General features: G+C 40.7%; 56 protein-coding genes and 1 tRNA gene (1 of these 57 cut by a window edge). 13 read left to right on the top strand and 44 right to left on the bottom strand.

Features of this window, described 5'->3' with window-relative positions; translation table 11 throughout:
- Nucleotides 1-59: the 3' end of a catalase gene (locus tag NST15_RS04740; protein ID WP_144684746.1), read on the top strand. It extends 1,417 nt beyond the left edge of the window; 59 of the gene's 1,476 nt are visible here — the last part of the coding sequence; the start codon falls outside the window, past its left edge; the stop codon is at nucleotides 57-59.
- A gap of 45 nt (nucleotides 60-104) precedes the next feature.
- Here the strand turns inward: NST15_RS04740 and NST15_RS04735 are convergent, their stop codons facing one another.
- Nucleotides 105-488, bottom strand: a complete 384-nt coding sequence (locus tag NST15_RS04735) for a YqzG/YhdC family protein (RefSeq protein WP_041091806.1) — start codon at nucleotides 486-488, stop codon at nucleotides 105-107.
- A 128-nt stretch (nucleotides 489-616) separates the two neighbouring features.
- Here NST15_RS04735 and NST15_RS04730 point away from each other — a divergent pair, with 128 nt between their 5' ends.
- On the top strand, nucleotides 617-865 hold the full coding sequence (locus tag NST15_RS04730) for a YhdB family protein (protein WP_008349000.1): 249 nt from the start codon (nucleotides 617-619) through the stop codon (nucleotides 863-865).
- A 187-nt stretch (nucleotides 866-1,052) separates the two neighbouring features.
- Here NST15_RS04730 and NST15_RS04725 read toward each other — a convergent pair whose 3' ends face one another.
- From NST15_RS04725 to NST15_RS04675, 11 genes are all read right to left on the bottom strand, one after another.
- The gene (locus tag NST15_RS04725; RefSeq protein ID WP_008349002.1) at nucleotides 1,053-1,703 is read right to left on the bottom strand and encodes a response regulator transcription factor; all 651 of its coding nucleotides are present in this window, start codon (nucleotides 1,701-1,703) and stop codon (nucleotides 1,053-1,055) included.
- Nucleotides 1,700-2,845 carry a GAF domain-containing sensor histidine kinase gene (locus tag NST15_RS04720; RefSeq protein WP_008349005.1) on the bottom strand — a complete coding sequence of 382 codons (1,146 nt, stop codon included), beginning with the start codon at nucleotides 2,843-2,845 and terminating at the stop codon, nucleotides 1,700-1,702. The genes NST15_RS04725 and NST15_RS04720 overlap by 4 nt, the downstream gene beginning before the upstream one ends.
- A gap of 151 nt (nucleotides 2,846-2,996) precedes the next feature.
- Nucleotides 2,997-4,742: a phospho-sugar mutase gene (locus NST15_RS04715; protein ID WP_065460057.1), complete on the bottom strand. Its 1,746-nt coding sequence runs from the start codon at nucleotides 4,740-4,742 to the stop codon at nucleotides 2,997-2,999.
- Nucleotides 4,743-4,886: 144 nt separating this feature from the next.
- On the bottom strand, nucleotides 4,887-6,548 hold the full coding sequence (gene glpD, locus NST15_RS04710; protein WP_017360355.1) for a glycerol-3-phosphate dehydrogenase: 1,662 nt from the start codon (nucleotides 6,546-6,548) through the stop codon (nucleotides 4,887-4,889).
- Between the two features lie 139 nt (nucleotides 6,549-6,687).
- On the bottom strand, nucleotides 6,688-8,184 hold the full coding sequence (gene glpK, locus NST15_RS04705) for a glycerol kinase GlpK (protein ID WP_007497075.1): 1,497 nt from the start codon (nucleotides 8,182-8,184) through the stop codon (nucleotides 6,688-6,690).
- Between the two features lie 15 nt (nucleotides 8,185-8,199).
- Complete coding sequence (locus NST15_RS04700) at nucleotides 8,200-9,015, bottom strand: MIP/aquaporin family protein (protein WP_008349011.1); 816 nt, start codon at nucleotides 9,013-9,015, stop codon at nucleotides 8,200-8,202.
- A 216-nt stretch (nucleotides 9,016-9,231) separates the two neighbouring features.
- Nucleotides 9,232-9,789 carry a glycerol-3-phosphate responsive antiterminator gene (locus NST15_RS04695; protein ID WP_008349014.1) on the bottom strand — a complete coding sequence of 186 codons (558 nt, stop codon included), beginning with the start codon at nucleotides 9,787-9,789 and terminating at the stop codon, nucleotides 9,232-9,234.
- A gap of 163 nt (nucleotides 9,790-9,952) precedes the next feature.
- Nucleotides 9,953-11,290: an aspartate aminotransferase family protein gene (locus tag NST15_RS04690; protein WP_057079762.1), complete on the bottom strand. Its 1,338-nt coding sequence runs from the start codon at nucleotides 11,288-11,290 to the stop codon at nucleotides 9,953-9,955.
- Nucleotides 11,291-11,531: 241 nt separating this feature from the next.
- The gene (locus NST15_RS04685) at nucleotides 11,532-13,124 is read right to left on the bottom strand and encodes a PucR family transcriptional regulator ligand-binding domain-containing protein (RefSeq protein ID WP_342498907.1); all 1,593 of its coding nucleotides are present in this window, start codon (nucleotides 13,122-13,124) and stop codon (nucleotides 11,532-11,534) included.
- Nucleotides 13,125-13,152: 28 nt separating this feature from the next.
- Nucleotides 13,153-14,070: an AEC family transporter gene (locus tag NST15_RS04680; protein WP_342498906.1), complete on the bottom strand. Its 918-nt coding sequence runs from the start codon at nucleotides 14,068-14,070 to the stop codon at nucleotides 13,153-13,155.
- Between the two features lie 85 nt (nucleotides 14,071-14,155).
- Entirely contained in the window at nucleotides 14,156-14,572 is a 417-nt protein-coding gene (locus NST15_RS04675; protein ID WP_008349030.1) for a VOC family protein, read from the bottom strand.
- A 166-nt stretch (nucleotides 14,573-14,738) separates the two neighbouring features.
- On the opposite strand from NST15_RS04675, the gene NST15_RS04670 reads away from it, so the two are divergent.
- Nucleotides 14,739-15,155, top strand: coding sequence for a hypothetical protein (locus NST15_RS04670; protein ID WP_007497062.1), 417 nt, complete (start codon nucleotides 14,739-14,741; stop codon nucleotides 15,153-15,155).
- A 45-nt stretch (nucleotides 15,156-15,200) separates the two neighbouring features.
- Here NST15_RS04670 and NST15_RS04665 read toward each other — a convergent pair whose 3' ends face one another.
- From NST15_RS04665 to NST15_RS04655, 3 genes are all read right to left on the bottom strand, one after another.
- Nucleotides 15,201-16,739, bottom strand: coding sequence for a bifunctional GNAT family N-acetyltransferase/carbon-nitrogen hydrolase family protein (locus NST15_RS04665; RefSeq protein WP_007497061.1), 1,539 nt, complete (start codon nucleotides 16,737-16,739; stop codon nucleotides 15,201-15,203).
- A gap of 14 nt (nucleotides 16,740-16,753) precedes the next feature.
- On the bottom strand, nucleotides 16,754-17,419 hold the full coding sequence (locus tag NST15_RS04660; protein WP_268357606.1) for an HAD family hydrolase: 666 nt from the start codon (nucleotides 17,417-17,419) through the stop codon (nucleotides 16,754-16,756).
- Nucleotides 17,420-17,725: 306 nt separating this feature from the next.
- A complete protein-coding gene (locus tag NST15_RS04655) occupies nucleotides 17,726-18,067 on the bottom strand; it encodes a DUF5365 family protein (protein WP_326848786.1) in 342 nt (113 codons plus the stop codon).
- A gap of 108 nt (nucleotides 18,068-18,175) precedes the next feature.
- Between NST15_RS04655 and NST15_RS04650 the strand changes: the two genes are divergently transcribed.
- On the top strand, nucleotides 18,176-19,078 hold the full coding sequence (locus tag NST15_RS04650) for an RluA family pseudouridine synthase (RefSeq protein WP_079919661.1): 903 nt from the start codon (nucleotides 18,176-18,178) through the stop codon (nucleotides 19,076-19,078).
- 34 nt (nucleotides 19,079-19,112) lie between these two features.
- Here NST15_RS04650 and NST15_RS04645 read toward each other — a convergent pair whose 3' ends face one another.
- The 3 genes from NST15_RS04645 to NST15_RS04635 form a co-directional block, all read right to left on the bottom strand.
- Nucleotides 19,113-19,679 carry a class D sortase gene (locus NST15_RS04645; protein ID WP_019743735.1) on the bottom strand — a complete coding sequence of 189 codons (567 nt, stop codon included), beginning with the start codon at nucleotides 19,677-19,679 and terminating at the stop codon, nucleotides 19,113-19,115.
- A 32-nt stretch (nucleotides 19,680-19,711) separates the two neighbouring features.
- Nucleotides 19,712-22,618: a 5'-nucleotidase C-terminal domain-containing protein gene (locus tag NST15_RS04640; protein WP_019743736.1), complete on the bottom strand. Its 2,907-nt coding sequence runs from the start codon at nucleotides 22,616-22,618 to the stop codon at nucleotides 19,712-19,714.
- 82 nt (nucleotides 22,619-22,700) lie between these two features.
- On the bottom strand, nucleotides 22,701-26,063 hold the full coding sequence (locus tag NST15_RS04635; RefSeq protein ID WP_342498905.1) for a CheR family methyltransferase: 3,363 nt from the start codon (nucleotides 26,061-26,063) through the stop codon (nucleotides 22,701-22,703).
- Nucleotides 26,064-26,206: 143 nt separating this feature from the next.
- Between NST15_RS04635 and NST15_RS04630 the strand changes: the two genes are divergently transcribed.
- Nucleotides 26,207-26,851: a spore coat protein gene (locus NST15_RS04630; protein WP_342498904.1), complete on the top strand. Its 645-nt coding sequence runs from the start codon at nucleotides 26,207-26,209 to the stop codon at nucleotides 26,849-26,851.
- Nucleotides 26,852-26,880: 29 nt separating this feature from the next.
- Here NST15_RS04630 and NST15_RS04625 read toward each other — a convergent pair whose 3' ends face one another.
- Both NST15_RS04625 and NST15_RS04620 read right to left on the bottom strand, forming a co-directional pair.
- Nucleotides 26,881-27,756 carry a hypothetical protein gene (locus tag NST15_RS04625; RefSeq protein ID WP_017366908.1) on the bottom strand — a complete coding sequence of 292 codons (876 nt, stop codon included), beginning with the start codon at nucleotides 27,754-27,756 and terminating at the stop codon, nucleotides 26,881-26,883.
- A 156-nt stretch (nucleotides 27,757-27,912) separates the two neighbouring features.
- Entirely contained in the window at nucleotides 27,913-28,419 is a 507-nt protein-coding gene (locus NST15_RS04620; protein WP_008349054.1) for a YhcN/YlaJ family sporulation lipoprotein, read from the bottom strand.
- Between the two features lie 153 nt (nucleotides 28,420-28,572).
- Here NST15_RS04620 and NST15_RS04615 point away from each other — a divergent pair, with 153 nt between their 5' ends.
- The gene (locus NST15_RS04615; RefSeq protein WP_024719940.1) at nucleotides 28,573-28,989 is read left to right on the top strand and encodes a hypothetical protein; all 417 of its coding nucleotides are present in this window, start codon (nucleotides 28,573-28,575) and stop codon (nucleotides 28,987-28,989) included.
- Nucleotides 28,990-29,023: 34 nt separating this feature from the next.
- Here NST15_RS04615 and NST15_RS04610 read toward each other — a convergent pair whose 3' ends face one another.
- Nucleotides 29,024-29,404 (bottom strand): hypothetical protein, encoded by a 381-nt coding sequence (locus NST15_RS04610; protein WP_268416760.1) that lies wholly within the window; start codon nucleotides 29,402-29,404, stop codon nucleotides 29,024-29,026.
- A 94-nt stretch (nucleotides 29,405-29,498) separates the two neighbouring features.
- On the opposite strand from NST15_RS04610, the gene NST15_RS04605 reads away from it, so the two are divergent.
- Both NST15_RS04605 and cspB read left to right on the top strand, forming a co-directional pair.
- Entirely contained in the window at nucleotides 29,499-30,590 is a 1,092-nt protein-coding gene (locus tag NST15_RS04605) for a diguanylate cyclase (RefSeq protein WP_008349059.1), read from the top strand.
- Between the two features lie 211 nt (nucleotides 30,591-30,801).
- Nucleotides 30,802-31,002 carry a cold shock-like protein CspB gene (gene cspB / locus NST15_RS04600; protein ID WP_008349061.1) on the top strand — a complete coding sequence of 67 codons (201 nt, stop codon included), beginning with the start codon at nucleotides 30,802-30,804 and terminating at the stop codon, nucleotides 31,000-31,002.
- A 112-nt stretch (nucleotides 31,003-31,114) separates the two neighbouring features.
- Here the strand turns inward: cspB and NST15_RS04595 are convergent, their stop codons facing one another.
- From NST15_RS04595 to queG, 9 genes are all read right to left on the bottom strand, one after another.
- Complete coding sequence (locus tag NST15_RS04595; RefSeq protein WP_008349064.1) at nucleotides 31,115-31,474, bottom strand: hypothetical protein; 360 nt, start codon at nucleotides 31,472-31,474, stop codon at nucleotides 31,115-31,117.
- A 13-nt stretch (nucleotides 31,475-31,487) separates the two neighbouring features.
- A complete protein-coding gene (locus tag NST15_RS04590) occupies nucleotides 31,488-32,012 on the bottom strand; it encodes a flavodoxin family protein (RefSeq protein WP_007497041.1) in 525 nt (174 codons plus the stop codon).
- 17 nt (nucleotides 32,013-32,029) lie between these two features.
- Entirely contained in the window at nucleotides 32,030-33,649 is a 1,620-nt protein-coding gene (locus NST15_RS04585; RefSeq protein ID WP_017366903.1) for a DHA2 family efflux MFS transporter permease subunit, read from the bottom strand.
- 39 nt (nucleotides 33,650-33,688) lie between these two features.
- Entirely contained in the window at nucleotides 33,689-34,321 is a 633-nt protein-coding gene (locus NST15_RS04580; protein WP_007497037.1) for an HlyD family efflux transporter periplasmic adaptor subunit, read from the bottom strand.
- A gap of 363 nt (nucleotides 34,322-34,684) precedes the next feature.
- Nucleotides 34,685-35,848, bottom strand: coding sequence for a sporulation protein YhbH (gene yhbH, locus NST15_RS04575; RefSeq protein ID WP_007497035.1), 1,164 nt, complete (start codon nucleotides 35,846-35,848; stop codon nucleotides 34,685-34,687).
- Nucleotides 35,849-35,988: 140 nt separating this feature from the next.
- Entirely contained in the window at nucleotides 35,989-37,884 is a 1,896-nt protein-coding gene (locus NST15_RS04570) for a PrkA family serine protein kinase (protein WP_017360374.1), read from the bottom strand.
- 442 nt (nucleotides 37,885-38,326) lie between these two features.
- Nucleotides 38,327-38,800 (bottom strand): tRNA (uridine(34)/cytosine(34)/5-carboxymethylaminomethyluridine(34)-2'-O)-methyltransferase TrmL, encoded by a 474-nt coding sequence (gene trmL, locus NST15_RS04565; protein WP_003211950.1) that lies wholly within the window; start codon nucleotides 38,798-38,800, stop codon nucleotides 38,327-38,329.
- A gap of 43 nt (nucleotides 38,801-38,843) precedes the next feature.
- Nucleotides 38,844-39,746, bottom strand: a complete 903-nt coding sequence (locus NST15_RS04560; protein WP_008349082.1) for an amidase domain-containing protein — start codon at nucleotides 39,744-39,746, stop codon at nucleotides 38,844-38,846.
- 61 nt (nucleotides 39,747-39,807) lie between these two features.
- Nucleotides 39,808-40,956 carry a tRNA epoxyqueuosine(34) reductase QueG gene (queG, locus tag NST15_RS04555; protein WP_026050065.1) on the bottom strand — a complete coding sequence of 383 codons (1,149 nt, stop codon included), beginning with the start codon at nucleotides 40,954-40,956 and terminating at the stop codon, nucleotides 39,808-39,810.
- Between the two features lie 83 nt (nucleotides 40,957-41,039).
- Between queG and NST15_RS04550 the strand changes: the two genes are divergently transcribed.
- A complete protein-coding gene (locus tag NST15_RS04550; protein WP_342498903.1) occupies nucleotides 41,040-41,636 on the top strand; it encodes a hypothetical protein in 597 nt (198 codons plus the stop codon).
- A gap of 96 nt (nucleotides 41,637-41,732) precedes the next feature.
- Here NST15_RS04550 and NST15_RS04545 read toward each other — a convergent pair.
- The 12 genes from NST15_RS04545 to NST15_RS04490 form a co-directional block, all read right to left on the bottom strand.
- Nucleotides 41,733-41,806: transfer RNA gene (locus NST15_RS04545), tRNA-Gly, on the bottom strand.
- A 127-nt stretch (nucleotides 41,807-41,933) separates the two neighbouring features.
- Nucleotides 41,934-42,590 carry a hypothetical protein gene (locus NST15_RS04540; RefSeq protein ID WP_035703379.1) on the bottom strand — a complete coding sequence of 219 codons (657 nt, stop codon included), beginning with the start codon at nucleotides 42,588-42,590 and terminating at the stop codon, nucleotides 41,934-41,936.
- Nucleotides 42,591-42,669: 79 nt separating this feature from the next.
- Entirely contained in the window at nucleotides 42,670-42,951 is a 282-nt protein-coding gene (locus NST15_RS04535; RefSeq protein WP_008349089.1) for a hypothetical protein, read from the bottom strand.
- A complete protein-coding gene (locus NST15_RS04530; protein WP_008349091.1) occupies nucleotides 42,948-43,853 on the bottom strand; it encodes a PqqD family protein in 906 nt (301 codons plus the stop codon). Before NST15_RS04530 ends, NST15_RS04535 begins: the two co-directional genes overlap by 4 nt.
- Nucleotides 43,837-45,303: a hypothetical protein gene (locus tag NST15_RS04525; protein WP_035703377.1), complete on the bottom strand. Its 1,467-nt coding sequence runs from the start codon at nucleotides 45,301-45,303 to the stop codon at nucleotides 43,837-43,839. Before NST15_RS04525 ends, NST15_RS04530 begins: the two co-directional genes overlap by 17 nt.
- Nucleotides 45,281-46,027, bottom strand: coding sequence for an ABC transporter ATP-binding protein (locus tag NST15_RS04520; protein WP_008349096.1), 747 nt, complete (start codon nucleotides 46,025-46,027; stop codon nucleotides 45,281-45,283). The genes NST15_RS04525 and NST15_RS04520 overlap by 23 nt, the downstream gene beginning before the upstream one ends.
- Nucleotides 46,028-46,142: 115 nt before the next feature.
- On the bottom strand, nucleotides 46,143-46,355 hold the full coding sequence (locus NST15_RS04515) for a hypothetical protein (RefSeq protein ID WP_003211695.1): 213 nt from the start codon (nucleotides 46,353-46,355) through the stop codon (nucleotides 46,143-46,145).
- 541 nt (nucleotides 46,356-46,896) lie between these two features.
- Entirely contained in the window at nucleotides 46,897-48,039 is a 1,143-nt protein-coding gene (gene ssuD / locus NST15_RS04510) for an FMNH2-dependent alkanesulfonate monooxygenase (protein ID WP_035703375.1), read from the bottom strand.
- A gap of 14 nt (nucleotides 48,040-48,053) precedes the next feature.
- Nucleotides 48,054-48,842: an ABC transporter permease gene (locus tag NST15_RS04505; RefSeq protein WP_224559741.1), complete on the bottom strand. Its 789-nt coding sequence runs from the start codon at nucleotides 48,840-48,842 to the stop codon at nucleotides 48,054-48,056.
- 44 nt (nucleotides 48,843-48,886) lie between these two features.
- On the bottom strand, nucleotides 48,887-49,876 hold the full coding sequence (locus NST15_RS04500) for an aliphatic sulfonate ABC transporter substrate-binding protein (RefSeq protein WP_035703372.1): 990 nt from the start codon (nucleotides 49,874-49,876) through the stop codon (nucleotides 48,887-48,889).
- Between the two features lie 14 nt (nucleotides 49,877-49,890).
- Nucleotides 49,891-50,658, bottom strand: a complete 768-nt coding sequence (locus tag NST15_RS04495) for an ABC transporter ATP-binding protein (RefSeq protein ID WP_065460046.1) — start codon at nucleotides 50,656-50,658, stop codon at nucleotides 49,891-49,893.
- Nucleotides 50,659-50,820: 162 nt separating this feature from the next.
- Entirely contained in the window at nucleotides 50,821-50,976 is a 156-nt protein-coding gene (locus NST15_RS04490) for an FbpB family small basic protein (protein WP_008349111.1), read from the bottom strand.
- A gap of 265 nt (nucleotides 50,977-51,241) precedes the next feature.
- Here NST15_RS04490 and NST15_RS04485 point away from each other — a divergent pair, with 265 nt between their 5' ends.
- Nucleotides 51,242-52,534, top strand: coding sequence for a homocysteine synthase (locus tag NST15_RS04485; protein ID WP_008349114.1), 1,293 nt, complete (start codon nucleotides 51,242-51,244; stop codon nucleotides 52,532-52,534).
- 42 nt (nucleotides 52,535-52,576) lie between these two features.
- On the opposite strand, the gene lepB is transcribed toward NST15_RS04485, so the two are convergent.
- Together lepB and NST15_RS04475 are read right to left on the bottom strand one after the other, a co-directional pair.
- Nucleotides 52,577-53,143, bottom strand: a complete 567-nt coding sequence (gene lepB, locus NST15_RS04480) for a signal peptidase I (protein WP_017360387.1) — start codon at nucleotides 53,141-53,143, stop codon at nucleotides 52,577-52,579.
- Between the two features lie 156 nt (nucleotides 53,144-53,299).
- The gene (locus NST15_RS04475; protein WP_017360388.1) at nucleotides 53,300-55,243 is read right to left on the bottom strand and encodes an LTA synthase family protein; all 1,944 of its coding nucleotides are present in this window, start codon (nucleotides 55,241-55,243) and stop codon (nucleotides 53,300-53,302) included.
- A 534-nt stretch (nucleotides 55,244-55,777) separates the two neighbouring features.
- Here NST15_RS04475 and NST15_RS04470 point away from each other — a divergent pair.
- The 3 genes from NST15_RS04470 (at nucleotide 55,778) to NST15_RS04460 (ending at nucleotide 57,647) form a co-directional block, all read left to right on the top strand.
- Nucleotides 55,778-56,581: a DUF2262 domain-containing protein gene (locus tag NST15_RS04470; RefSeq protein ID WP_060780908.1), complete on the top strand. Its 804-nt coding sequence runs from the start codon at nucleotides 55,778-55,780 to the stop codon at nucleotides 56,579-56,581.
- 18 nt (nucleotides 56,582-56,599) lie between these two features.
- Nucleotides 56,600-57,289, top strand: coding sequence for a DUF1963 domain-containing protein (locus NST15_RS04465; RefSeq protein WP_342498902.1), 690 nt, complete (start codon nucleotides 56,600-56,602; stop codon nucleotides 57,287-57,289).
- 64 nt (nucleotides 57,290-57,353) lie between these two features.
- Nucleotides 57,354-57,647, top strand: coding sequence for a hypothetical protein (locus NST15_RS04460; protein ID WP_024719925.1), 294 nt, complete (start codon nucleotides 57,354-57,356; stop codon nucleotides 57,645-57,647).
- Nucleotides 57,648-57,671: the final 24 nt, after the last annotated feature.

The following is a 57,671-nucleotide window of genomic DNA, read 5'->3' as shown; positions in this document are numbered from 1 at the left end:
GTTTAGCGGATTCACTCGGTGTGGATATTCGCTCATATCTTCAAGGAAGCATGAAATAAATCTTCTTTTCAGCTGGAGCACCTCTTTTTAAAAGAGGTGCTTTTTTATAGCCGAAATACGTTAATACTAATCAAATGCCCCGTCACCGGATGAAAATAAATTTCTGCATGTGCTGCAAATCTTGTGGAGCCTTCCTTCACGGTCACGCGAAACACATCTTTTGTTTGATCTTCATTCACTTGTGTACGTCCAATGTAATGATAATCGTTTAAAGCGGCGCCTTCATATTCATCTTGCAAGGCAGTATACGCAAGTCTTTCCCAATTCTCTGCCGGCTGCACGGCTGCTTGTGAAGATGGATGAACCATGAGACTGCCGAATAAAATAATTCCTGCTGCAAAAAGCATCCATAATTTCGGGTGCATGATATCAATATTCTCACTTTCATGTCTATTTTGTTTAGGTTTTGCTGGTTGGTTCTTTTTCATACATCAAGCATTTATTCAGCCTATAATTCCCGGTACCCTGTTTATGCAGACACCAACTTTTCCCCTGAAAAAGTCGACCTGATCCGAGCAAACTAATGAGGACTTCTCAAGGGAAAGGAGAAGGTTTAATGAATGTGGCAGATTATGATAAGGCACTTTATTATACGCATCGCTCGCAATGGGATAATTTACTTATTCTTATGGTCCGTACGCAAGATGATTTGCTCTCGAAACGTATTGAGCATTTCTTACATGCGTATCAATTTAACCGGAACGATGCAGATGTTGAAAAATGTTTATATGGACTCCTGCAGTATATCGACCATGCTTCAGAGGCTGCCGTTGCTGAAGCATATGCTGAACCGATGTACACATAAAGGAAAAGGGTGATTTTCTGCCTTTCAGATTGTTGACATAGGGCTAGAATGAACTTTATTTTAGCTCTTTGTTTTCTTTTCAGCCTTTTACTAACCGTCTTTCATAAAAAAGAAAAGACTTCATGAGAAATACTCATGAAGTCTTTTGGAATGTCCACCATTCATATAGACTGTATATGCTCTTCTTTTACAACAGCTCTTTCGGCTGATTTTTTTGATAATCTACCGCATATAGAGCGGCCTGAGTTCGATCTGCCAGCTCTAACTTTGATAACACATGAGACACGTGAGTTTTCACAGTCTTTTCAGAAATAAAAAGCGATGAGGCAATTTCTTTGTTACTTTTCCCTTTTGCGATTTCAAATAAGACATCACGTTCTCTATTGGTCAGTTCGTTCATCAATGCCCATTTCTGCTCTTTAGGTTCAGTTAGATGCTGGACGAGAAACGTCGTAATATGACCGTCTAATTGATACGTACCATTTTGCACCTCAATCATTGTCGTGAGAAGCTTTTCAGGTGCTACATCCTTGAGCTGATAAGCCTTCGCTCCCGCTTGGATAGCAGGGATCACATAGTCCTTATCTGCATAGCTTGTCAGAATGACAATGCGGACATCCGGCATATCCAGCGTCATTTGCTTTGTCGCCTCAATTCCATTCATTACAGGCATAGAGAGATCCATCAAGACAATGTCAGGCTTTGTTTGCCTAACTACCTGCAGTGCCTCTTCCCCATTGGATGCCTCACCGACGATGTCTACATCTGGCTGAGTTTGCAAGAAAAAGACCAGCCCTTTTCTGACAATATGATGATCATCTGCAATAACTACCCTCATGACAATCCCTTCCTTTCTTGAGAAAATGGTACTTTCACATCAATCGTCGTTCCCTTACCTAGCTCAGAATTGATGCAAAATGTACCGCCTGCTCTTCGGATACGATCAGCCATCCCTTTCAGCCCAAATGAAGGAAGACTCATTTGTTCATCATACTGAAATCCCTTTCCCTGATCGATGATTTTCATACCAAACGTATCTCCTGATTGCTCCAGTTTGACCTCTACTTTCTCAACGCCCGCATGCTTTTGGCAGTTATTTAGAGCTTCTTGACATACGCGAAATAAAGTCTCGTGCTTTGAATGATCTATTTCCATACAGCCTGATAAAGACAATGAACAATTTAGACCTAAAAGCTGTGCATACTCTTCAATCGCTGTCGTAAATCCTTTTTCAAGTCCTTTTGGTCTTAACTGCCATATGAGTGAACGCATTTCAATGAGGGCATCTTGTGATAAATGCTGAATAAAATCAATCATTTCCCCTAAATGTTGATCACTTGTCATTTGACGCGCTGCCTTTGCAGTCAAACTCACGGAAAACAGCATTTGATTCACAGAATCGTGTAAATCCTGCGCAAGCCGGTTTCGTTCTTCTAGCAGTGCATGCTGCTGCTCATTTTGCACAAGCTTCATGCGCTGAATAGCCGTACCTATTTGCAGTGCAATACTTTCAAGCAGATTCAGCTCCTCCTGTGTAAATGTGACCTTCCCTTTTGCCGCCACATTTAATAAGCCAAACGTACGCTTACATGCTTGGAGCGGAACGGTTGCATGATGGGTAATTCCTTCTGTATCTCCAAGCTTTTGCTCAATCGCCGTTTCAATCCGTTTACAATTGATGATATTGGTCGCTGATTGCAGTGAGCCTTTCGTGTAGCGGTTGATGCAATAGCAATCGTTTTGACACATGAGCTCTTTTTGATGCTTTGCCAACGCTTCAGGTAAGCATACTTCTGCCATTAGTTCATACGATCCGTCTTCTTCTATAAAATAAATCCATGCTGTTTGAAAGCCTGTCACTTCCATAAGCATATGAAGCACTTCATGAAGCGTTTCCTTCATTTCCATCCCTTCATTTAGCTTTTCAGCAATTTCTTTTAACGTTTTTAATGTTTTGACTTTTTCTTGGTAATCTCCCATCGTGTGTACCCCCGGCTTTTACTACCTCTCTTATCAATATGTTGATTATACCATGAGCATCTGTGCGGCTCTTTCTCAAAAAGGATGATTTTTTCTCATCCTTTTGACTGAGAAAAAGCCATCATGCATGACATGATGGCTTTGTGATGTTTTATTTAGCTGTTTCTTCCACAATGTCATAGACGACTTTCATGACTTCTTCTGATAAGTGTTTCAGCTTTTCTTCGCTGTCTGTTAACGATGTGCCTTTGACTGCAATATAAAATTTGACTTTAGGCTCCGTACCAGAAGGTCGTAAACAAAACCATGAGCCATCTTCAAGGAAATATTTCAGGACGTTTGATGCCGGCAGATGAATCGTTTCTTCTTTCTTTTCAGCCACAAGGTGCCTTTGACTTGATTGATAATCCTCAATGATCGTAATGCGCTGACCAGCGATAGAAGCTGGCGGGTTTGATCTAAAGGTATGAAGAATAGCAGAAATCTGCTCTGCTCCTACTTTCCCCTTTAAGGTTAATGACTTTAACCCTTCTCTGTAAAATCCAAATTCCTTAAAAATATCAACAAGCGCATCGTATAATGACTTCCCTTGTTTCTTATAAAAGGCTGCGACCTCAACTGCTAATAACGCCGCTTGAACTGCATCTTTATCTCGTGCAAAATCACCGATCAAATAGCCGTAGCTTTCTTCATAGCCGAATTGAAACGTGTATTCTCCGCTTTCTTCAAACTGCTTGATTTTTTCTCCGATAAATTTAAAGCCAGTGAGCGTATCAATCGTGTCAGCTCCAAATGCTGAGGCAACAGCACGCCCAAGCTCACTTGTCACAATCGTTTTCATTACAACGGGGCGAGGCGGCAGCTGACCTAGTTTTTGTTTTTCAGATAATAAATAATGCAGCAGTAATGCGCCTGTTTGGTTGCCCGTCAAAACGGTAAATTCACCATCATGATTTTTCACAGCGATACCTAATCGATCTGCATCTGGATCTGTCGCAATCAACATATCAGCATTTTGCTTTTCGCCAAGCTTGATGGCGTATTCAAAAGCGGCATGCTCCTCTGGATTTGGAGACGTAACCGTCGAGAATTGCGGATCTGGTTTCTCCTGTTCAGGTACAACCGTCACATGCTTATAACCAAAGGCCTGAAGTCCGTTTCGGACAGGTTTATTCGCCGTCCCATGAAGCGGGGTAAACACCACTTTAACATCGACTTCTTTTGCAAGCTCAGGGTGCACACGAATGGTTTTTAATTTTTCCATATACGCTTGATCGATTTCTTCACCAATCATGCGGATCAAACCATTTTGCTTCAATACTTCTTCTGATTCCACTGAAATGGCTAATTCATTTTCGATGGCATCTACTTCTTTAATGACTTGATCTGCTTCAAATGGGGGCATTTGGCCTCCATCTTCTCCATAAACTTTATAGCCATTATATTCTGGCGGATTGTGACTTGCTGTCACAACAATCCCTGCAAAGGCATTCAGTTCTCGAACTGCAAAAGAGAGTTCTGGTGTCGGACGCAGTTCGTCAAATACGTATGTTTGAATGCCACTCGAAGCAAGTGTTTTGGCCGCTTCCATCGCAAATTCAGGAGATTTATGGCGTGAATCATAGGCAATGGCGACGCCTCTTTTTTTTGCATCCTCTCCATGTGCTGCAATATACGCAGCAAGACCAGCAGATGCTTTTCGAACAGTGTAAACATTCATTCGGTTCGTTCCAGCACCAATTTCTCCGCGCATTCCTCCAGTACCAAACTCAAGGTTTTTGTAGAAGCAGTCTTCAAGCGCTTGATGATCATCTTGATGTGCCTCCAGCCATTCCCTTAGTTCAGTATCCAGGTGCTTCTCATTGATCCAACGCTCATAATTCGTATTCCAACTCATGGTCGTCCTCCCAGCTCTTATCATCAATAAAATAACATCTACTGTTATTTTATATGGAATTATCCTTCATGTCATGTTATATCATGAACATATGAAAAAACGATGAACAAAATAAAAAAAGCCGATACACGATCGGCTTTTTACTTATTCAGCATCAAGCGGTACGACTGCTTCATGGAATAGTCGGTCTAATTCAGTTTGATGTTTCTGTTTTGTCGCTTCATCCCAGCCAAAACGATCTGCCATATAGTCAACAACAGGCTGTGCATACGTTTTTGCCCAATTGATATTAAATAATAGGCTGCCTGTTCTTCTCAAGAAGAAATCGACAGGTGTTACAGCCAATTCTTCTTCGATCGCATAGACAAGTTCAGCCAACACATATGCGGGAATGTTTCGTTTGTCTGCTTCCCCTTGAAGCTGCTCTACACGCTTGAAGACATTGCTGACGTTTGAGCCATATTTCTCAGCTAATTTTTGTGCAATCGGTTCTGTCAAACCAACGGATGCTCCTTCTGCCGTTTTCGCTTGAACAAAGGATGCCATATTTTTCGAACCGCCTACATGCCCACCTGAAATTGGCATATGTTTCGTTTTACATGGTCCGAAATCTTTTCCAGTTTCCTCTTTCAGTCCATCACGTACAAGATTCACAATGTGTTCAGCCATTTTACGGTAACCTGTTAATTTACCGCCGGCAATCGTAATTAAGCCTGAAGATGATGTCCATACCTCATCTTTACGAGAAATTTCTGAAGGATCTTTTCCTTCTTCATGAATGAGTGGACGAAGACCAGCCCAGTTAGATTCAACGTCTTTCTCTGTAATGTTAAGATCTGGGAACATATATTGAATGGCTTTGATCACGTAATCACGATCTGCTTTTGTCATACGCGGATGTTCCAGCTGTTTTTTGTAAACGGTATCTGTTGTTCCCACGTACGTTTTTCCTTCTCTTGGAATCGCAAAGACCATTCGTTTATCAGGTGTGTCAAAGTAGATTGCTTGTTTTAATGGGAAAACAGATTGATCAAATACTAAGTGAATTCCTTTTGTATGCTGTAAATGTTTCCCCTCTTTTGAGTGGTCCTTGTCTCTTAGCTGATCGACCCATGGACCTGTCGCATTGACGATTTTTTTCGCATATACATCGTATGTTTTCTGTGTTGTGACATCTTCAATGACAACACCGACAACTTTGCCTTTATCATAAATAAATTCTTTTACTTTCGCATAGTTGACCGCTTCTGCCCCGAATTTCACAGCCTCTTTCATGACTTCAATTGTCAGGCGTGCATCATCTGTACGGTATTCAACATAGTAGCCCCCGCCTTTTAAGCCATCCTTTTTCACAAGCGGTTCTTTTGCAAGTGTTTCTTTCGCACTTAGCATACTTCTGCGTTCACTATGCTTAACGCCAGCTAAAAAGTCATATACTCTAAGTCCAATTGAAGTTGAAAACTTACCGAATGTCCCGCCTTTATGCATCGGAAGAAGCATCCATTCTGGCGTTGTCACATGAGGACCGTTTTCGTATACGATGGCACGCTCTTTACCGACCTCTGCGACCATTTTCACCTCAAATTGTTTTAAATAACGAAGTCCACCGTGCACTAGTTTCGTTGAGCGGCTAGACGTACCCGCTGCGAAATCCTGCATTTCCGCAAGACCGACACGCATTCCGCGTGAAGCCGCATCAAGTGCTGTACCAGCGCCTGTAATACCCCCACCAATGATAAACACATCATATGGTTTTTTTGTCATGTCCTGAAGCATTTGTTCTCTTTCTAAGCTAGAAAAAGTCATCTCTTGTTCCTCCCATGTTGTACGGTAAAGAAAAAGAGACCGCAAACACCCAAAGCGTATTTCTACACTTCGGTGCTTGCGGTCTCTCCAGTTCTCCAACCGTTCTATTAACTTACTTGAAGTATACCATACTTTTTGTTTATTTGAAAGCTTGAGCTGCTTTTACAGCCTTTTTCCACCCGCTGTATAACGAGTCACGGCTGTCTTCTTCCATTTTAGGTTCAAAGCGCTTGTCAAGGTTCCATTGTTTTGCAATGTCTGAACGGTCGTTCCAGAAGCCAACTGCTATTCCCGCAAGATAGGCCGCACCGAGTGCCGTCGTTTCATTAATTTCTGGACGTTCTACTGGTACATCGAGCAAATCACTTTGGAAGCCCATTAAGAAATCATTCTTTACAGCCCCGCCATCGACGCGCAATGTTTTAAGTGAGATGTTTGAATCTTTTTCCATCGCATCTAAAACATCTTTCGTTTGATAAGCAAGTGATTCTAACGTTGCACGAACAAAGTGCTCTTTAGAAGTGCCGCGTGTTAAACCGAATACAGCGCCTCGGACATCACTATCCCAATATGGTGTGCCTAAACCAACGAATGCTGGTACGACATATACGCCGTCTGTTGACTCAACGCGCTCAGCATAAGCTTCACTGTCTTTTGAGTCTTTAAACATTCTAAGTCCATCACGCAGCCACTGGATCGCTGAGCCAGCAACGAAAATACTTCCTTCTAAAGCATATTCAACTTTGCCGTCAATGCCCCATGCAATCGTCGTTAACAATCCATGATCCGACTTAATTGCTTTTTCCCCTGTATTCATCAACATGAAACATCCTGTACCATATGTGTTCTTCGCCATTCCTTCTTCAAAGCAAGCCTGGCCGAATAACGCAGACTGCTGATCTCCTGCCGCTCCTGCAATCGGAATATTTTTACCGAAGAAGTGATAGTCTGTTGTTTCACCATAAATGTGTGATGATGGTTTGACGTCTGGCAGCATGGAAGCTGGAACACCTAAGATATCAAGTAGTTCTTCATCCCATTTCAGATCGTAAATATTGAACATTAACGTTCTTGATGCATTTGAATAATCTGTCACGTGTGATTGCCCGCCAGTCATTTTCCAAATGAGCCATGTATCAATTGTGCCAAACAGCAAGTCACCATTTTCTGCTTTCTCACGAGCACCTTCGACATTGTCTAAAATCCATTTCACTTTAGTACCTGAGAAATAAGCATCAATGAGTAGACCCGTTTTATTTCTAAACGTTTCATCGTGTCCTTGCGCTTTTAGCTCATCACATATACCCGATGTTTGTCGTGACTGCCAAACAATTGCATTGTAAACAGGTGCGCCTGTATGTTTATCCCAAACAACAGCTGTCTCACGCTGGTTCGTAATTCCGATACCGGCGATTTGATCTGCTTCAATTCCTGATTCGATTAAAGCAGTTGAAATAACTGATAGAACAGAGCTCCAAATTTCATTTGCATTGTGTTCTACCCAGCCTGGGTTCGGAAAATATTGATTGAATTCCTTCTGAGCTGTATGTGCAATTTTACCTTCTTGATCAAATAAGATCGCTCTTGAGCTTGTTGTCCCTTGATCTAATGCGAGAATATATTTTTCTTTTGCCATGGTGTTTTCCTCCCCTTACATACTTTCATTGACAGCATTTGTCTGGTTTTTCGTAGAAACATAGAGTCCTAACAATACCACAACTAAAATAACGCTTACAATCCAAAAGGCTGGTGTGACGTTCGCTTTAAAGGCTGCATTATAGAAAACACCGCCAAATGCACCGCCCAAAATTGGACCAACAACAGGAACCCAAGCATATTTCCAATTTGATGGACCTTTACCTGGAATCGGCAGAATGGCATGTGCGATTCTTGGACCTAAATCACGTGCAGGGTTAATTGCGTAACCAGTTGTACCACCTAATGAAAGACCAATTGCGACAATTAAGAAACCAACAATCAGCGGATTGACTCCGTCTGCAAATTTATTTGCACCAATCGCTAAAATTCCTACCACCAATACAAATGTACCAATGACTTCACTGAGCACGTTTGCAAAAGTATGCGGAATCGCAGGACCAGTTGAGAATACGCCTAGTTTTGCACCTGGATCGTCTGTCGCTTTCCAGTGTGGTAAGTAATGTAAGAAGACAATAATAGCTCCGAGTAATGCGCCAAGCATTTGACCGACAATATACATTGGAACATCAGCCCAAGGAAAACTTCCTTCTAATGCAAGACCTATTGTCAGCGCCGGGTTTAAATGTGCACCGCTGATTCCTCCAGTGGCATAAGCTGCAATCGCTACTGCAAATCCCCATCCGAAAGCGATTACAATCCAACCGGACTGATAAGCGAGCGATTTCTTTAAACTGACTGCCGCACACACACCGCCTCCGAAAATAATCAGAAGCATTGTACCAACGACTTCACCCCAAAATGGTGTCATGAAAAATTCCTCCTCTGGTTCAGTTGCCATCCCCTATAAATGTGTAGAAAAGATACAGAAAAAAAGACCCACAACAAACATACTTTACATCAGGGTCATTTGTCACCTAGTAAAGCGTCGTTGTGGATCTCCGTTTCTCCATCACATGATATTAACTTAGTGCTATAGTATCAGAGGATGAAAACGTTGTCAATCAATTTTCACATTTTATCTTTTTCATTTTTGGAACGCTTTCCAAAGCTTTGTATTCGATGTGGTGACTGCTGTCGCCCCTGCTGCAAGCGCCCGTTCTACATCTTCTTTTGTTCGGATAAATCCTCCTGCAAATATTGGTATTCCAGCTCTTTCGCGCACTTCTGTAATTAAATCTGGCACGACACCCGGCAATACTTCAATAAAATCTGGACGATGTTTTCCGACAAACTCCATGCTTTTTTCCATCGCACTTGTATCAAGTAAAAACATTCGCTGGATGGCATATACCTTTTTCTGCTTGGCTTTTACTATGACAGAAGACCTAGTAGAAATAATACCAGCTGGTTTCATTTCCTGACAAATAAATTCCGTTCCGTACTCATCATGTTTGATTCCGTGAATGAGATCGACATGGACAAACATTTTTTTATGATGCGCATTCGCCTCATTCATGATGCCCTTAAGCCGCCCTAAGTGAACATCAAGTAAGACCCCATATGTAAATGGACTTTTTAAAAATTCCTCAAATTGCTTCATATTGCGAACAGCAGGTAGAATGGGTTGATCATGAAAACTCATATGCCGTCTCCTTCTCGTGTGTATTGGTTCTATCTTCTCCTTACAGTAATAGAATCGCATGTTTTTTTCAATACACCTAGTGTGCCCATTGACCATTCAGCCTAGCAGATCGATTAAAACCTGATCCTTTCAGGTCATAGAAAAAAGCAGAGAAACCTCTCTGCTATAATTGCGCCATGCTTTCTTTTAAAGTATGGATAATGAATGAGGCGTCTTCATCAGTGATATTTAGCGGTGGTGCTAGCTGTGCCACGTTATTATAGCCAGCCACTGTATCGCCATTTTTCCCGATGATCAATCCCCGCTTTTTACATTCTGCAATCAATTGACCGACTACACTTGGATCAGCTGGCTTTTTTGACGCCTGATCCTGCACAAGCTCAATCCCAAACAGCAGGCCTTTTCCTCTCACATCACCGACAAATGGATGCTCTTTTAACTCTTGCAAACGATCGAGCATGTCTTGGCCAAGCTTGCCTGACCGCTCCACTAATTGCTCGTTTTCCATGATCTCTAGGTTAGCAAGCGCAACCGCACAGGAAGCAGGGTGACCGCCAAATGTATTCACATGCCGTAGCCTGTCATACGTATCTTCTCCTGCATACGCTTCATAAATGTCTCGTTTCACGCACGTTGCAGATAGCGGTAAATATCCACTTGTGATCCCTTTTGCCATGGTGATAATATCTGGTTTTACCTCTTCATGCATAAATCCAAACCGCTTTCCTGTCCGGCCAAAGCCGCATATCACTTCATCCACAATGAGGAGCGCCCCATGATCTTCACAGATTTCTTTCACCTTCTTCAAATATCCTTTTGGCGGCATTAAGATACCGCCTCCTGTAATCATCGGCTCCATGATGACGCCAGCAATGGTCTCACTTAATTCCCACGTCATCGCTTGATCGATTGCATCAGCACTTGCCAAGCTCTCTTGATCTTCAGGATGCCGGTACATATCAGGCGGTGCGACATGGATAAACCCCTGCCCTAACGGTTCATATTTGTACTTACGCTGCGCTTGACCCGTTGCGGCTAGAGCTGCTGCTGTATTGCCATGATACGATCGATATCGGGAAATGAATTTTGTTCGTGTACTCTCTCCCTTTTGCGCATGATATTGTTTGGCTATTTTAAATGCCGCTTCGTTCGCTTCAGAACCACTGTTAGAAAAGAAAATCACATAGTCCCCGCCTAGCCATTCATTGAGCTTCTCAGCCAGCTGAATCGCTGGCACATGGCTTTGTGTCAGTGGGTAGTAAGGCATCGTATTTAATTGCCTATACGCCGCTTCTGCAAGCTCTTTACGTCCATATCCGGCATTTACACACCACAACCCTGACATCCCGTCTAAATAGCGATTTCCATGAATATCTGTCACCCATGCGCCTTCTGCCTCATGAATCACCATACTTTCATTTTCTTTGTTTGTCCCTTTCATATGATGCCAAATGAACTGATCATCTTTCGCCTGAAGATCTTGTGCGTTATGTGTTTTCATCTTCCCACGCCCCCATGTATCCGTTTTCATCATCAAAGAAGCTTAAACCGGTCCTGCATATGACCTCTCCATTCATTATATGGATAAAAAGTGAGGCATATGAAACTGAAACAAGACCGCCCGTGTCGTTACTCTCATTATAAAAAAGGGGCCAGACACATTACATTAGACAGATCGTCAACTGATTGAAAAGAACCATGAGACACTCTACTTGATCCCTTGGCAAATCTAACATATACCGTTAATGGCGATTCCCCTGTAAAAATTCATAAGCAAGGATCGCAAATTCAAGCGCTTGACGTTTTGGCGCTTGCATCATATCCTCACCAAGTAAAGCATGAAGCTTATCCAATCTGTGATAAAGCGTCTGCCTCACAATATAGAGCTGGCTTGCGGTTTCTTTTTTAGAACCGTTTGTCTGTAAAAAGATATTCAGCGTCTGATAGAGCCTGCCGCTATTTTGTTTATCATATAAAATCACCGGCTCCAAATACTCTTTCACCATGCATTCTAATAACCCGCTTTCTTTCATGACAGGCATCAATCGAAGCATATGTAAATCTTGATAAAATGGGCTTTCTACCCGCTGCGGCATCACTTTCTTTAAATGCAGCACTTCTTTCGCTGCTTGAAAACTTTTTCTCATGTACTGAAATTGCTCACAATATGAACCGATTCCATAATTGATGACTGCCTCGCCGGGCTTCTCACGGTCATATAATTGCGTGATGTCGTTTGCCGCTTTTTCTGCACGCTCTTTCCAGTCCTCAACTTTTCTTGTATTCAATAAAATAAATAAGGTTTGTCCTTGATGCTCGTACACAATCAAATGGAAACCAGCTCGCTGAAAAATAGAGCGGCAAGAGACAAGAAAATAAAGATTCCCTGCGATTTCTTCTATTTGGTGGTTTTTTTGAAAGAGCATCACCACACAGCCGGTCGGTTTTTTCAGCCCTTCTGTCTCCTCAAGGTGTTCTATGATCTCTCTTTCTGTATGCTCTTCATGAAACCATTTTTGCAGCCATTCATTCTCTTTTGTCTTCTTCAGCTCTTCTGTATACAGCTCTCTTAATGTTTGCTGGGCAAGGGCATTCGCTCCTTTATCCATCACAAGCAGTTCAAATTCCGAGAGCGTGTTCGATTGATGAATGAGGACGAGGTCTGCAAAGGTTTGTTTGAGTGCAAGGACTTGTTTTTGCGTCACTTCATATCCTTTTGGTAATGAAGCATATTGCAAATAATTCATCACAAGCTCTTCTGTTTGTTTGGAAGAATCACATAAAATAATCGGCTCACCTTGAACAGGGATCAGCAGTAGTATCCCTCTCACGTGCTGATACACTTGATCCAAAATATCCATCTGCGGATGAGGAGTTAGTAAAAGCTCATTCAGCTTTGACGACAAGGCTTCTAAATCTGCCATCATCTGATACTGACGTTCAATCATCATCGTATGGAGATGCTGTGTAATATTGACGAACTTCACTTCTTTTGTAAACAGAATTAGCGGAAAATCACGTTCTTCTGCATAAATAATCAGTTCTTCCGGTACATCAAACCGGAGCGGTACAAATTCAATACATAATCCAGCCGCACCTGAGTCAATCAACTGCCTTAAAAACGCCTGAAAGACTTCCAATTGATCATGGAAGCCTGCGGCCGTCGTTAAGATCAGCTCGCCTCCGTTTAACAAATCCTCTACAGCAGGCACTTCAAGTACATGTACCCATTTTACCTGCCGAAACAATCCCTTTTCCCCAGCTAACACTTTCGCATGCGTAAAATGCTTCGTTTTTAACACATCACTTACTTGAAAATGAACATCTACATTCATTCATAAGTCCCCCTTTGTTTGCCGTCCCCTATCCCAGAGGGTGCATGGATAAAATCCATAATAAAACAGGTAAAGTCACAATACTTAAAATCGTACTGAGAAACGTCGTGCTTGAGACAAACTCAGGTTTCGTTCGAAATTGCACAGCCATCAGCGTTGTATTCGCCGCAGTAGGCATCGCTGCAACTAAAATCATAATTTGTTTCACCAAATCATCTACCGGTAAAATAAGCGTAAAGCCGAATGCGATGAGTGGTGAGATAAACAGCTTCAGCAGCACCGCATAGGAAATATTGCGATAATCCACTTGCTTAAAAGAAATCACTGCGAGCTGCATACCTAAAATTAGCATAATCGTTGGTATCGCTGCATCCCCGACAAGCTGAACACCTGTCATAAGCTCTTTAGGTAATGAAAGGTCAATGAGCTGAAATAATAGACCAAGAAGAGCCCCGTAAGCAACCGGCATACGCAACACTTTTTTTAGAACGACCTTCAAGTCTCCCGCGTCCTCTCCACCTTTTGCTGCATAATACATGCCGATCGTACTCATGACGAGCTGCTGAAGGACCATTAGCACAATCGCAATATCTAAACCAGCTGCTCCAAAAACAAGAAGGACAACAGGCGTGCCGTAATTTCCATTATTCATAAATGCTGATGACAAAATCATGGCACAATACGTTTCATTCGAATACCCGTAAATTCGAGATAAAATGAAGACACATAAAACAAGTGAAAGACAAAGCCCTACGACAAATATAGATAAGTACACATAGTCCATTGATACTTTATTTTGATAAAAGGTTTCAAATGCAAGAAATGGTGACATTAAATATAAAGACATTGATGAAAGCGTATGTATATTAAAACCAATTGTCTTCTGCCCAATATACCCTATAAGGAATATGCCGAACACTGGCATTAAGACAAGTAAAAATTCCATGAAGCACCTACTTTTCTCTAGATGAATTCCTTATTTTTTCTACCCTCTTATCATACCACTGATCATCAATAAAAAAGAAGCACCCTTATGAAAGGTCGCTTCTCTCCTCATCCATATAAAACACTTCCCATAAATGACCATCACGATCCTGAAAGCTCCAGCCATACATGAAATCATGGTCTTGTTTTTCTTTAAACGGTGAACCACCAGCTGCGATCGCACGCTCTACAAGCTCATCAACCTCTTCCCTCGTCTCGACCTGTAAAGAGATAATGACCTCTGCGCCATTTCTGGCATCTACCAATTCCTTCTCTGAAATGGATTGGAAATGCTTAAGTGATAACAGCATGACTGTGATCGTCTCATTCATCACAAAACAAGCAGCATGTTCATTCGTCAGTTCTTGTTGAAAGTCAAACCCCAGCTGTTCAAAGAAAGCCTTTGACTCATTCACATGCTTAACCGGCAAATTGATATACAGATGTTTAGATTGTCGCCCCATATCCCTCTCCCTTTGTAAAACATCATTTCCATTCAGTATATTCGTCTTTTCATTTGGCATCCCTTTGTCGCATGAAAAAATAAGCGGTAAGTCTCATTACCTTTTTTTAACAAAAATGTATAATAAATCTCGTGCACAATACTAAATGAACTAGGAGGTTTTCTTAATGAAAACAATCGCAAAATCTTTGATGCTCTCCACCACTGTCCTTTTATTCGCTTCACCTATTACACAGACAGCTGATGCTGCATCTATTCAAACGAAGCAGGTGACAGCAGAAAGTGATTTTCAGCTTCCTTCAACAACAGACACCATTAAACAAAACATTGAACAATCTTTCCAAAAACAAGAAAAGTGGCTACAAAAATTAGAAGTGATTGCCGGACAAGAAAAACGTGAACAATTTGAACAGTTTTTCAACCAGCATGTAGGACCTGATTTAAAAAATCTTTTAGAAGAGTCTGATCTTACATGGAAACAAGTAGAAAAAACGATTTATCAATCTCTTGTTAAATCAGACGTTCCATTTTTAGCTGCCAAAAGCATTGCCCATTTTGCTACAGTGGCATTAAAGAAAATGTAAACATACAGAAAAGCGCCTCGCATAACTGCGGGGCGCTTGTTTTGGTTATTTCTTATATTCAATATGGTACACGTCTCTTCTTCGGTCTTTTAGCTGACGAACCGTTCCATCTTGACGCTGCCTTCTTAATATTTCTAAGTCGACATCACCGACAACTACCATTTCAATATTCGGGTTGCACTCACCTACAATGCCATCTCTTGCGAATTCAAAATCAGATGGTGCAAAGATGGCTGATTGTGCATATTGGACATCCATGTTTTCTGTTTGCGGAAGGTTTCCGACCGTTCCAGAAATGACCGTATATATCTGATTTTCAACCGCTCTCGCCTGCGCACAGTAACGCACTCGTAAATAACCTTGACGGTCTTCTGTACAGAATGGAGTGAAAATAATTTTCGCTCCTTTGTCAGCTGCAATTCGAGCAAGCTCAGGGAATTCAATATCGTAGCAAATTTGGATCGCAATTTTACCGCAGTCCGTATCAAATACCCGGACTTGGTCACCAGCTGAAATCCCCCACCATTTTCTTTCATTCGGCGTGATATGCAACTTATATTGCTTTTCAATCGTTCCATCACGTCTAAATAAATAGGCGATATTATAGATTTTCCCTTCCTCTTCAACGAAATGAGAACCACCGATGATATTAATGTTGTACTTGACCGAGAGATCTGTAAACAAATTGATGTAGTCCTCAGTATATTCTGTGATCCGCTGCACTGCTAGACTTGGTGATCTCTCTTCTAAATATGACATAAGCTGGGTTGTAAAGATTTCCGGGAAAACGGCAAAGTCAGCTGACGCATCTGATGCCACATCCACGTAATACTCCACTTGATTCATAAACTCTTCAAAGGAATGAATTTGCTTCATTGCATATTGAATGACACAAATTCGAACCGGAAACGCCGATTTATAATATCTTTTCGACTGCGGGCGATAATCGACATTGTTCCATTCCATTAGCGTTGCGTACGTACTGGAAGCTTTATCATCCGGCAAGTAATTCGGATTGATCCGCATCAGGCTAAATTCATTTAACAGCTGAAAAGATAGCACTGGATCATAAATTTGGTGCAGCATGACTTGCTCTACATATTGGCGAGGCGTCATTTCCTCTTGATATTTATGATAATTCGGGATACGTCCGCCAATAATGATGCTTTTTAAATTTAATCTTCTCGCTAAGTCTTTTCTTGCTTCGTATAAACGATGACCGATTTTCATCCGGCGGTACTCAGGACTGACCATTACTTCAATTCCGTACATATTCATCCCATCTGGATTATGGTTTGTGATATATCCATCATCTGTGATGTCCTGCCATGTGTGACGATCATCGTATTCATCAAAGTTAATTAATAAACTTGAACATGAGCCAATAATTTCCCCCTCGAATTCCGCACAGAACTGACCTTCTGGGAAATGTTCAAGGTGGCTTTCAAGGTGCTCTTTTTTCCAAGGGTCCATGCCTGGAAAGCATACCTCTTGCAATGCGATGATTCGGTCGATATCTTCTTCTCTAATATTTCGAATCACCATTCTTTTTTCAAATCGCGTTAAATCTAGTTTTTCTGCCATGATGTATTGCCCCCTTACTGATCCTCTTTTTCAAGCTGATGGAATAGCTGGAGCAATTCGATTTCAGCCATGGATTCTAATCTCACATCATATTCTTCAAACTGCAGTGTGCTCGTCACTTTATTTGGCACGATGACACATTTCATACCCGCTCGTTTGGCAGCGATTGACCCATTCACAGAGTCCTCAAATGCCACGCAATTTTTTGGCTCAACGCCTAAGCATTGTGCGGTTTGCAAATAAAGTTCTGGGTTAGGCTTCACTTCTTCCACATCGTCTGACGTGCGGATACATTCAAAGTAATCGAAAAGTCCAATTTGTTTGAGGTGATCAGACACCCATTTATAATCTGAGCTGGAAGCGAGTCCAATCTTAATTCCAAGCTCCTTTGCCGCTTCTAAATAAGCTTCTACACCAGGTCTTGCTGCTTCGTCCTTCATTCTCTTTTGAAAACGAGAACGCCGGTCCGCTGTAAGCGCCTCATGATCTAATGTCTTCCCTAACTGCTCTTCCAAATATTCAAAAGGCTTAAAACCCGCCTGCGTTCCAATCACATTTCCCCATACAGACAGAGGCAGCTCCGATTCATGCTCAGCAAACATTTCCTGCAGAACCTCATATTCATGTGTTTCTGTATCTAAAATTAATCCATCAAAATCAAATATAATCGCCTTTACCAAAGAGGCCACTCCTTTTTCCGAAAGTCTGAAATATCTTCCATACTGCTATCATATCGTGAATAAAATTGACTTTCAAAGATGAATGTCTGCTAAAATGATTATGTATAAAAGGAGCCTGCATCGTTTGGTCAGGCTCCTGTCATGTTCGATTCTTTCTGCAAGAGATCCAAGCGCTCCGATTCGTGGAGAATAGACATTGTTGAAAAAGAGCGGAATTGGTATTACAGATCTTGAAGGTTTCTCCGTTCCCTTAAAAATAGTATGTGCGACGACCTTGTAAGTTAACAAGGAAGTTCACACCAACTTTTACGCATTTTGAAGGTGACGGCCTGCAAAATCATCTAAATCAAACGGGAAAGAAAAGCCGCACGCATTAACTTGTTCACGGTTGAGTTCAAATAACTCACGATCTCGTTTTGTGATATGACGCTTCGGCTTTAAAATAATGGTATGTAATAACTGAAGACCTGATAAAATACGAAAAGCATCATCCATTGTCCCGTTATACACACCATCAATGAATGTAAGCGGGGGTTGTTTTTCCTGCTCTTCTCCATTTACGGAATGGGATAAAAGATCTTCAATTTCCTTTGATGTTTCTTCAATTTCCTGCTCCTGAAGGTCTGTCGCAGCTTTCATTAATCTCACGTGGCATCTACCTCTCTGTCGTTATTACTCCATTCAGAATAGCACAGAAAAAAAGTCATTCGCTAAGGTAAGTGTTTCCTATATATACCCAAAGAGAGGACGAATATCATGATCATAAAAGGACACACGCTCTCCCTAAAAGTAGGAGAGCAGCAAAATGGCATTTCCTTAAGTCAATTTTTAAAAGACGAAGTGTCTGCCTCTAAACCGATTATCCATTTTTGGATGGAGCACCAAAAAGTCCGTCTCAATCAAAAAACTGCCCACCATGCTGCAAAAGTGAGTACAGGTGATCAGATCATCATTGATTTATTTGAGACGGAAGAAAGTGATGTGACGCCAGAATACGGTGAATTAGAGGTACTCTTTGAAGACGAGCATTTATTAGTTGTCCAAAAGCCTGCTGGAAGACCGACGCATCCAAATGAAAAAGGACAAACAGGTACGCTGGCGAACCTAGTCGCTTTCCATTTTCAAGCAAATGGAGAAGAAAAGCGAGTCAGACATATACATAGGCTGGATCAAGATACAAGCGGCACCGTCATTTTTGCCAAACACAGGTTGGCACATGCTGTACTCGATCAAATGCTTTCAAAAAAAGCGATTAACAGAACGTATCTTGCCATCGCACAAGGACTGTTTAAGAAAAAGAAAGGAACGATCCAAGCTGCCATTGGACGTGATAAACACCATGCCGTCAGAAGGAGAGTTTCTCCTACTGGTCAAAGCGCCAAGACTCATTATGAGGTCTTCCATCTCAATAAACGTTTACAGATGACGGCCGTCAAGCTGCAATTAGAAACAGGCAGAACACATCAAATTCGGGTTCATCTTAGTAGTCTCGGGCATCCTTTAGCTGGCGATACATTATATGGTGGGAAGCGTGACATGATAAACAGATGCGCCCTTCATGCCAAACAAGTAGACATGAACCATCCATTCACAGGTGAAAAGCTGACGATAGAAGCACCGCTCCCACCTGATATGGCTGAATTAATGGACAATATGTAGAAAAAAGAGCCTGATCATACAGGCTCTTTTGACGTTAGACAGATGCTCTTTTCGCATAAATAATGTACCGCTCTGGTGCGTTGCCGACAAAATGAAATGGATAGCAAGTGGTTAACACAAGCTCTTCTTTTTTATTTTGTAAGGTAATAATGGATGTATCATGCTGATCCACAATTTTCGTATGCGTGATTTCATAAACAAACTCACCATACGGTACAGTGATTTTCAGCTGATCCCCAATATCCAGTTCACCAGTCCGGCGGAAGACCGTGTCCCTGTGTCCCGACAAAACGATTTGTCCATTTTGATCAGGATAATAACTGCCTTTATAATGACCGACGCCTTTGGCAAGGTCGTCCGCATCTGTCCCTTCAACAATCGGCAAATCGGCTTTTAATTTCGGAATGGTCAGGATGCCAGAGGCTTTCCCCATTTCAGGTGCAAACTTTTTCTTTGTCATTCCTTGATCAGTTTTTACGACCTTCTTTGCTTCCTCTAACGAATGTGCTGTTTGTAAGTGAGTAGAAGCCATTTGCCAAATTCCCCAGCCAAGCAGCACAATTCCCGCTGACATGACAATCACTGCAAGCCACTTTTTCATGCTTTAACTCCTTCGCCCTTGGTGATGATTCTTTAGCTTGCTGCTGCCTTTTCTTCTTGTTTCGCTTGTTGAATTCGGCCCTCTTTTTGATACACAATAGAAGCTCCCTCGAAGCTCTTTACAAAAGCCACTGTTGCTTCTAAATCTTCTGGGCCTGTCTCCGGATTCTTCCCTAGCCTTCCAATCGGCGCATACTTACTTCCAGTGGCAGTCGCCATGAAATTATTCACTGTGAGTGTATACGTTTTGTCGAAAACAACGGAAGAACCATCAGGCAGTTTTAAGTCGACTACTTTATATGTTAACGGATCGTACGAATAAGAAAAGCCTGAAATACTATAATCTGGTCCAAATTGAGGAGATATTTGAGCTTCAATGATATCAACTAAATCTTTCCCCTTGATGTCCAGCTTCACTAACACATTTCCGAATGGCTGAATATTAAAGAGATCTCCCCAAGTAATCGGTCCTTTTTCGAGATTTTGTCTGATGCCGCCGCCATTCATCATGGCAAAGTCACTTTTCATTGAATATCTCATGCCATCAGCAATAAGGTTGCCAAGTGGTGTATCACCATCATTGGAATAGCCACCTTCCATCTTGACCCCTGCTTCTCCAACAACCTCACTAATAATCGGCTCCACTTCTTTTCCGTAATGAGCTAAAATGTCCGCTGCTTCCTTATCCTTTTCAATACCAGCCTGGTCTACATACTGGATGTTTGCACTCTTTTTGACAATATCTTTTGTTTTCCTGTCAAGTGTGACATTGACTTCTCCAATCGCCTTTCCATATTCAAAGGCTTGGACAATTAATTTTCCATTCACTTCTCCATTGACCACTTCGTGATTATGGCCAGCGAAAATGACATCAATTTCGTCATCACCTTCTTTGGCGAGCCTTGCGCTTTCTCCAGTAATGGTATCACCATTTTGAGAGGCGGTCATATGAGCCAGAACCGCTATCGCTTTAATCCCTTTTTGCTTTAATTCTTTCGTTGCTTCATTGACAGCTTGGACTTCATCAGTAAATTGAATGTCTTTAATTCCTTCTGGCATGACCATACCTGCCGCTGATGTTGTCACAACCCCGATAAAAGCTACAGGAATTCCTTCGACATCCATGATTTCATAGGCTGGTAAAAGTGGTTTGCCAGTATCCTTGTATTCACAGTTTGCACAAACAAGCGGGAAATTCTGCCCATCGTATCCTTTTGTGCCTTTCGGGTGATCTCCACCTTTTAAGATGCGCAATAGTTCATCCACACCTTCATCAAACTCATGGTTGCCAACTGTCCCAACATCAAAGCCGATGTTCTCCATTAGTTCAACGGTTGGTTCATCTTGTAAAAGAGAAGATATTGGCGAGCTTCCGCCTATCATATCTCCTGCATGAACTGTTATCGTATTTTTTTGCGCAGCCTGCTTTTGTTTCATATAAGCCGCCACATAATCCATCCGTCCATACGTTCCTTTACTGCCATCACCTTTTACATCCAGCTCATATTGCTGATCAATTTTACCATGCAAATCATTCATGCTTAAAATGGTTAATGGGACTTCACTGGATGATTCTGACGCCTGATATCCAGCCTGCTCTGCTTCTTCTTTAGAAGCAAAAAAGATACGTTTATCCACATCGATCTCATTCCAGCTGTCAGGTGATACGTAGGTTTTTGCAGATGAATCACCCACATAACGTGTGAGCCCTTTTTTCTGCTCGCGTGCTCTAAATTCAAACGGCTGTTCTAGCAGAGGATCTTCTTCATTCCAAATACCAAGCCCTTTTTCCTTGGCATCTTTCACTGCTTGCTGGAACATCAGATACTCTTTTTCATCTCCAACAGGCCAAATGAAATAAGTAGGGGCATATCCTTTTTTCACAAGCTCTAGGTTCGTATTCAGCCCTTTTTTGGTTTTGACTTGAGCTAAAAGACGTCCATATCCATCCTTTGCTTCCGGGCCAATCTTTAATGTGACTCGATCACCACTTGAAAGAAGGGTTTTTAAATAATCCGTCGCTTTTTGTCCAAAACGCAGCTGGTTTTGATCTAATTCATTTTTTGGCTTGTGGTAGGTTTCTGGTGTGTCTATATTCACGAAGCGTACCTTTGTTGTGCCGAGCACAGGCTTCTTCAAATGAATAGTATCTCCATCCACAACACGATCTACCGTTGCCTCATATTCTTTTTTGATTTTTGGCGGCTTTGGCTGGTGCTTCAGCAATTTGACATCGGTTTTGTGTCTTGGAAGTACTTGCAGCGTATCATATCTGCTTAAAACGCCAGTAAACTCATACCATTTTCCGGTCTTCACTTGATCAATGGCACCCGTATCAACCATGACTCTAAGGACTGTGCTATGATATTTTTTATCGATGATGGCCACATTGTATCCACCGCCAGCCGGCTGATCTGGCGCCTGTTCTACATATCCTTTTACCTTCACTAATCTTCCTTCATATTTGCCTGCCTGATCCGATTCCAATTGTTTAATGGAAACTTTCTTTGGCGAAGGCAATGGTTGATTCACAGCATCAATCTTCAGATGGTCTTGATCTGGCACAATTTCAACGAGCCCTTTATAAGTCGTGATCTTGCCTGTCACCGTGACCTTCATGCCAGCTTTTAGTTCTGGGAAGTTTTTAGGCTGCGCAGAATAAATATTGAGACCAGCTGTTTTGTCTTGAATATATGTTGATAGTTTCCCATTCCCTATAGCGGATTGATCTGCTGTTACGATACCGCTCACCGTCACCGTTTCTCCTATCAGTTTGCGAGCTTTTTTTATGTTCATCGGCTTTGTTTGTTTCCACAAAGTGTCCTTCTTCTCAGAAACACTAAACGGCTCAGCTGTCATGATACTAGGCAGTAAAGATTGCAGGCTAAATATCACCAAAATCAAACAACAGACCATTCGAATGGATTGTATACGTTTCATTAGATTTCTCCCCTTTGAACTTCATCTCTTCTAGTGTACAAAGCAAATATTGAGACTGGATGGATTTCGTGTAAAACTTATCTCAATTACTTGGAAACGTAATAATCACACGTGTCCCTTCAAAGCTTTTGCTCTCAAAACGAATGGTACCGCCATGGCTTTCAATAATCTTAATGGTCATCATTAATCCAAGACCCGTGCCTTTTTCTTTCGTTGTGTAAAAAGGTTCACCTAATTTCCCAATCTCATCTTCTGGTATGCCCTTTCCTTGGTCTTCAAATATCAGCATCATTTGGTCGTTTTTCAATAATGAAGTCACTTGGATCACACCTGTTACTCCATCCATCGCTTCAATTCCATTTTTAAGAATGTTAAGGAACACTTGTTTTAGTTCATTTGGAATGCCTTGAATATGAGGCAGAGAGGGAGCCAGATTCTTTTGAATCGACACTCCTTTTAAGACCGCCTGAGATTCAACGACCATAATGACTTCTTCGAGCAGAAGATTCACATTCACCGGTTCAAATTTAACAGATTTGCTTCTAGAGAGCACAAGGAACTCGTTAATAATAGACTCAAGCCGATTAAACTCTGACATCATCACATCGGCATAATCCTTCTGATACTTTTTACTTTGAATCATTAGCTGTAAAAAGCCTTTTAACGACGTAAGTGGGTTACGTATCTCATGGGCAATACCAGCTGCAAGCTGTCCAACTGCTGACAGCATTTCAGACTTCATCAGCATTTTCTCAGACTGTTTTTGACTTGTAATATCCTCTGAAATCCGCATGACAGTAGACTGCATTTTGTCAGGGTCATCGATTCGGTGTAAAGAGACTCTTTCCCATCGCTCACGCCCTGATAAGTCCTGAAAATACAACTCACCTGTCCAGCTGCCCTCTCTTAAACACACGTCCCATTGTTTCGCTAGATCATCACATTGACACAACGCATAATAAACAGAAAAAATATCTTTTCCGATCAAGTCATATTCATGCTGCTGTACAAACTGACAAAAGCGCTGGTTGACACACTGAATGACACCTTCTCCTGTTGCAACCACAATATGAATATGGCTGTTATCAAGTGCTGTCACCGCAAGATGAAGAGCCTGCTTCAATTTCGTCATTTCGGTCATTTTGATCCAGGTCATCACTGCTCCCTCGCGATCTTGATCATAGAAAGGCGTCATATGAACCGTGAATTGTTCTCCTTCGTTCGTTTCAATTTCACGTTCGATCATGCGCCTATCTGAAATGACAGATTGAATATCATGATAGAGCATTTCCTTCGATAGCTTCTTCACCATCGACTGAAAAGTTTGCTGGTGCCGGGTTTGAGCTGAAGTAAATAAAGAGGCAGCTGTAGGAGTGTGATAGCGAATATTCATTTCCCGGTCCACAAACAACGTGGCAAGCTCTGGCTTCACAGACGGCCGGTACAGTTCTTCTCTTGTCACCTTTAAGTTGTTTATGATATTAATAAAATGCTCGTTTGTTTTCTCGCGCACTTCTATTTGCTTGTTTTTTTCTTTTAATTGAGCCCTTGCTTCTTGCTCCTTTTGTTTGACCTCATTGAGCTCATTTTCTAAATCGACAATTCGCTGTTGATAAACCGAATTCTGCTCTGACATCCCTTTGTCCCTGCCGTTCTTTTGATTTTTTCCTCTCTCACTCATCCGAATGAGAATGACGTATACTCCTTTAAAACGGCGATCAAAATGTTTCACTGTAAAATCAGCATACTGCTTTCTGCCATTTTCCGAAATGAGGACATGTTGAAAGACAACCTCAGTCTCTTCAGTCCACACCTTTTGAAAGCTTTGACTTAGTATCTCTTTCATATAATCAGGGGTTACATATTCACATAATTCATCTGAGACTTCTGCATGCGCTAAGAAAGAATAGGCACCGTTTGATATCGCGAGAATTTGCTCGCAATCGTCTATGATGAAACATGCATCATACTCCTGCTCTACTTCTTTCATATATTGGACAGCTCGTTCTTTTAACTCCGTACGACCTGCATTGTATTTAGGAACGTTTGAGTGGGTGTAAATGTTCCACTTTTCATTTAACAAATGAAATAAACGAGGGATATTGGGTACCTTTTCATTCGGTCCTAATATCAACATCCCTTGATCCTTTAGTGCATATTGGAATCGAGATAAGACTCGTTTTTGTACTTCTGGCTGGAAGTACATCAGAACATTTCGGCAACTGATAAAATCGAGGTGGATAAAAGGTGAATCGATCAATAAATTGTGAGGAGCAAAGACAATATGTTTTCTAAGCGACTGCTTCACAATAAAAGCGTCACCTTTTTTTTCGAAATATCGCGCCCTCCATTTTTCTGGCATCCGTGCCATAGACTCAAGCGAATAAACACCTTTGCTTGCACTTTGGATGGCTTTCCGGTTGATGTCTGTTGCAAACACTTGAAGTTCAATGGACACTTGTCTTCGTTTCATTTCTTCTAAAAATAACATCGCAAAAGAATAGGCTTCTTCACCTGTAGAACATCCTGCAATCCAAATGCGGCATCGAGATTTCCCATTTTTCATTGTGTTTTCAATGATCGACGGAATGATGTGATGTTCACATACTCGAAAGGCTTCCATATCTCTAAAAAAGGAAGTCGTTCCGCTTAAAAGCTGTACATGCAGGCGATCAAGCTCATCTGGTTCTCTCTCTAATAAACGATCGTACTCGGACAATAAGGAGATCGATTGGTTCGCACTCCTCATTCTTTTTTGAATGACAGAGAGCAGCCTGCGCTTCTCATAGGTTGAAAAAGCAATTCCTTTATGCATTTCAAGACGTTCAATCATTCTGATCAAAACAGGGTCTGCAACATCTGTATGCGGAATGTTGATGATGTTGGCTATATATGACGCAAGTGCAGAAGGGTCTTGAAATGTTTGATGATACATACGATCAAACCCACTATTTGTCTCACTGCACGATATGGCTGTACCGCCTTGCTCAACGATTTGAAGCAAGCCACTTCCTACACAATAGCCTTTTTGAAAAAAGATCGCATAGGCCTCTTCCTTTTGCACATTGGCAAGTGACTGAAACAACGAATTTACAGCACACGCCTTGTTCGTAGGATGCTGCTCTGTTATGTGTAGCCGTTTGTCTTCTGTCAATGTCACAGCTGCATGCTGCGGACAAACATAAATCGTATTTTTCATGACTTTCTCACCATGCTTAATCGGCTTTGCCCGGTAGCCAATCGGTAAAACAAGTGCTTCCAAATCAGTTACACAATCGCCTGTCACATGATTTTGCACAACAATAAAAGAGGCATTTAATTCATGCGGAAATGATTGAAAAAAAGCCTCAAGATGATGCTGTTCAAACGGCGAAACACCGATGCCAATCACTGGTGCCTGCACATGTTCGTCTTCTATCAAACGATTAATGATTTTGTCCTGCATCTGGTACCCCCATGTTCATTCGTCTGATACATTTTTTCGACAAAAAGGAAGAAAACCCTCTAATTGTAAATAATGTTTTTGCATGAAAGGAGGAAAACTTCCTCACATTAAAACAGACTGTATAAACAGAAGGAGGATTCTTTATGCAAAACGATCAGCAACCAAACGTTCAAGGACATGCCCAGCAGCCCCAATTCAATCATGGCGGGCATGAGTTATTTGATTTACATGAGGTATTAGCAGGGACCATTAATATTTTGGATCAATACATGATCTTTCGGCAATTTATCCAAGATCCCGCATTATCCGACATGTTAGATCGACAATATCAATTTGTATTGTCCCAGTACAACGTCACGGTAGATTGCTTTTCTACTGGTCAAAAGCCTAGTGAAGAAACATCTACTTATATGATGAAAGAACAGACACAGGTGACATACGGAATAAAACCATCTCAGCCTAAGAAGCCTAATCAATCAATACAGGATGTAAAAGATGCGGGAATTACAGGGCATATGCTTGGTCTTATGAAATCTCATGCTGGATTACTCTCAATGACTGCATTAGAGGTCACAAACCCTGTGGTGCGACGTGTGCTTGCAGCGCAAATCCCGAACTTTATTGAAATGGCGTATGAAATTTTCTTATATCAAAACAAACATAGCTATTATCAAGTTCCGCAGCTTACAGCTCAAGATATGCAGGCGATGACGTCTACATTTGCCCCTATGCAGGGACAGGTGCAGATGCCGCCAAGCAAAGCCAATCAGCAAAAACCGCTTCATTAACCAAAAACAACGGCCGACCTATTTACAGGTCAGCCGTTGTTTCTTTGATAATTCAGTTTAAATTGCTCTTCAAAATCTGTGAGACGTTGTCCTGTCGCTTGTTCAAACCCTCTATCAAAACGACTAGTTTTCGCCGTTTCCTCCATGATCTCATGTATGACATCTCGTCCATAAAGCTGCACAAGCTCATAGATCATATAGTAGCTTTGTAAATAAACATCTGTCTCATACGTCGTGCGAGATTCTTGCCAGTCTTGATCAGAATAAAGAGATTTAAAAGGAATGACGTCAAACCGTTCAGACGTGGCGTTCAGCACATCATAGGCCGTCCATTCTGCTGTTCCTTCATGGAACCAAAGGGGAAAGACGACTGGAGATACATTGTATGCATGCACCTTTTCATAGAAAACAAAATGGGCATACTCATGAATGAATAACGTGTTGAAAAAGTATAAAGGCAGTGTCTCTTTCTTCAACAATTCTTCCCGTTTATCTGGGTATAATCCAATCATATGATCAACATCAGAATAAAAACCTGTAATATGCTTGATGCCGGCAAATTGCTCAATCGTTTCTTTATCATCAAAATAAATGATATCTAACGGTTTGTCAGCTTCATACTGAAACACTGACATCGTTCTCTTCTTTGCCTGTTCCAGCGCTTCTATGGTCAGATCGACAAAGGCGCCCTCATCCTTTGCATAGTAGATTCGAATATGTTCATAGACTTGCTTATTGAGTCCTTCCGTTAAGACCGTTTTAGGCGACGAATACTGCTCTAGATATTGCCCTGTCAGCTGGAACGCTACATAAATCAAGTACGCAGTGAACGCATAAAAAATCAAACCTGCTGCAATCATTCCGCTTACAAGTTTTTTATGAATTAATGACGGTTTTGCTTTCATTTACTCCCCACCTGAATTCATCCTGCAACCTCTTTCTCTTTCTATGAAAAAACAAAGATCAACAAGAGGTGATATATTTTTTACTTTATGCAGTCAGGTGCGCAAGGTGCGGTTCCAAACAAAAAAGCCGCATATGACATACGGCTTTTGTCGTAGCTATTTTGATTCAGGGAAAACACGTCGAACCGTTTCAGTAAACTCGTCGAAGAATCCTGAAATTGGCTCTCCACTTCTAATACGTTTTCCGTACCCTGCCATACGATCGACAAAGTCTGGATTAGCAGATACATACACATTATCAATTTGTTGATCCGTCGATTTGACTTTGTCAGAAATTTTCTTTTTCAAATCGTCTGTTACATCTCCGCTTTTATTGCCTTCAAGCACGACAGCAACAAATGCATTTTTCCCTGTGACAAGTACGTTCGCTGTTTTCACTTCAGACATGTTGGCAACAAGCTCTGATGCCTTATCTGCCACTTTCACCTTCTGAGGTGTTTGTACATTTGGTTGATCCTGTCTCATGTTGTCGTTCTTATATGTGACATTTTCGTACTGTCGTTTCATTGTTCCTCTTCGTTCATCGCCTTGATTGTTCATTCCACACCCAGCAGTGATCAATGTTGGAACGAGTAATAAAGATAGCATCCATTTCTTATTCATCAATTGATTCCCTCCTTTTGCTCATAGGTTTTTCATCCAGCAGACTTTTTATGCACACATCCTCTATTTCAGCAATGAATTCATAAATCAGCCTTGATTGGTCATCCTAAACATGATGAAGAAGTATCATCACGATCAAATGGAGGGATTCGTTTGTTTAAAAAGAGAAAAGGTATGAGTACTGGTGCAATGATCGCAGCATCAACAGCCATCATTGCATTATTTTCACCACTATTACGGAGAAGACTAAGCAGCATGACTCAAATGAATTTGTCCTCAATGATGAAAGGCAAAGATCAACACCATCATGAGTCATCTCGTCATGAGTCCCATTCACATTCACGTAAAGACTCAAAAGGCACAGCTGAAGTAGGACAAATGATCAAGCAGGCATTCACCGCTGTCCAGCCTAATGAAACAAGCCAGCATCAAACATCATCGAAAACATACCAAACCCATCAGCCGCCGAGAGAGTCTTACGCCCAGTCTCTTCACATTGATGAAAGTGTCATGAATGTAATGGATGATGAATCTATTCAGCAAGTACTCAATGACATCGAGCACAAATAACTAAAACAGGAGCCTTTTTTCAGAAGGCTCCTGTTTATTCTCCCGAAAAATGCTCTTTCACCATGATGCAGAAGGAAGGCAAGAAGGTGATTTCGATCGTGATAACAAACCGTTCCACACCATCTAATAGTATCAACAGCTCTTTTTCATGCTGCCGATCCTTTTTTATTTCTACATGTCGCACAGTTTTAAAGGCATATACTCCTAAAACGGATGCGTCCTTTTTTCGAACAGCCTTCAAAGAAAATTCTTGTACTCCAAGAGACATCGTCACCACAAATCGCTCTTCCTCATTCTCAAACCGAAACGTTAGATCTTGATATTCAATGGGCATATCTCGTTCAAATCCTTCATCAGGCCACGTCTCAAAAAAAGAAAGCCAGTTCGTTCGATCTGGAAATTGTTTTCTCCTCATTTTAAACCCCTCATAAGTGAAATTTTTATTAATTATCTTGTTTCCCCTTTTCTTTTGCAACAAATTTTAGTAATTTTAAAAAGGTGATTTTATTTTGCTAAGAGACCTCTTTATTAATTTAACAATTCTTGTCACTTTCCATTATTTATTGATGCTTGTGTTTAAAGAGAATTTTTTAAAAAAGGAAGACACCCTGCTCAGACAAATTTTTAAAGGAATGATTTCTGGGTTACTCGGTGTCCTCTTAATGTTTTTCTCTATTAAAGCAGGACCAGCCATCATCGATTTAAGACATATCCCCCTTATTTTAACGGCATTTTATGGAGGCATTGCACAAACGTTCATTGCAGCCTGTGTGATCATTATTGGCCGATTATTAATCGAAGCCAATGTCGCTTCTTTCATTAATATTTTTTCCATGATATTTATCGCCACAGCTTCTTTTTTAATTGCTGAGCGTCATATCAATCACGTCGTAAAAATGCTGTTATCTATTACCATGAGTAACGTCATTGCGACGATTTTATTTATCATCATCGTCAATGAAAGATCGTTTGAACTGCATACTGCCTATTGGATTTTCTCGTATATTGCCGGTTTATTTAACTTTTATGTCATTGAGCATCAAACAAAAGCGTATCAGATGTTAAATTTGTATAAATTCCAAGCTCATTATGACTTTTTAACTGGTGTTTTAAATAAACGGAAATTCGATGAAATATTAAGTGATGCTTTTTCTCTGAACTTAAAGCAACCTATCCATCAAATGTCCTTGATTTACCTAGACATCGATTATTTCAAAACCATCAATGATCAGTATGGACATCATGAGGGAGATATCGTTTTAAAAGAAATCGGAACAAGGCTGATTAAGAACACAAGAAGCTCTGATTATATTGGGCGGATCGGCGGTGAAGAATTTGCTGTGCTTTTACCGAATTGTTCCGTTGAAAAAACATGGCAAATTGCGGAACGTTTACGAAAAAAAATGGCGGATCACCCAATTTATTTACAAAACGGAACATCGATTCACATTACGGTGTCAATTGGCTGTGCTTATGATGCAGGAACAAGTGAAAACATGAAACAATTACCGATTATTGCAGACCAGGAGCTCTATAAAGCGAAGCAGTCAGGCAGAAACCAAGTGAGCTTTTCTGGACGTAAAAGAGAACACTTAACATAGGCTTTTTCCTCAATTTGTTAGCGCTAATTATTTTTAAAAAAGTTTTCGTATAACAGTTGTTTTTTCCCGCAAACACTGGTAAAGTAAAGGTAATTATTTTTGTTCGTATCATCTTTAAGAAGAAAGTTTTGAAAGAGTTTTCGTCTTTGAAGTTTGTGTAAGAGCAAGAATAGTGAATTTAAGCGTTAAGATCGCTTTAGGAGGAAATTTCATGTTAGAAGGTAAAGTAAAATGGTTCAACTCTGAAAAAGGTTTCGGATTCATCGAAGTAGAAGGTCAAGACGATGTATTCGTTCACTTCTCTGCTATCCAAGGCGAAGGCTTCAAAACTTTAGAAGAAGGTCAATCAGTTTCTTTCGAAATCGTTGAAGGTAACCGTGGACCACAAGCTGCTAACGTTAACAAAGCGTAATTTAAGAGCATCTGCTCTTTTAGCACTTTATAGAGTGAAGGAAAACCGCTCGGCTTATGCCTGCGGTTTTTTTGTGTAATAAAAAAAGAGAACCTGACAAGAGGTTCTCTTTTTATTTGTCCTTCTGCTTTAGTTTCTGTAAAGCAGAACGATACATATCATCATTCATTTTCGTCTCTGGTTCTTCTTCTTTGACAGGTGGTTCTGGCTGTTTAAACTTTTGAAGCGCCTGTCTATAGAAATCATCACCTAACGCAGCATCATCTGTCTGAGAAGGCTCTGACGCTTTTTCTTCCACTTCAGGCTCTACAGGTCTCGCCGCAACTTCTGGCTCGCTATGCGGCACGTCAGGATGATTCGATACATCTTCTTTGATCTCTTCCTTCTCGGCCGAAGCGTGTCTGACATTGAACGCTACTAATCCGATAATGACTAGAACAGCAGCTACTAACGCTACAATAATCGTCGCCAAAAGAACCCTCTCCTTATCGCTTAAATGACGCAGTGACTGATGCTACACGTCTTCCTAATGCTTTCCCTAGCTCAATGCCTTCTGAAGAAATCACTTCATCAGAATCAATCGGGCACGTCACACCTGCTCCATAATAAGAGCCGTATAACGCATTTTCTGGAACATTTCCAGGAAGGCCGACCACAAGCATCCCTTGATGGAACATTGGCGTAATCAAATTATGCATCGTCATTTCTAATCCGCCGTGTGTTGTTGCAGTGGTACAGAAAACGGCACCGACTTTATCGATGAGTTTTCCTTCTGCCCATAAATACCCAAGACGGTCAATCCATGTCTTTAATCCAGAACTAATGGTACCAAAGTGACCAGGGCAGCCCCAAATGATTGCATCCATTTGATCAAGCTTGCGGATATCCGCATCTTTCACATGATCAATGAACACTTCAGCTTGCTCTGTTTCACCTGCGCCAGCTGCAATCGCTTCTGCAAGTGCTTTTGTATGGTCACCTTCACTATCGTATACGACATAAATTTTCATGTACGGTCCCTCCACACTTATCTTGCATCTTGGTTTGCTTCCTTAGGTGCTGGAAGCAATGTCATTTCTTGTTTCTTATCCTGCTTTTCTTTTCGCTTTTTATCCTTACGTACATCTCGCAGGAACAAGCTGAGAATCACACCAGCTGCACAGAATAATGTCACCCACATGTAAGCATCATTGATGCCCATCACATTTGAATCAACTTGTGCTTTCGTAAAGAGCTGGGTCGACACATATTTTTGAGCAGCTTCTGCTGTCATGCCCATATGGTGCATCACATTAGAGACAGCCGCCTGGAATGAATTCATAAAGAACGGATCAGCTGTATTCGTTTGATCTGCCATATTAGAATAATGGAATGTCGTGCGATTTGTATAAATCGTCGTGATCAAACTCGTACCGATCGAACCACTGATTTGTCTCAGTGTATTTGACATCGCTGTACCATGACTGTTTAAATGCTGCGGTAATTGGTTCATCCCAGCAGTCATGACTGGCATCATTAAGAGTGACATACCAAAGGCACGTACTGCATACATGAGCACAATGTGACTATAAGATGTATCAATCGTTAGCCTTGTAAACTCGTATGTGGTGACAACTGTAATCAGCATCCCCACAATGGCAAGTGGACGAGGTCCAAATTTATCAAACAAGATCCCTGAAATTGGGGACATAATGAGCATCGCAAGTGCCCCTGGAAGCATTAATAGCCCCGATTGCAATGCAGTAAACCCAACGAGGTTCTGTAAATAGATCGGAAGTAAGAACATCCCAGTGTATAAGGCAACGGTAATAATAATGTTAATAACACTTGATAATGAGAAAATGCTGTATTTAAACACGCGGAAATCAAGCATCGGATTATCCGCTTTTAGCTGTTGGAAAATAAAGAGAATGATCGCAATCGCACCAACAATAATCGTAGATAGAACAATTGGATCTGTCCATCCATCACTTCCCGCTTCGCTCACCCCGTATAGAAGCGAAGCAAAACCAACGATCGACAGAATCGCACCAAGGCTGTCCAGCTTGATTTTTTTAGGCTCTACAATATTTTTAAACATAAAGAAAGCCGCGATAATGACAATCGCACCGATTGGTACAAGTCCATAAAACATAATACGCCATGAATAGTGTTCAATAATATAACCAGATAACGTTGGTCCGACAGCTGGCGCAAACATCATCGCAAGACCAAAAATCCCCATTCCTTTCCCTCTGTTTTCTGGAGGGAAAATAAAAAGGATTGTTGTCATGACGAGCGGCTGTAAGATACCGCCACCGACTGCCTGAATCAAACGACCAATCAGCATCGTAGAAAAGTTTGGCGCAATACCGCAAATAAAGGTCCCTAGTGTAAATGAAATCATCGCCACGAGGAATAAGCTGCGCTGGCCAAAACGCGTGATTAAAAACGCAGATAACGGAATGAGCACACCGTTGACAAGCATGTAGCCTGTTGTAAGCCACTGAATTGTCGTCGCACTCACATTAAATTCAGTCATTAAATGGGGCATGGCTACGTTCAAAAGCGTTTGGTTTAAAATCGCTACGAACAAACCGGCCATTAAAATGATCAGTAAAGACAAGGAGCCTGCTCCCTGTTTTGTCGCTGCAGGTTGATTTGCCATCTCAGACAACCTCCTTTCATTTTTTGATATCAGTCATCATTAAGATGAAATTTTGACAGAAGCATTCATACCTGGAAGTACTTTGTCAGATGGATTTTTAATTGAAATTTTCACTGCTACTTTTTGTGTCACTTTCGTGTAGTTACCACTTGAGTTTGTTGCTGGCAGCATATTGAATGTTGAGTTTGTTGCATAACCAATTTGTTCAACTGTTCCTTCAAATGTTGTATCAGGATCGCCGTCTACAACGATGTCCACTTTGTCGCCTTTTTCAATGTTCTTAATGTCTGTTTCTTTAATATTCGCTGTAATGTAAAGCTTGCTTAGGTCAATCGTTTCACCAAGAACTGTCCCAGGCTGCACTTGTTGGTTGTTTTGTACTTCTTTTTTGACTAATGTGCCATCAGCCACTGCTTTAATGTTTGTTTTTGCTTCTCCTTCAACTTTTGCAACTGTGCTGTCTTTTTGCACTTCGTCACCTTCATTGATGTCCCAGCCTTTGATTTGTCCAGCTGCTGGCGCTGTAATTTGGTACATGTCACCTGTCACTTTTGCTTCATCTGTTTTTACGAAGTTTGTGCTTTCGTAGTAGTAATAAGCACCTCCGGCAATAATGGCAAGAATCACAATAAGGCCAATAATATTCGTTAGCAATAAACGCCCTCTGTTCATGTTTTGTTTCTCCTTTCATGTATAAAAATATAGTGTCATCTGCTTTAGCAAACTTAGAATGCCCATCATCTGACAGATTATGAAACAAGCTCATAGAGCTGCCTGTTTCCCCTTTTTCTACTCTGCTGAAAATGGTGTGCAGCCCATTTATACTTATTGTTCACTTATGAGCAAAAAGCAGAAAAAGAAGAAAAGACGATCGGCATCTTTTTTTGAAAAACTTATATTTAACAAGATTAAATATTAATAAATGAAAATTGAAATGTCAAAGAGAAAGTTTTACTTTTTTTCTGGTGATCCCTTCCTTCTCCACACAAAAAACCTTTCAGCCCTTATGCTGAAAGGTTTTTTTGAATGTTCTCTTTAAGAAAGAACTTCTTCCTGCTGAAAAAATTTTTTTAATGCGAGAAAAACGTCTGATTTTTGCTTCAAAATATAATGCTTAAATTTCTCATCCTGAATATGTTTGTATGCTGACATTAACGTAGAATGCCGATTATATTGATTCACTTCACCATAACAAAATAAATTGGCTTTTTTCATAATTTCAGAAACGAGCTTCACGCACCGTGCATTATCAGAGGTCAAATTGTCACCATCAGAAAAATGGAAAGGATAAATATTATATCGTGACGGAGGATATCGTTCGTCTATGAGCTCTAGTGCCTTTCGATAGACAGAAGAACAAATGGTTCCCCCGCTCTCTCCCCGAGAAAAGAAGTGCTCCTCGTCTACGACCTTCGCCTCTGTATGGTGGGCAATGAATTCGATCTCGACTGTCTCATACTTTGTCCGCAAGAAACGTGTCATCCAAAAGAAAAAGCTTCTCGCCATATATTTTTCCCAAAGCCCCATACTTCCGCTCGTATCCATCATCGCTAGGACAACCGCTTTTGATTCTGGTTTGGTGACTTCATTCCACGTCTTATACTTAATATCCTCTGGATAAATGGGATAAAAGGAAGGGCTTCCTGTCATGGCATTTCGTTTAAATGCTGACAGCATTGTTCGTTTTTTATGGATATTACCGGTTAACCCCGTTTTGCGAATATCATTAAACTCAATTTCCTCGACAACGATATCATCAAGTTCCTTTTGTTTAAGATTTGGTAGCTCCAGCTCACGAAATAGCGCTTCCTCTAAATCCATTAATGAGACTTCTGCTTCGTAATAATCATCACCGGCCTGATCTCCAGCACCTTGCCCCTTTCCCTGCCCTTGCTTACTGTCAGATCCATCCCGAGCGACCACATCGCCAACCTGGCTGTCTCCATCCCCCTGACCTACATGCTTATTCTTATCATAGTTGTACCGAATTTTATATTCATCTAAAGAACGGATCGGAATTTTGACCACATCTTTGCCATTAGACATAATGATGCTTTCCTCTGTGACAAGATCCGGCAAATTGTTTTTAATCGCCTCTTTGACTTTTTTCTGATGACGCTGCTGGTCATCAAAGCCTTTTCGATGGAGGGACCAGTCTTCCTGAGACACAATAAACTGACTTTTTTCTTGCCGGGACATCCATCCCCCTCCTCACCTTTTTGGACAATTCTTGTACCCATCGATTCCATTATCGTATGCTGCTCGTCGTCGAAATGACGATGATTTTTAAAAAAGACATTACCGGTGCTAGTTTGCGCCAATAATGCCTCCTTCATTTATTAACGATTCAGAAGACTGCCTACATATTTTAAGAGTTCATTTGCACTTGTAGAATTATAGCCATGCTCATCAATCAATCGCGCCACTACTTCATTGACCTTTTTCAACTGTTGCTCATCCGGCGTTTTTGTCGATGTCGTAATTTTCACGACATCTTTCAAATCGGCAAAGAGCTTCTTCTGAATAGCTTCTCGTAATCTCTCGTGAGAATTATAATCAAAGCGTTTGCCCTTTCTCGCATAAGCCGAAATCCGAATGAGGATTTCTTCTCTGAATGCCTTTTTGGCGTTTTCAGAAATGCCGATCTGTTCCTCAATTGAACGCATGAGCTTTTCATCAGGATTCATTTCTTCACCTGTTAACGGATCACGCAGTTTGTTTTTATTGCAGTACGCCTCGACATTATCTAAGTAATTATCCATGAGAGTTTTCGCAGACTCCTCATAAGAATACACAAATGCCTTTTGAACTTCCTTCTTCGCCATATCGTCATACTCTTTTCGTGCGACAGAAATAAAATTCAAATAACGTTCCCGATCTTCACTTGAGATCGATGGATGCTGATCGAGTCCTTCTTTTAAGGAACGGAGGACATCCAGTGCATTGATGGATTCCATGTTCTTTCGAATAATGGTGGATGAAATGCGGTTAATGACATATCTCGGGTCAATTCCGCTCATTCCTTCGTCATGAAATTCCTTTTTCATCTCATCAATATCAACAGATTGGAAACCTTCGACACTTTCCCCATCATACAGTCGCATTTTTTTCACCAAATCGATATCAGACCGCTTCGGCTCTTTCAGCCTTGTCAAAATAGAGAACATCGCAGCCACCTTTAGCGTATGCGGTGCAATATGAACATCTGAGACATCACTTTCTGAAATCATCTTATGATAAATACGTTCTTCCTCTGTCACCTTTAAATTATAAGGGATCGGCATCACAATAATTCTTGAGTGTAAAGCCTCGTTCTTTTTATTCGAAATAAATGACCGGTACTCCGTTTCATTCGTATGTGCAACAATCAATTCATCCGCACTAATCAACGCAAAACGCCCCGCCTTAAAATTTCCCTCCTGCGTTAATGAAAGAAGATGCCATAGAAATTTCTCATCACACTTCAACATCTCCTGAAATTCCATCATTCCACGGTTCGCTTTATTGAGCTCTCCATCAAACCGGTACGCACGCGGGTCTGACTCTGAACCAAATTCAGCAATCGTTGAAAAATCAATACTTCCTGTTAAGTCGGCAATGTCCTGAGATTTCGGATCAGACGGGCTGAAGGTACCAATGCCGGTCCGTTTGTCCTCTGAGAAAAAAATTCGTTCCACTCTCACATCCTCAATGCGGCCGCCATATTCCTCTTCGAGCCTCATCAAGTTCAAAGGTGATAAATTCCCCTGCACACGTATGCCGTATTCTCTATAGAAATCCTCCCGCAGATTTTGCGGAATAAGATGAAGCGGATCTTCATGCATTGGGCAGCCTTTAATCGCATAGACTGCGCCATGATCTGTTAGTGAATACTCTTCCAGCCCTCTTTTCAGCCTTGTGACAAGCGTCGATTTCCCGCCGCTGACTGGACCCATTAACAATAAAATACGCTTTCTGACATCTAAACGTTTAGCCGCAGGGTGAAAATACTCTTCCACTAGCCTTTCCAATGATTCCTCTAATCCAAAAAGCTCCTGATCAAAAAATTTGTAGGTTCTGACCCCATTCTCCTCTTCAATCCCGCTGTCCTTAATCATATGATAAACGCGAGAATGAGCAGATTGAGCGACAAGTGGATTTTCTTTAATAATATCTAAATATTCGCTGAATGTGCCTTCCCATTTCAGTCGCTGCTCTTCTTCTCTGTGCTGTTCAATTTTCTTTAAAATATCCATATGAACCTCCTCTTTCAAGATTGAAGCTAGAAATCAGATACTGTTTTACAATCTATGCGGAGGCGTCCTATTACATGCTTTCGTTCTTCAAAATGACGAATTGGCAAACTGAATTGACAACCATCCGCAAGACCCTTCATAATAAAGGAAAAACAGGAGAAAAATGATCTTCATCTCCTGCTTTTCAAGGCGAACTTCGCAACATATGAAACCGGCAGCAAAGGAACAAAGGGATAAGGGGGAGCTTATATGAGAACGGTCATTATGATGGGCGTCATCATTACGTTTTTAGTATCCATTTTCACAGCTGGCTACGAAGGCAAGCCTGGCAAATGAAAAAAAGGATGTTCCATCAGCGGAACATCCTTTTTCATTTCGTTCATATTTTCAGCACTTACATATTCACTGAAAGCGAGATGGGATCTCGGCTTTTATCATGTTCTTATATCAAATCTCGGTATTGTTGCTGGCGAAGCGCCTCATACACAAGAATCGCTGCCGTATTCGATAGATTCAGTGAACGAACATGCTCTGTCATTGGTAAACGTAGACAGCGATCCATATTCCGTTCAATCAAATCTTTTGGCAATCCACTTGTCTCTCTGCCAAATACGAAGAAGTAGTCTTCATCTAGTTGCGAGTAATCGAACGTTGTATGCGGCTTTTGCCCAAACTTTGTGATATAGAAAAATTGCCCCTTCGGATGAGCCTCAAACAATTCATCTAATGAATCATGATAGACGACATTGGCATATTTCCAATAATCGAGTCCTGCACGCTTCAGCATTTTATCATCTGTCGAAAAACCAAGCGGACGAATCAGATGAAGTGTTGTATTTGTTGCTGCACATGTTCGCGCAATATTTCCAGTATTAGCTGGAATTTCTGGTTGATATAAAACGACATGAAGTCCCAAAAAAGTTCACCTCTAATTTTCTTTTCCGCTCAACATTATACCATTAACTATCCTTTGGAGCATCGTCCAAAATGTGAAAAAACGTATAACGAATACTAGGTGTATAAGCCGTTGAATCTTCATACGACCAGTAACGCATACGGCTGTCATACGTTTGTGCATTCACTAGAGGCATTCCGCCTTTATCATGATCAACGACAATGGTTGTATGATTATACCTACCGTCACCCTCAAAATCGTAGCAAATAACATCACCTATTTGAAGCTCTTGCGGCTCCTTGAGCTTCTTCGCTCTCAACCCCGCTTTGGAATTCGCTAAATAATTTTTCATCGAATGTGCCACCGTCCAGCTGTAGCTCCATGTATGTGGACGAACCCACCAGCCAGATCCACGGTTCGGATATCCTCTCGTTGGCGCATTCCCTGCTTTTAGACATTGTGAAATAAAATTCGTACAGTTATCTTCGAAATTTTTATAGGCTGGATTCCGTTTATTCCAATACGTCTCAGCATATTGAACAGCTGCACGCCGGTCATAGTGAAAAGCTCTTCCAAATTGGTCTTCATTTTGGAAGCGCTCATCCACCTGATCTTCCTTTTGTCGTTCTTCTAACATCATCCGATCTTTCACAAGCATGTCGTTATAAAGAAACGCTTCTCTTTTCTCAACCTGTTCCTCTAAATAAAAAGAATCGTCTATATCCTTACAGACATAAGTGAGGTGAGCGAGATATTGTACTTGCTGAGCTCCATCATCTTGAATAGCTGAATCGAGAAGTTTTGCTTTTGCTTTCGCCTTGACAATCTCAACTTGTCTTCTTGCAAACAGCTCTTTCTTTCGCTCCACAGCGTCCACATCAGACATCAGCTGCGGCTGTTTGATCGTACTGCCATTTAATAAATATGCCAGTCTGTCTTCTAACGTTTGTTCTAATAATTGTTTCACACAGACACCACCAAACTTTTTTTAACATCTCTGTTTGGTTCATTCTATGTTCAATGGGAGGTTATTTAGTATTTAAAGGTGTTTGTAACAATTCAATCCCTTTGATGATCTCTTGTTTTGCTTCTTCATCACTTTCCCGCTCAAGGGCTTTTTCGAGTTCTGAAAGCTGCTGACCATCACCAATTTTACCGATTGCCCAAGCAGCCGTGCCTCGAATGACCGGTCTTGGATCTTTATGCATCAGGTCAACCAAATCTGGCAAAGCAGATGTATCTTTAAAGTGAGCAAGTGCCAAAATGGCATTCCGCTGAATAGGCTTTTTCCCTCGCCATGATCCAGAAACATGACCATACTTCTCTTTAAATTCACGATTGCTGATTGTCAGCAGTGGCTTTAAGAGCGGCTTTGCAATTTCAGGGTCCGGCTCCATTTCAGGATGTAGATGAAAGTCTTTCCCTTTATTAATTGGGCAGACCGTTTGGCACGTATCACATCCATACAACCGATTCCCTATTTTCGAGCGAAATTCGTCAGGTAAAAAACCTTTTGTCTGTGTTAAAAACGAAATACACCTTTGAGAATTGAGCTGGCCTGGATTCACAAGAGCACCCGTTGGGCATGAATCCACACATTTATTACAAGTTCCGCACTGGTCTTCTATTTTCTCATCCGGTTCAAATGGAACATTTGTAATCATCTCAGCCAAATAGACATAAGATCCGAACTCTGGTGTGATAATCATACAGTTCTTTGCACTAAAGCCAATGCCAGCACGTTCGGCTACAGCACGGTCAGACAATTCACCTGTGTCCACCATTGATTTTGTCCTTATATCTTCGTGTTTACTGCGCAAAAATTCTTCAAGCATGTCGAGCTTTTTTTTCAGCACAACATGATAATCAGTTCCCCATGAAGCCCTGCAAAAAATCCCTCTTCTTGCATCCTTTGTACTTCGGGGAGCATCTTTCATTTTGGAAGGGTATGCGAGCGCAATGGCGACAATTGATTTTGCTTTTGGAAGCAGCAAAGCAGGATTTGTTCGTTTTTCGATATCAGGCTCTTCAAAACCGGACAAATACCCTAACGATTCATGTAAGATGAGGCGGTCCTTTAATGAATCAAATGTATCAGCACTTGCAAATCGAATTTTATCGACACCAATTTCGTTCGCATATTGAATTAATTCTTCTTTTAATTGTCCAACATGAATCACCTTGCAAACCTCCTTTCTTTGTTTCTTCAGTTGTTTTCAGTATAATACGAGTGTATCATGACCGATTGGAGTGAGTCACTGTGAAGATACAACTGGAAATCTCCCAACCTCAAAGCCCGTCTATCCATGTTGGACAGATTGAATATTCACATATTGAGATAGGAAAATCCCCTCAAATGTTAAAAGGCCGACTGCGCCTGTTTCAAGAATCTTTGTTTTTTGAATATGAAGATCAAACTTTGGAAGAAGTACCAGCGATCAAAGAATGGACAAATCTTCTAGAAGATGTCCCCTTTCTTCCGCTTCTTGCTGATATTCAAAAAGAACAATTTATTGACTCGACCAATTCCGTACAGGATTTGTCGATATTTTTTTCATTAAAATATTTCTTGCCTATCCTTACATTAGATGCCGATCAATTGAAAGAGCCTCTTTCATTATCCAAAAATGAAACTGGTCATATTGAATGGCAGGATGGCGCAGAGCTTAAAGGGTTATTTTCTCAAGCAAGTAAAGCTCAAATTTCTCAAGACACAAAAAGTATTCTTCAAATCATCCTCTTCCCACCATCTATTTCCCGGGAAAAGAGTGAGGCGCTTATACAATCCTTGACGAAGATGTTTATACAAATACATGGTGGAGAAAGTAAATATGAACTCATTGAAAAAGCACTGTAGGTCACAGTGCTTTTTACATTATACTGACATAATAAAAAACGCAACACTTCGTTTATCTATGAAACGAAATACTGCGTTATAAACAAAATTATGTATTGGAGCGGGTGATGAGAATCGAACTCACGACATCAGCTTGGAAGGCTGAGGTTTTACCACTAAACTACACCCGCATCAATCTTTTAGAGACAACGTCATTGCGTTGACTTTTATTATGTTACAACTTTCTTAACAATTCGTCAAGAGAATATGAAGATTTTTCGTCAAAAAATTTCATATTCTCCATATATATTACGATAGTTATTTGTCTAGCTGGATATAAAATAAATAGGCATGTGACTTATTCTTCAGCGCTTGCTTAGGATTTTTCTCAATCACTTCAAGCATCGGTGAATTTCCGTCTTTCCCCATTGCCGCTGTATACGCAATCAGTGCCTTTCCTCCAGAAGTTACTTTGACCGTATCAGATTGTGCAGAAAAAACATAATCACTTACTTTGAATGGAAAGCTTGCTGTTGCTTTTGTCATTCCCTCATTCTTGTTATCTGACCACATACTAAATTGTGATTCATATGTATCTTTCTCATGCCTTAATTGTAAAAGTACATTCATCGTTTGGTCGGTACCATCCTGATGTAACGTAAAAGTCGAAGAAGATGCCTCCTTATTAACTAGCCGGCCATTTTTGTAGTGGCTCCCGATAAAAGTAATACTCTTATCATTCTTCGTTAATCCTTTAAGTGTAAGAGCTACTATTTCATTCGTCGTTGATGCCTCTAGTAAGTTTTTTTCTTTCTTTGTCAATTTCATTTTTTCAATAGTTACTTGGTTTTGAGAGTCAGACTCTGTTTCTATTTTAGAGACCGTTTTCTCTGTCGTTGTTGTTTCTGCAGCCTTCTCGCCGCATCCTGCTAATAGAAAAACAGTAAATAAAAGAATGCTCCATTTCTTAATCATTGATATCCCCTTTTATACATTTATTTTTTATTATACTAAAATTTGGTTTAATATACAAAAAAAGATTAGGAGAATTCTCCTAATCTTTCGCTTTTTTCTGTTTCATGGCTGATAGGAATGCCACAATGAGAAAACTGACAGCAAAAATGACAACCATATAAATAAAAAAGTTTGGTTTGATTTGGAACGTAAATGCAGACGAACCTTCCATTTCAAAAGCAAGACTGTTAAATAATAATTCATTATTTGTTTTTGATTGAAATAAGTGATAGAACAGAACACCAATGGTCAGCATCGGAAAACCTAAGAAACCTAGGAAACTACCAACAATTGCACCTTGTTTCATTGCCTGAACGTTCATGATCGTTGTCCTCCCATTCCACCAAGCAATAACTGCTTCATAATAGACTTACCATCCCCCATAAACGGAAGAAGGTAGAGCAATTGAATAAAATACGTGATTGAAAAAATGAAAAACCCTGTCGAAATTGGATTTTCTTTTAGAAATAAAACAGTCACAATGATTCCGGCTGCGCCAATGAGCCCCGGCAAAAGCGGACCAAGCAGTGTAATCCACACCTGTTTTTTCTGAAACGGATCTAAAACAGGCCTCACAAATTTCACAGACATCATATCGCTCGCAAAAAAGCCTTGAGGGCCATCCCGGCCGGCGAACTTCCGATGTGCATACCCATGCGCCGCCTCATGCAAGGCAGTTCCAGTAATTAATCCGAAATAAATAATCGTAAAATAAATCGCAATGGCTGCAATCGATGGATCAGGAATAAATAAAAAGGCGATTCCCGCCATGATCATAAAAAGCACCCAGAAAAAGATGATTTTGCGCGTCACCATCAGCAGAGCCGTACCCAATATGTGAAGAAATGAATGACCCGTGCAGTCAAACCGCTCTTTCATCTTTACTTGATACTGCTTAAAAAATTGACAGAAGGCTGTGACAGTCCGATATGGCGATTGATAATGAATCGACAGCAAGTGATGCTGATTCAGCCCCATCATCAATTGATAAAAATCGCGGGCAATCACAGACTCATCGACCTGAAACAAATCGGCGAGCTCTGCCGTAATACTCGCCTCTGTCCTTTGACCATCCACTTTCGTTAACATATGATATGCACTTTCGTTAATCGGAAGCGAACTTCCGTACTGCGTATCAGTCAAATGTCTTTTTTGTAAAGTCACATATGGCGCAAGTGCCGGCACCCGCTCAATCTTTAGCTTATTGTTAAGAAGTTGAATCATGTGAATACCTCCATGAAAAACCTTTATATATGGCAAAGATGAGCAGACATTCAAATCCTGCCACAAGCAGCCACTGAAGCATTTGACTCGATTCCACTATCACATAGTTTCCAATAAATACAATCGGAATCATGATTAAAATAAGCGCTCCAAACGAGAAAATGCCTGTGTATGGATTATTTCGATCAAGGGGCAATAAAATACCTACCACATAAAAGAGAGCCGTTGCATTACACAAGACAGCAGCGCCAATCAACACGATCCAGATCTGATCCGGGAGCGTCAGTGTTGTGATCATAAATAAAACAATTTGGATCACACCAACGAGCAAAAGCCCAAGGAACTTATAAAGAGCCACTTCCCACGGCCTTAGACCGAACGTTTTATACATCCCCAGCATTCGTTTATCATTGCCAAATGAATTAAAAGCTGTTAACCCAGCTAGCGCACATAAGACAAAAAAAGCTTCTCCTTCAAAGCGGAAGGCAAACTGATAACGGACAAATAAAATGACAATAAGGAGAATGAGAAAGTTTAAAATATTTTCTTCATTTCTCACTTGTGACTTTATTTCCTTTACAATGAGTGACCACTTTTTCGAAGATGAAAATGGCAGTTTGTGCAGAAAGGTTAACGCTTTTTTCTCAGCCATAATTGGCATTAAAGCAAGAGAAATAAATGCGCCTCCCGCAGATAATAAGATGAAGAGGATCAACATCGCATAATTCACCCCGTCAGGAGACATCCCTTGTGCCGCTAAGAAAAACGGTGCTGTAAAATACATCAAATGATAATCAAACTGTACATATGATTGCTGTATTTGATTAATGTCGAAATGTGTCATTCCATAGGCTACAACTAGCGCTAATAAAACAAATATCGCTGCAAATTTTTGCAACGGTAATTTTAATTTTAGTACGAGTAAATAAGTCACGTTGTAAATGAGCTGAAGCAGTGTTAAGACAAAGAGCGATTGCAACAGCACCATCAAAAAGAACGTAAGAATAAAGAAAATACCGATCCCTTGTGCAATAAAATTAGGTAAAAGCAAGATCCCGATGAAAAATAAAACAAGCCCTGTCACGACTGTCACCATCGGAATGAAGTAACCAAGACTTTTTTGAAAGGTAGACAGCGGAAACCAGCTGAGCTGCATAGAAAAACGATCTTGTTCAGGTGTTCTGACTTTGATCAGCACAAATAACAAGCTTGTAAAAATGGATGCATTGATTGCCATCGACACAACCAACAACCCAAGTGAACGTTCATCTCCATTTAAGAAAGCCTTCATAAAGACACCCGTAAAACTGTATCCGATGATGGCTCCCATTGTGACTGCAAACAAAAAGAATAAGACCACAATGATTCGCTTCGTTTGAGTATCAAAGAGCTTATACATCTCCTGCTGCCACATTTTAAGCATCATTTTAGAAATGATTAATGATTTCATCAAAATGTGCACCCCTATCACTTAACATTGAAGCTTTCAGAAACACCTGTTCCAATGTGCTTGATTGATACTTTTCTTTTAAGGCTGAAACCGTCCCTTCATCCATTTTATTTCCTTTAGAAATAATGGCGATCTTGTGGCACAGCTCTTCCGCTGAAAGCATATCATGCGTTGAAAGCAAGATTGCACCATGGTGCTCGGCATAACGTTTCATCAGTTTCTTTGTGTTTATAACCGCTTCAATATCAAGTCCTCTAAAGGGCTCATCCATGATCACTAATTGACTCTCAAGCATAAAGGCAGCAATCAGCTGTGTCTTTTTTTTCATTCCATGGGAATAGGTTTCAATCGGTCTTGATAAAGCTGATTCCATATCAAACAATTCAATTAGTTGATTTCTTCTTTGAATTGTTTTACATTCATACATAGAAGAAACAAAATCTAAATATTCAGCACCAGTCAATGCTTCAGGGAGCAGCAGATCATCTGGAACATAGGCGACTTGTTTTTTAAAGGATGGATCATCATTTGTGACATCCTTGATATGAATGGTTCCTTCTGTATGCTTAATGATGCCGAGTACACAGTTAATCATCGTTGTTTTACCAGATCCATTTGGTCCAGCCACAGCAACGATTTGATGAGGGGCAATTTTCAAATGAAAATCATTGACAGCAGTCACGTTATTTTTATACGTCTTGGTTAAATTCTCGATCGTAAACATATAACCTCCAAGTGTCTGCATATTCTTTAAAAACAGATCAGGCTAAACCGCCCGCCACAGACGGTTTAGCCCTGGTGTCTTATCTAAGAAGTAAAAAGATGAATCCTAAGTATAGCTACTTACATTCAATTTGGACTTTTAAGCCACTTTCCCACTGAACGGCTCCTGTAAAGCTACCCTTGCCGTTTGCTAAACACCAAACTGCTGCTCCTAGAACAACTGTTGCTCCCAATCCAAGAAGGACAGCAACAAATACTAAGAACCAAGCTTGGTCCATAATAGCAGGTTCCATAGTGGAATAGTCAACTTGCGGCGCTGCATAAGTCATACTTTTCACCTCCCAGCTTATGATGATCGTATCATAGGCGTCACACTCCAAACATCAACAGAAGATCCCATTTTTGACCGAACGTATTTTCGTGTAAAATGTGACTTTTTATTCAATTATTCATGTTCAACTGTATAAATTCTTCCTTTTTCACTATTTTTCACCACAACGTAAGAACCAACAAACCCATATAATGTCAATTAAACCATCTTTTTTCTGCCTTTTTTCAAATAGTTCATTTTCATCATCTCTTCTATTTAATCTTTCATTTTTTTGAGATAGAAAGAATTCCCCCGATATATCAGATATAAAAGTCCTAATTATATGTCGTTAACACATCAAATACGACATATTAACTGATAATTCCGACAAAAGAGTGAGCATATTTTCCTTCTTCTCTTGTCTCTTAAAATATGTATATACAAGAAAACCTGTTGGGAAAAAAGCCCTTGCCTTCTTCCACAGCACATATCATTTTACTTGCTTCTCTTTCTATAAAAAAAGCAAAGCAGCCCGACAAGTATGACTGCTTTGCTTTCATTTATGAGGAACTTGCAGCAGAGGCTGTATCAGGAAAGTAATTGTTCCCAATAATTTCACCAGCTGGAACGTGTGGTCCTGCATCACCATTTCTTTTAAATGGGAGAAGCGGGAAAACAAGTTCTGCAAAATAATAAGATTCTTCTAAGTGCGGATAACCAGAAAAGATAAATGTATCAATACCTAGAGACTGATATTCTATTATACGTTCTGCTACTGTATGCGGGTCCCCGACGAGCGCTGTTCCTGCCCCGCCTCTAACTAAGCCAATGCCTGCCCAAAGATTAGGGCTAATTTCAAGCTTCTCTTTATTCCCTTGATGTAATTCAACCATTCGTTTTTGCCCTACTGAGTCCATCCCTTGTAAAGTCTTTTGCGCCTCATCAATAGTCTCTTGATCTAAATGACGAATCAGATGTTCCGCTGCCTGCCAAGCTTCATCTTCCGTTTCTCTCACGATCACATGAAGTCGAATACCAAACCTCACCGTTCTTCCTTCCTTTTCAGCCTGCTTTTTCACTTGTACGATTTTCTCTTTTACTTGTGCAGGCGGCTCGCCCCAAGTTAAATAAACATCTGTATGTTTTGCAGCGGCTTGAATGCCTGCTTCTGATGATCCTCCAAAAAAAACGGGTGGATGTGGTGTTTGAGCTGGTGGAAATAGCAGACGTCCATTTTGTGCTTGCAGATGCTTCCCTTGAAACTGAACATTCTCTCCTTTCAATAACCGCTTCCAGATGGTCAAAAATTCTTCTGTTGCCTCATAGCGTTCATCATGAGAAATGAATAGCCCGTCTCCTTCAAGTTCTTCTTTACTTCCTCCCGCTACAACATTGATCAGCAGTCTCCCGCCTGAAAGCCGATCAAATGTGGAGGTCATTCTAGCAGCAACAGACGGCTGCATCAACCCTGGCCGAAGAGCCACAAGAAACTTTAAATGGGTTGTTTCTGCAGCTAAAGCGGCCGCTGTCAGCCATGGATCTTCACAAGATCTACCTGTAGGCAGCAAGACCCCTGTGTACCCAAGCTGATCGGCAGCTTGAGCAATTTGTTTAAAATACGGATAGTCTGCCTGTCTTGCCCCTTTCGATGATCCTAAATAACGCCCATCCCCATGCGTTGGAATAAACCATAGAATATTCATCATATCGCCTCCTATTATTTTTCACCTTGATAACTTGTGCGCCATTTGAGTAGTCGCTTTTCTAACAGCCGTACAAATGAATCAGTCATCTTACCAACTACCGCAAAGATGATAATCCCTACAAACACTTTATCCGTTTGCGAGAATTGTCTTGCATCCATAATCATGTAGCCGACTCCACTACTCGACCCCATCAATTCAGCCACCACTAAACCAAGCCAGGCAATGCCTAATGAAAGCCTCACGCCCAGAAGAATATGAGGAAGGGCAGCAGGTAAAATGAGCTTTGTGATATTTTGATACAGATTAAACTCTAAAGCGCGAGCCACATCGAACAGCTTGTTATCTACACTGCGAATTCCTAGAAAGGTATTGATATAGATCGGAAAAAAAGCCCCAAGTGCAATCAATAAAATTTTCGCTGATTCATCAAAACCAAACCAAAGAATAAATAAAGGAGTCACCGCTAAATGAGGAACTGTTCTCAGCATTTGCAAGGTCGGATCTACATACTGCTCGGTTTTCCTAGAAAAACCGACACACAGCCCCATCACAAGCCCTAAACCTCCCCCAAGTAAAAACCCGCATATTGCTCTGTAGAGACTGATGTAAAGATGGCCAAACAGCTCACCGGAACGAATCAACTCACGAAAAGATTCCGCAATGACAGTGGGTGCAGGTAGTACAGTAGAAGAAACGATTTGGGAAGCAGCAGCTCCCTGCCAAATCGCAATGAGTAAAGCAGGTAATACAAGTCCTTTTAACATGATGAAGGATGAAGCTTTTCTCCTTTTTTTCTTCATTCGCTCGGTTTTAGTCACAAGGGCTGGGTTAGATGCAGCTTTCATCAACTCTTCTCCTCTTTCAGCATTTTTTCAATAAACGAATTATCTACCACCTGATTGACATCAATCTTCCGCTGAATCGCCTTTGTTTGATATTGAAAATCAGCTGTATGCTGCTGGGCGTTTATGATTTTCTTAGAAATGGGCTCATTGAGCGGCTCTGTATTGTTTAATACTTGTGTCACCACCTTCTGATCTAATTGTTTCAAACGAGCATAAAGTGTAATGGCTTCCTGTTGATGATCTTTCTGCCATTTCACCGCTTTGTCATATACTTTTAAAAATTGCACCACTAGTTCAGGGTGTTCATCGGCAAACTTGGTTCTGACAAGTGTGAATCCAGGTGAATATAAATCGGTCGCTTCTCCATTAACCAGTAGCTTTGCTCCCTTTTCTATCGTTTCAAGTGATAAGAACGGCTCCCAGATCGACCAAGCATCAACTGACCCATTTTCAAACGCAGATATTGCCTCATCCGGCTGAAGCTGAATGATCTGGACATCCTTTGCAGATAAACCTGCCTGATCTAATACTTTGTATAAAAAGTCAAAACCACTGCTTCCTTTGGCAACGGCGATTTTTTTCCCTTTTAAATCTTCTACTTTTTGAATCTCACTGTTCTTATTCACTAAAATCCCATTCGCCTTTAACCCATCCTGAGATAAACCAATTTCCTTAAAATCAATACCTGCTGCCTGACCAGCTATAACAGGTGAATTACCAACCTGTGAAAAATCTAATTGATTGGCGGCGAGCCCTTCGAATTGGGGAGGACCACTTTGGAACTCCACCCACTTGACTTTCATACCTTCTTTTTCAAATGATTGCTCAAACCACCCTTTTTCCTTCGCTAAAAGAAGTGGGCTTAGACTTTGCTGAATCCCAATCCGAATCTCTTTCGGCTTGTCTTCTGATCCATTCGCTGCTTGACCACACCCAGCTAATACAAGGAGGATACCCAGAAAGAGAACGATCCTTTTTTGCCTTTTCATTCGATTTGACCTCCTTAAATTCCTGAGCCATTCGTCAGTAACAGCTCATCTGTTTTCTCAAATTCTGAAAGCACCTTTTGTCTTAAGCTCTGAAAAGCTGTTGACGTTCTATTCCGCGGGAATGGTAAGTTCACGGGAAGGATTTTATGAATTCGGCCGGGTCTTGCTTGTAACAGCACAATTTCATTGGCTAAATAAATGGATTCGTCAATATCATGAGTGATAAGCACCATCGTTGTTCTTTTCTCCTGCCAAATATCCAGCAGCACATCCTGTAAGTGTTTCCGTGTAAATGCATCTAGCGCACCAAAAGGTTCATCAAGCAATAAAATCTCCGGATCACGCAGGAGTGCTCTTGCAATAGCAACACGTTGTGACATCCCGCCTGAAAGCTCATGTGGATAGGCGTGTTCAAAACCTTTTAACCGAACAATTTCAATTAATTCGTCCACTTTGCGGCGAACAGCTGCTTGTTTTAAATTGAAATTGGCAGCGATATTTTCTTCGACCGTCAGCCATGGAAATAAGCGATGCTCTTGAAAAATAAAGCCCTGTTTCATTCCTGGTTCTGTCACACGCCTTTCTCCTATCACGATCTGCCCATCATAATCTGTATCAAGCCCTCCAATCATCTTCAGCAATGTACTTTTCCCGCAACCGCTCGGACCAATCACCGTCACGAATTCACCAGGAACGATGGTGAGCCTTACGTTTTCAAGTACTTGAATGGTTTGTTTGTCTTTCCAAAAAGACTTATCCACAATATCAATGGAAATAGTCAATGCAAGTTCACTCCTCTTGTCATCAGATAGATACACAGAAAGGCCCTTATCCCAAAAGAGAGATAAGAGCCTTCGTTTTGTCCGATCAGCTTTTCATATTGAGTTGTTAGCACCATCCTAAATCATATTATTCCTATAAATCAACTATATTTTATAAAATGGTTATTTCGACCTTGTATGTTTTTCATCAATACGATCGTAAATGGCTTCTATTCGTTCTTGATTGCTGTAAATCTCATATTTGTTACGCTCAATCAAAATGTCTAATGTGATATCCATATGTTTTCTGTATTTTTTTCGTTTTTTCTTTTTCTCCATCTTCAACTTCCCTCCTGATTAAAATAAAAAAAGGCCCTTCACTCATGTCTGAGTGAACGAGCCTTCGGTTGACCGATCAGCGATTCTTGTTGGTATTTTCAGTATGCTTATGTTAATACATACTATTCCGACATGTCAACTATATTTATTGTTTTTTCAGATTTATCTAAAAAATGATTGACCGTGCACTAAACAAGATTTATAGTCTTATTAAATATTTCTTATTAAAGTAGTTGGTTTTATCTAACAAAAGGAGGATACACACATGTCAGAAGAACTTCAATTTCGTTTAGAAACAAAAGCAATACACGCAGGTCAAGAACTGGATTCAGCCACCTATTCAAGAGCTGTACCTATTTACCAAACAAGCTCTTTCGGTTTTAGAGATAGTGAGCATGCGGCGAATTTATTTGGACTTCAGGAACCCGGTAATATTTATTCACGTATTATGAACCCGACAAATGATGTGTTTGAAAAACGGATCGCTGAGCTTGAAGGTGGAATTGGTGCACTTGCTGTCTCCTCAGGACAAGCAGCGACCACTTACTCCATTTTAAACATTGCAGGAGCTGGTGACGAAATCGTATCCTCCAGCAGTCTGTATGGCGGCACATATAATTTATTTGCTCATACATTAAAAAAGCTCGGAATTACAGTGAAATTTGTGGATTCCTCAAACCTTGAAGAACTTGAAGCAGCCATTACAGATAAAACAAAAGCCGTGTATGCAGAGAGCATCGGAAATCCAAAAGGCGACATTTTACATATTGAAGCCGTATCAGCCATTGCACACAAGCACCATATCCCTCTAATTGTGGATAACACACTTGCCAGCCCTTATTTGTTAAGACCGATTGAATTTGGCGCAGACATTGTCGTCCATTCAGCGACGAAATTCATCGGCGGCCATGGCACATCCATTGGCGGAGTCATCGTCGACAGCGGCAAGTTTCCTTGGAGTGATAGTGATAAGTTCAAAGGACTGACGGAACCAGACCCTAGCTATCATGGTCTGACGTATACAGAAGCGATTGGTGAAGCGGCTTATATCACAAAAGCACGTGTACAGCTCTTACGTGATCTAGGGGCGGCTTTATCACCATTCAACTCATTTTTACTCTTGCAAGGCTTAGAAACATTGCATCTTCGCCTTGAACGCCACAGTGAAAATGCATTGAAGACAGCACAATTTTTACAAGATCATCCTCTTGTAGAATGGGTCAGCTATCCAGGTCTTGAAGGCCATGAATCCTTTGAGCTGGCTCAAACTTATTTACCAAAAGGACAAGGCGCCATCCTCACATTCGGCATTAAAGGTGGCAAAGACGCAGGAAAAAAACTCATTGATTCGGTTCAGCTTTTCTCACATCTTGCAAACGTAGGCGACTCTAAGTCACTCATCATCCACCCTGCCAGCACAACGCATCAGCAATTAAGTGAAGCAGAGCAAAAAGCCACAGGGGTGACACCAGAACTTATTCGTTTATCTGTTGGAACAGAAGCGATTGAAGATATTCTGGCAGATCTAGAACAGGCGATTTCAAAAAGCCAGTCTTAACCAAACAAAAAAAGCACACGCCTGTGTGCTTTTTCTTATTGATTAGTGATTGATTAATCGAATATCTTGGAAGGGATAAAACACGAATGATGTTGTCCCTTGAATATCACTCTTTGTAAAAAGACCTAAACCGTTGCGACTGTCCATTGAGTTTTGGCGGTTGTCACCCATGACAAAGTACTTTCCTTTAGGGACTGTAAGAGGACCAAAATCAGGTGTCAGCAAGGTGCCATCTGCGGCAGCTTTCTTTTTGTTTGATGCTAAATAAGGCTCCGCCACTTTTTGACCGTTCACATATAGCTGGTCATTTTTCATTTCGATTTTATCACCAGGTAAACCAATCAATCGTTTCACATAGTGAGTACTGCGGTCTTCCCCATCAAGAACAATGATCTGTCCGCGTTTATAATCGCCGAAGTAATCCACTGTTTTATTCACAAACACCCGCTCTGTATTATGCAGTGTCGGTTCCATAGAAGTCCCCTTTACAATATACGGTGCGAATAAAAAGTTACGAATGATAAAAACAGCAATAAATGCGATTAAGATGGCTTTGATCCAGCCCCATAATTCTGATTTCTTTTTTTGTGTTTTTGTATTTGTTGTCATAAGCTCCTCCTGAAATCCCCTAGGACAAAATGAGTTATCGCCAGCTGACCGCTAGCGCCACGCTTGTTTCTCCCTAAATATAAACATATTTTGCCAACAAATCAAGCTGTAAGAGAGAAAAAGGCAAGCACCTTTCTGTGCTTGCCCAAAACTCAGTTAGTTAGCAGAAGAATCCGCTTCTGTCTCTTTGTTTGTTTTACCATAGAAATAATCAGATGGATTCACTGGTTTAAAATCAGATAGCTTATGGAATCGAAGAAGATCCCTGTACAGCACTTTATCTGAAAGGCTTAACTGATTATCAACACGGGCTTTAATCGCTTCTGTCTTTTTGTTTTGTTTCACAACTTTACCCGTTTTTGTATCGTAGACGGTATTATCTACAAGGGTATATTTTGGTGTCACATAGTTTCCGTTACGGAATGCAACAGTTTGATCATGCTTTTTAGAAAATAGATCTGTCCCAAAATTCACAAACTCGTTTGAATCAATACCCTGCAAATGAAGAAGCGTCGGCATCACGTCTACTTCACCGCCATACGTATGATTCACGCCGCCTTGTTTACCAGGGATCCGAATCATGAGCGGTACACGCTGATTTTGTGCATTTTGATATGGCGTAATTTCTTTCCCTTGAATCTCACTCATTGCACGGTTATGGTTTTCAGAAATACCGTTATGGTCACCATATAATAGAATCACTGAGTCTTTATACAGACCTGATTTTTTCAAGTCCTTAAAGAATTGTTCTAATGACTCATCCAAGTATCTCGCTGTTTGGAAATAATTATCCACTGTTTTATCGCCAGTTGTTGCCTTAGCGATTGTCGCATCTTTCTCATCTAAATTAAATGGATAATGGTTGGTCAATGTCATTAAGTGTGCATAAAATGGCTTTTTCATTGATTCTAACATTGGGATTGATTCTTTAAAGAACGGTTTATCCTTCAGACCCATGTTTACAAGGTTTTCTTCATCCATGTTGTAATAAGATGCATCGAAGAATTGATCAATTCCCATATGTTTATAAATCGTATCACGGTTCCAGAAAGATTTATAATCCCCGTGAAGCACTGCACTCGTATAGCCTGCTTTTTGATCTAAGATGGCAGGAAGTGATTGGAAAGTATTTTCACCTTTTGTCACAAACGCTGCACCCTCTGGCAAGCCAAACATACTATTATCCATCATGAGCTCAGCATCAGAAGTCTTCCCTTGACCAGTCTGGTGGAAGAAGTTATCAAAATACGTAAAATCTTCTTTTCCATGAGCTAGTTTGTTTAAAAACGGCGTCACTTCTTCTCCATTTAACTTGTAGTCAATTAAAAATGACTGGAAGCTTTCTAAATGGATTTTGATGATGTTTTTCCCTTTTGCTTGACCAAAGTATTCTGCATTTGGTTTCGCATAGTGAGAGGTCGTATAGTTCACGACATCCGTTAAATCATCACTACTCGCATTTGCTACCTGCGTTGCATTTTGTGCGGTTTGCACGCCGTCATAAATCGCATAGTTATAAACACCTAAATATTTCACAATATACTTATGATCAAATGTTCTCGTCAATAATTCTGGACGATCTTTTTCAGCTAAGTGTAGGTTAACGAAGAACAGTCCAACACCTGCAGCCACAATCAGCAGTGCGAAAGTTTTTTTCATTTGGAACTTCTTCACTTCTGGTCTCCAAATGACAATGGCAATTAAAATGATGATATCAAGGAAGTACAAAAGGTCATGCGGCTTAATACTTGCTAACACACCGCCAGTCATACCTCCCCCAAGATTACCGGCTTGTTTCATTGTGGGGAATGTTAAAAAATCATCAAAGAAACGATAGTACGCTACATTCGCATATAAAAGTGCGGTCATAATAAAATCAATGACAATTAAAACAATGGCCGATTTACGCCCCTTCAAAAAGAGAGCAAGTCCTAAAAACACGATGGCTGAACTGAATGGATTTAATAAGAGAAGACCCTCTTGAAAAGATCCCTTCACTCCTAAATTAAAGTCCATTTTGTAGGCTGTGTACGATTTTGCCCAAAATAGAAGAACAGCCAAAACAAAAAAGCTATATTTGTTCGCAAATATTTTTTTCATAAAACCTCTTCTTTCTTATTTTCGATCTGATATAAATGAAATCATAAAAAATTTACATTGATTTTGCAAATGTAAATCTTCTGCACCAAGCATTCCGATGCTCTTTTCTCCGCAGGTTACATGTGCTCCTTTAATATAACGAATAAGAAGCATCATAAGTTTCAAAAAAAATACGAGTAAATAAAAGGAAAAATATCCATTTACATTAAATTTACTGCCGCTTCATGTTTCAGAGAATGATGAAGGTTTTGTAAATCACTCAGTACTACTTTACTTTTTTCATCTAATCGTGTCAAAGTAATTATAAAGAAAAGGAAGAATCACCTAGGCTTTTCGACTCACTTAGCCAAATTTATACAAAATCCGAACCAATTTGCTTTTTTATTGTGACTCAACCTCCAGCAATCCATGTATCCTCTCTGCTACCACAAACCTAAAAAACAGTTTTAAGCAAAAAAAGCTTGATTTCCCCTGCCAATGTACGGTGTGATAAAGGTATAGCTCCATCAAATAAATCAAGCTGGGGGACATTCTATGAAATCAAACAAACAAGTCAACATATTTGAACAAAGATTCTCAGAAGAAGTGATAGACATCATGGCTGTTACAGGACCTTCTGGAGTCGGCGCAGGAAAAGCGGGAAAAGAAACTCTTTGGACTGCTTCAATCCCACTCATTGCATGGAAGGAAAAAGACCGCATCGTAACCGAAAAAGTAAGACTGTGCTGGTTAACAGATGAAAAGGGATTACGGGAAAAACAAGCGCAATTACATAAAGAATCTATCGTCACACTTCAAGTACGTAAAGGTGAAGGTGAATTCATGCTCGTTTCACTTGTTGATACAGATACTGAAGATAAGGAACTTCAAGAAATATTAGAAGAAGCTCAACAACCTATCTTTTACCACGATGACAAGCTGGGTACCTTTGAATTAGTGAAAGGACTAGACTTATTTGAAACAACCATCCAGTGGGGCAATGAGGAGTGCCTTCTTTACTTCAATCTTGAAGAAGAGGAAGAAATGAATGACTCTCTGAAAACGGCTAGACAACTCGTAGAAGAGCAGACGACATGGGATGCCTCCATGAAGTCATATGCAGCAAATCAGCTGATTGAACTAGCAAAAGATTGGCAGGAACAAGACGACTCCGCTGAAAATTCAGAAGAGATCACACCGGATCAATTTATCAGCCGCATCTCTCTTGAAAGCCTCCATGCTTATCCAAATGGAGAATTCGAAGCCTACTATCATGACGGAGATTTATTTTGGGGACATGTCATCATTGTCTCTGGCAATATGAATGGAACGTTCCAAGATGCACACATTGCTGGCTAAAGAATGGAGGATAGATAAATGAAGATCAAAGCTTTTGACGAATTAAATCAACTAGGAAAAACACCTATTTTAGCCAAAATAGGCGGGTTTCGCCCTGATCCATCTAAGTACAGCTGGTTTGCTGGTCATTTTTTCATCCAACGTGATAAAGGGTGGCCGGCAGATCAAGATGGAGCTATGATTCCCATTTTACAAATGTATTTACCCGAAGTACCAGGGGGAATGAACGGCTTTGATGAATGTAAGTTGATTCAAATTTTCATCAACAAGAAAACCCTTCCGGTCGATATCGCCAAAAACGGTGAGGGCTGGAAACTCATTGAATATTCATCAATGGAAGGATTAGAAATCGCTGAGACCCCTGAAGACGTGAAAGGAATGAAACCTTTCCAAATAGAGTGGCTCGAAGGGGAACAACCGGATTATCCATGCTGGGAGGAAGCTTGGTCATACGTTGACTTATCAGAGGTTAATGAAAGTGAAGAAGCGACAGATCATTTCTTCGAGCATTACTCAAACTACTCGTTCACAAAAATCGGTGGATACGGAGCTTACATCCAATCTCCTCCCCACCAAATGTCAGGAGAATTCATGCTGCAAATCGCCTCAGAGGAAAAACCTCGGTTCATGATTGGTGATAACGGCACGATGTATTTCTATTACGACAAAGACAATAAAGAATGGTTCATGCACTGGGATTGTTTTTAAAACCAATTGAAAGGAACCATTCCCCTTTCTAAACGTAATAAACGATATGAAGGGGGTCAGTGATATGGGATTCATTTTAGACATCTTCAATCTTGCTCTGTATATCCCTTTTTTACAGGTAGATGAAGATGATATATCACGGAATGCAGCACAGCTAAAAAAATACAGCTGGTTTCAAGCGTTATTAAGTGATCAAACGAGCAGAGAGCTGATCATTTATGATCAAGGAGTCCGGCGTGTAATTGGTCAATTTAAGACGAGTAAACTCCATAAGAAGCCATACAACATCAGATGCGAACGAAAGGTACAACAAGCCATACACCGTGCCATGTCAAAACACGGAAAGATCCGCACTTAGCTGTGGCTCTTTCCGTACAAATGT

It is taken from the genome of Bacillus sp. FSL R5-0820, assembly GCF_038593385.1.
GTDB lineage: Bacteria > Bacillota > Bacilli > Bacillales > Bacillaceae > Bacillus > Bacillus altitudinis.
Note: the sequence above shows the minus strand (reverse complement) of the source record. Positions and strands in the feature narration are given on the sequence as shown.

Coding starts and splice junctions, on each gene's coding strand:
- NST15_RS04525 (WP_035703377.1), bottom strand. CDS start 45,303: ATGAAATCATTAATCATTTCTAAAATGATGCTTAAAATGTGGCAGCAG.
- NST15_RS04515 (WP_003211695.1), bottom strand. CDS start 46,355: ATGACTTATGCAGCGCCGCAAGTTGACTATTCCACTATGGAACCTGCT.
- NST15_RS04720 (WP_008349005.1), bottom strand. CDS start 2,845: ATGGGAGATTACCAAGAAAAAGTCAAAACATTAAAAACGTTAAAAGAA.
- NST15_RS04680 (WP_342498906.1), bottom strand. CDS start 14,070: ATGGAATTTTTACTTGTCTTAATGCCAGTGTTCGGCATATTCCTTATA.
- NST15_RS04505 (WP_224559741.1), bottom strand. CDS start 48,842: ATGAAGAAAAAAAGGAGAAAAGCTTCATCCTTCATCATGTTAAAAGGA.
- lepB (WP_017360387.1), bottom strand. CDS start 53,143: ATGACAACAAATACAAAAACACAAAAAAAGAAATCAGAATTATGGGGC.
- NST15_RS04540 (WP_035703379.1), bottom strand. CDS start 42,590: ATGATTAAGAAATGGAGCATTCTTTTATTTACTGTTTTTCTATTAGCA.
- glpK (WP_007497075.1), bottom strand. CDS start 8,184: ATGGCAAAAGAAAAATATATTCTCGCATTAGATCAAGGGACAACAAGC.
- NST15_RS04535 (WP_008349089.1), bottom strand. CDS start 42,951: ATGAACGTTCAGGCAATGAAACAAGGTGCAATTGTTGGTAGTTTCCTA.
- NST15_RS04625 (WP_017366908.1), bottom strand. CDS start 27,756: ATGAAAGCAAAACCGTCATTAATTCATAAAAAACTTGTAAGCGGAATG.
- glpD (WP_017360355.1), bottom strand. CDS start 6,548: ATGACTTTTTCTAGCTTAGAAAGAGAACAAATGCTTCAGGACATGACA.
- NST15_RS04635 (WP_342498905.1), bottom strand. CDS start 26,063: ATGCAGGACAAAATCATTAATCGTTTGATAGAAGACGAACATGTGCAG.
- NST15_RS04570 (WP_017360374.1), bottom strand. CDS start 37,884: ATGGATATTTTAAAGAAAATTGAACAGCACAGAGAAGAAGAGCAGCGA.
- yhbH (WP_007497035.1), bottom strand. CDS start 35,848: ATGTCCCGGCAAGAAAAAAGTCAGTTTATTGTGTCTCAGGAAGACTGG.
- NST15_RS04490 (WP_008349111.1), bottom strand. CDS start 50,976: ATGGAGAAAAAGAAAAAACGAAAAAAATACAGAAAACATATGGATATC.
- ssuD (WP_035703375.1), bottom strand. CDS start 48,039: ATGAATATTCTATGGTTTATTCCAACGCATGGGGATGGGCGTTATTTA.
- NST15_RS04530 (WP_008349091.1), bottom strand. CDS start 43,853: ATGATTCAACTTCTTAACAATAAGCTAAAGATTGAGCGGGTGCCGGCA.
- NST15_RS04685 (WP_342498907.1), bottom strand. CDS start 13,124: ATGAATGTAGATGTTCATTTTCAAGTAAGTGATGTGTTAAAAACGAAG.
- NST15_RS04695 (WP_008349014.1), bottom strand. CDS start 9,789: ATGAGTTTTCATGATCAACCCATTCTACCTGCTGTTCGCAATATGAAG.
- NST15_RS04640 (WP_019743736.1), bottom strand. CDS start 22,618: ATGAAACGTATACAATCCATTCGAATGGTCTGTTGTTTGATTTTGGTG.
- NST15_RS04725 (WP_008349002.1), bottom strand. CDS start 1,703: ATGAGGGTAGTTATTGCAGATGATCATCATATTGTCAGAAAAGGGCTG.
- NST15_RS04485 (WP_008349114.1), top strand. CDS start 51,242: ATGTCAGAAGAACTTCAATTTCGTTTAGAAACAAAAGCAATACACGCA.
- NST15_RS04500 (WP_035703372.1), bottom strand. CDS start 49,876: ATGAAAAGGCAAAAAAGGATCGTTCTCTTTCTGGGTATCCTCCTTGTA.
- NST15_RS04675 (WP_008349030.1), bottom strand. CDS start 14,572: ATGGGGCGACAATCTAAACATCTGTATATCAATTTGCCGGTTAAGCAT.
- NST15_RS04690 (WP_057079762.1), bottom strand. CDS start 11,290: ATGAAAACACATAACGCACAAGATCTTCAGGCGAAAGATGATCAGTTC.
- NST15_RS04475 (WP_017360388.1), bottom strand. CDS start 55,243: ATGAAAAAAATATTTGCGAACAAATATAGCTTTTTTGTTTTGGCTGTT.
- NST15_RS04460 (WP_024719925.1), top strand. CDS start 57,354: ATGGGATTCATTTTAGACATCTTCAATCTTGCTCTGTATATCCCTTTT.
- NST15_RS04470 (WP_060780908.1), top strand. CDS start 55,778: ATGAAATCAAACAAACAAGTCAACATATTTGAACAAAGATTCTCAGAA.
- NST15_RS04735 (WP_041091806.1), bottom strand. CDS start 488: ATGAAAAAGAACCAACCAGCAAAACCTAAACAAAATAGACATGAAAGT.
- NST15_RS04665 (WP_007497061.1), bottom strand. CDS start 16,739: ATGGCAGAAAAACTAGATTTAACGCGATTTGAAAAAAGAATGGTGATT.
- NST15_RS04730 (WP_008349000.1), top strand. CDS start 617: ATGAATGTGGCAGATTATGATAAGGCACTTTATTATACGCATCGCTCG.
- NST15_RS04610 (WP_268416760.1), bottom strand. CDS start 29,404: ATGAGGAGAAAACAATTTCCAGATCGAACGAACTGGCTTTCTTTTTTT.
- NST15_RS04590 (WP_007497041.1), bottom strand. CDS start 32,012: ATGAAAATTTATGTCGTATACGATAGTGAAGGTGACCATACAAAAGCA.
- NST15_RS04520 (WP_008349096.1), bottom strand. CDS start 46,027: ATGTTTACGATCGAGAATTTAACCAAGACGTATAAAAATAACGTGACT.
- NST15_RS04465 (WP_342498902.1), top strand. CDS start 56,600: ATGAAGATCAAAGCTTTTGACGAATTAAATCAACTAGGAAAAACACCT.
- NST15_RS04700 (WP_008349011.1), bottom strand. CDS start 9,015: ATGACACCATTTTGGGGTGAAGTCGTTGGTACAATGCTTCTGATTATT.
- NST15_RS04620 (WP_008349054.1), bottom strand. CDS start 28,419: ATGAATAAGAAATGGATGCTATCTTTATTACTCGTTCCAACATTGATC.
- NST15_RS04715 (WP_065460057.1), bottom strand. CDS start 4,742: ATGAGTTGGAATACGAATTATGAGCGTTGGATCAATGAGAAGCACCTG.
- NST15_RS04650 (WP_079919661.1), top strand. CDS start 18,176: ATGATCATAAAAGGACACACGCTCTCCCTAAAAGTAGGAGAGCAGCAA.
- NST15_RS04580 (WP_007497037.1), bottom strand. CDS start 34,321: ATGAACAGAGGGCGTTTATTGCTAACGAATATTATTGGCCTTATTGTG.
- NST15_RS04585 (WP_017366903.1), bottom strand. CDS start 33,649: ATGGCAAATCAACCTGCAGCGACAAAACAGGGAGCAGGCTCCTTGTCT.
- cspB (WP_008349061.1), top strand. CDS start 30,802: ATGTTAGAAGGTAAAGTAAAATGGTTCAACTCTGAAAAAGGTTTCGGA.
- NST15_RS04630 (WP_342498904.1), top strand. CDS start 26,207: ATGCAAAACGATCAGCAACCAAACGTTCAAGGACATGCCCAGCAGCCC.
- NST15_RS04645 (WP_019743735.1), bottom strand. CDS start 19,679: ATGAAAAAGTGGCTTGCAGTGATTGTCATGTCAGCGGGAATTGTGCTG.
- NST15_RS04670 (WP_007497062.1), top strand. CDS start 14,739: ATGAAAACAATCGCAAAATCTTTGATGCTCTCCACCACTGTCCTTTTA.